The sequence below is a fragment of the Xanthomonas arboricola pv. juglandis genome (assembly GCF_905367715.1).
GTDB classification, from domain to species: Bacteria; Pseudomonadota; Gammaproteobacteria; order Xanthomonadales; family Xanthomonadaceae; genus Xanthomonas; species Xanthomonas arboricola.
In genome coordinates this window covers 3488495-3546165 of the sequence record NZ_HG999362.1, presented here as the reverse complement: position 1 = coordinate 3546165, position 57671 = coordinate 3488495, and the positions used below count along the sequence as shown (strand labels likewise).

Below are 57671 nucleotides of genomic sequence, written 5' to 3'. Positions count from 1 at the left end.
AGGTGCGGCGACTCGGTTGAGTGCGCCGCAGCCGGCCGGCGCCAATCGCCTTGAAACAGGCAGCACCCAAAGCAAACAAGGTGTGCCTACCTGACGAATCCCGAATCCCGATTCCCCCAAGCCCACATCGTCTTCGCAGCAGACAGCTACCATGACGGGGTGAACGCGTCCCCGTCAGGTCGCGCCAAGGACGGACGCCACCGCATGCTCCCGCTTCCGCGCTGGGCAAGATCGCCTCGCCTCTGGGCACCATTGCGCAGCCGCGCGCTATGGCGCGTGGTGCTGGCGCTGTGCGCCTGTCTCTTGCTGGCCACGGTTGTGCTGCGCAAGCCGCTGGCCGATTGGCTGTGGCCGGACACGCGTATCCAGCAACTGCTGCAACGGGGCGATGCGGCGCTGTCGCGCGGCCACCTCAGTGCGGCCGATGGCAACGGCGCGCGCGAACTGTTCGCTGCTGCGCTTGCGCTGGACAGCGATCGTGGCGAAGCCCGTGCCGGCCTGGCGCGCACCGGCGCCGCCGCCGTGGTGCAGGCGTGCGCGGCGATTGCGGCCGGGGATGCCGCTGCTGCGCAGCGCGCGCTGACGCTGGCGGGCGCGCTGGAGGTGCCGCAGGCGCAGATCGCACCGGTGGCACTGCGCCTGCGCCAGTTGCAGGCGCGTCGGGCCGGGTTGGACGCCTTGTTCGCACAGGCAGTGTCCGCGCAACAGCAAGGGCGCCTGGATGGCAGCCCGGACAGCGCGCTGCCGTTGTATCAGCGCATACTGACCCTGGCACCAGACCGCACCGATGCGCTGGAAGGGCGCGAGGACGCCCTGACCGATCTGCTGGCGCAGGCGCGCCAGGCCCTGGCGCGCGATGCGCTGGCCGATGCGGCGATGCTGCTGGCCGCGGCCAAGCGCTATGACGCCGGGCATGCCGATGTGCCGCTGACCGAAGGCCACTATCACCGTGCGCTGGAACAACGCCGTCAGCGCGCGCAGGGCCTGTTGCGGCGTGGCCGGCTGGCACCGGCCGCACGCGATTTCACGGCAGTGCTGGCAGCCGAGCCGGCGGATGCGGCCGCCCAGCGTGGGCTGGAGCAGGTGGCAGGCGAATATGCCGCGCAAGCCGGCCGGCAGGCGGCAGACTTCCAGTTCGACGCCGCGCTGCAGTCGCTGCAGGAAGCCAAGACCTTGCTGCCCGGCGCCGCCGCGATTGCGCAGGCCGAGCAGGCGATTGCGCGTGCACGCGATGCCCAGCGCAGCCCCGAGACCGAGCTGTCGCGCGGTACCCGCGAGCGCCGCCTGCGCGCGCTGCTGCAACGGGTGGCAGCTGCCGAAGCGCAGCAGCAGTGGATGACGCCGCCCGGCGCCAGTGCCTACGACGCGGTGCGTGCCGCGCAGGCGCTGGCGCCGCGCGATCCACGCGTGCTGCAGGCCGCCGCACGTGTGGTGCCGGCCAGTCAGCGCTGCTTCGAGGACGAGCTGCGCAACAACCGCCTGCGTGCCGCGCGCGGCTGTCTGGATGCCTGGCAGGCGCTGACACCCAATGGCGATGCACTGGCCGGCGCGCGTCGGCGGCTGGCGCAACGCTGGGTTGCTGTGGGCAGCGAACGCCTTGGACAGGAAGACGCCGCCTTTGCACGACGCGCGCAGGACGAGGCGCACCAGCTGGATCCGGGGCTGCCGGAATTGGCCGAGTTCACGCGCCGGGTCAAGGCCGTGACCGAGCAGCGTTGACGCAGCGCCTGTCTTCGACGGCGCCACTCACAGCGCCATCCCCGAGCGCCCGGCGCACACTCACTCCGCGATAAACAGCGCGCGCACCGTGCCACGCGCTGCATCCAGCGAAAAATGCCGGGCTACGTTCTGCAGCCCGTTGTCGGCCAGGCGTTGCCACAGCGCCGCATCGCGATACAGGCGCACGATCGCCGCGGCGAAGGCATCGGCGTCATCGGCCACGCAGACATCCTCACCATCGCGCAGATGCATGCCTTCCACCGCACAGGTGGTGCCGACCACCGGCTGCCCGTGCGCCATGCTCAGGTTGATCTTGCCTTTGACGCCGGCGCCGAAGCGCAGCGGCGCCACCGCGATGCGTGCGTTCTCCATGAACGGCAGCAGATCCGGCACATGCCCGTGCAGTTGCACGCCGGGGCATTCGTCGGCCAGCAGTGTCAGCGCCTCCGGCATGTCCGCGCCGATGCAGTGGAAGACCACCTGCGGCAATTGCGCGCGCACCTGCGGAAAGATCGCGCTGATGAACCACTGCACCGCATCCACATTGGGTGGATGCCGGAAGCCGCCGACGAACACCAGGTCGTGGCGTTGCTCGAAGTGGCGGCCGCTGCCGGCCACCTCATGCAGGTTGGAGAGCAGGGCGGTGCGGATCTGCGGTGCGTCCGCCTGCAGCTGCGCCTGCTCGGCTGCCGAGACCAGCAGCGTGACATCGGTGGCGGCCATGATCTCCAGCTCGCGCAGGCGGGTGCGTTCGGCCGCGCGCAACAGGTTGGCATCGCCGGCCAGCTCGGCGCCGCGGCGCTCGCGCAGGTAGTGCAGATCGACGGTGTCGAACAGGGTGCGCGCCTGCGGGGCGTATTGTCTGAGCAGCGGCAGGCAGGCATGCGCAACGTGGTGACGCACCAGCAGCACCACCGCAAACCGCGGGCCGTGCGTGCGCAGCCAGCTGCCGATGCCGTCCAGGAACGGCGCGTACCAGACTTCCACGCCCAGTTGCTGCAGTGCCTGCGTGTGCCGTCCGGCATGTTCGCGGCGGGTCGGCACGAACACCACGTGCGCGCCCTCTTCGCATAGCAGGCGGATCAGATTGAACTGCCGCAACGAGCCCGAGTCGCGATCGGGTTGCGGCACGCATTCGTCCAGGATCAGCACCTGGCGTTGGCCACGATGCAGCAGCGCAGGGCCGGGGACCGTGCCGACCGGCAGCTGCGTTGCCAGCGCCTGCTGCCACTTGTCGGCGAACACGCCTTGGTTGCGCACCTGGTACGCCTTCACCCCGGTGCGGGTGTCGGTGCCATTGCTGGTGCCCTCGTCATGCACCACCACGCTGGCCGGCTGCACCAGCACCCGGTAGCCGGCGGCACGCACCGCAAACGCCAGGTCGGTGTCTTCGTAATAGGCAGGCATGTAGCGGCGATCCAGCCCACCCAGCGTCTGCAACAGCGCGCGTGGCAGCGCGATGGCCGCGCCGGAGCAGTAGTCCATCGCACGCACATAGGCGTGGCGCGGGTCGTCGGCCGATTCGAAGCGGCCGTAGCTCCAGGCGCTGCCATCGGCGAACACCACGCCGCCGGATTCCTGCAGGCGTCCGTCCGGGTACACCAGTTGCGCGCCGACCAGCCCGGCGCCGGGGTGCTGGGCAAATGTGTCGATCAGCCGATCCAGCCAGCCGGGTTGCGGGATGGTGTCGTTGTTGAGCAGCACCACGTAGTCGCCGCGCGCCAGGGCGATGCCGTCATTGCAGGCGGCGATGAAACCGCCATTGCTGGCGCGCCGGTGGTAGTGCAGCCCTTGCACCAGCGGCAGCTGCGCCTGCGTGGCGTCGCTGCTGCCGTCGTCCACGACGATGATCTCCATCTCCAGCAGCGGCGGATGTGCCGCCAGTGCGCGCAGGCACGCCAGCGTGTGCGCGATGTGGTTGTAGACCGGAATCACCAGCGTCACGCGCGGGGTGTCGCTGTGCGGAACCGCAAACGCGGCAAACGGCGCGGCCTCCGGCAACCACAGCGGCGTGCCGAGCGCCGCCGGCGGTGCCTGCGTATGCACGCGAATGCGCTGCCAGGTGGCGCGCCAGCCGCGTGTGCGCATGCTCGCCACGCTGCGGTGAATCAGCCCAAGCACGCGATTGAACAGATAGCGTGCATCGGCCAGTGACATCGACATTCCGTTGGAACTCCAGACGTGGCGTGGCGAAGAAAACCCGGCGAGCAGTCGTCAGGCGGCGAGGACGGCGCAAGGCAAGCGCAGGGGACGCAGGGTACCCGCAGATGCCGAAGACGGTCCGTGCCTGCTGACGGTGAGCGTGGCCGTTTTGTTAGCCGCTCTTAAGTCAGAGGGGCCGGCTGACCACAACCACGACAGCGCTGCGCTAGACTCGCCGGACTCTACATTCTCGCATCCCTGTGCCCCGACGCCACGACAACGACGCTCCCGACGATTTCGAGGACGACTCCACCGAGCAAGGTTCCCGCTGGCAACGCAGGCTGATTGTCTGGGCCTTTGCGGCATTCGCGCTGGCGCTCGGTTTTCTGATTCCCTACACGGTGTATCTGAACAAGCAGGTCACCCAGCGGTTTGGCGAGCTGCGTTGGCAGATCCCGACCCGCGTGTACGGGCGGCCGTTGGTGCTGGCGCCAGGCAATGCGCTGGATGCAGCCACCTTGAAGACCGAGCTGGACGCCGCCTCCTACCGTGACGACGGGCAAGCCAAGCTGGCCGGCACCTACCAGCAGGACGGCAGCCGCTTCACCATCGCCAGCCGCGGTTATATCGATGTGGATGGGCGCGTGCCTGCGCGGCGGGTGGAAGTCAGCCTCTCCGGCGGGCGCGTGGCCAGCCTGCGCGACGCCGGCGACCGCAAGGCGCTCAAGAGTGCGCGGCTGGACCCGGCGCGCATCGCCACGCTGTACGGACAGAAGCAGGAAGAGCGCCGCCTGGTGCGCATGGAAGAAGTGCCCGAGCTGCTGGTCACCGGCCTGCAGGCGGTCGAGGATCGCGACTTCAACAGCCACCACGGCATCGATCTCAGCGGCATGGTGCGTGCGGCCTGGATCATGGCGCGCTCCGGCGGCCAGGTCCGCCAGGGCGCCAGCACCCTGACCCAGCAGCTGGCGCGCAGCGGCCTGCTCGGCATCGGCAAGGAACAGACCGTCACCCGCAAGTTCAACGAAATTCTCTACGCAGTGATCATGGAGGCGCGTTACGACAAGCGCACCATCCTGGAGGCCTATCTCAACCAGGTCTATCTGGGCCAGCGCGGCGGGCAGGCGATCCATGGCGTGTCCTCGGGCGCGGAGCTGTGGTTCGGCCGCGAGCTCAATTCGATGACCACCGAGCAGATCGCCTTGCTGATCGGGCTGGTCAAGGGGCCGTCCTACTACGACCCGCGGCGCAACCCGGAGCGCGCGCTGGATCGGCGCAATTTCGTGCTGGGCAAGCTGCACGAAAACAACCTGATCGACGCGGCCGAATACAAGCGCGCGCTGGCCGCACCGCTGGGCGTGCCCACCGAGCCGGGCCTGGTCGCGGCCAACCGCTTCCCGGCCTATGTGGACCTGGTGCGGCGCCAACTGGCGCACGACTACCCGGAAGGCGTGCTGCAGGGCGCCGGCATGAGCGTGCTCACCGGCATGTCGCCGTCCGCGCAGGCCTATGCCGAAGGCGCGGTGACCGGCACCATCAAGCGGCTGGACAACAAGAAGCGCCCACCGCTGCAGGCCGGCCTGGTGCTGACCGACGTGCATAACGGCGATGTGCTGGCGGTGGTCGGCAGCCGCGACGTGGCCAAGCCGGGCTTCAACCGCGCGGTCGAAGCGCAGCGGCAGGTCGGCTCGCTGCTCAAACCGTTCGTCTACCTGCTGGCGCTGGCCTCGCCGGACCGCTGGGCGTTGTCCAGCTGGGTCGACGATGCACCGGTGACGGTGCAGCTCAGCCGCGGCAAGACCTGGTCGCCGGGCAATTCCGACAACCGCAGTCACGGCACGGTGCGGCTGATCGATGCGCTGGCGCATTCCTACAACCAGGCCACGGTGCGCGTGGGCATGCAGGTCGGCCCGGAGCGCATCGCGCAACTGATCCAGGTACTGGCCGGCATCAAGGCCGACACCAATCCCTCGCTGATCCTCGGTGCCACCGACCAGAGCCCGTACGGCATGGCGCAGCTGTACCAGTTCCTGGCTGCCGGTGGCGAGATCCAGCCGCTGCATGCGGTGCGCGGCGTGCTCGATCCGCAGGGCAAGCTGCTCAAGCGCTACGACAAGACCCCGGCGCCGGCGCAGGAGGGCGATTCGGTGGCGGCCAATCTGATCAGCGTCGCCCTGCAGCAGGTGGTCAGCGGCGGCACTGCGCGGCAGTTGCTGGGCGATGGCCTGGGCCGGTTGTCGCCGGCCGGCAAGACCGGCACCTCCAACGACGGCCGCGACAGCTGGTACGCCGGCTACACCGGCGACCATCTGGCGGTGATCTGGATGGGGAACGACCAGAACGAGCAGACCGGCCTGTACGGCGCCACCGGCGCGATGCGGGTGTGGTCGAGCATCTTCGCGCGACTGCCGAGTGCGCCGTTAAAGGTCAGCGGCAAGGGCCTGGACTGGCAGTGGGTGGACGCGGCCGGTACCGGCGTGACCGATGCCGGCTGCCCGGGCGCGCGCCAGTTCCCGTTCGTGGTCGGCTTCACCCCGGCCTACGCCCCCTGTGCCGGCAATGCACCGTCGATCGAGGGCGTGCCCGGCGATGCATCCGCACCGGCCGAGCAATCCAGCGGTGGTGGCTGGCGTCGCTTCTTCGGTCTGGAAAAGAAGCCGGAAGACCCCGCGCCGGCACCCGCCGCGGCTGCACCTGCACGTTGACTGGAGTGACCCGATGAACCGACTGCACCGTTTGCTTGCCCTCGCTGGCGTGTCTGCCGCACTCACCGCCTGCGTCAGCGCGCCGCCTGCGCCACCGCCGGTCCCGGTGGACCCGACCACGCCGACACAGCGGCTGCTGCTGATCGAACGCGAGGCCGGCGTCGACGATACCGAGCTGTCGGTACAACCATTGCGCGACCCGCAGGTGGACGACCTGCGCGAGACCGCCAAGAGCAAGCGCCAGGCCGGCGACCTGGCCGGCGCGGCGGCGTCGCTGGATCAGGCCGTGGGCCTGGTTTCCGGCGATCCCGCCATCCTGCAGGAGCGTGCCGAAGTAGCGGTGCTGCAGGCCGACTGGCCCGCCGCCGAGCGTTTCGCCAAACAGGCCATCGAGCTGGGCTCCAAGACCGGGCCGCTGTGCCGCCGGCATTGGGCCACCATCGAGCAGTCGCGGCTGGCGCGTGGCGAGAAGGAAAACGCCGCTTCGGCCAAGTCGCAGATTGCCGGGTGCACGGTGCCCGGCGTGAAACGCTACTGAGCACGGCCACACCGCCGGCTGCGCCTGCCGCACGACAGGCGCGGCAAGCGTGATGCCGCCTGTCAGTTGCGCGCACCTGCTCGACGCGAGTCGTTCGTTCCCGCGCACGACCGCCAGTGGCGCCACGCGGCGCATCCTGATGCGTAAATGCCGGCTGCGCGGCCAGTGCCGCCACCGGCCCACCGGCGCAACCCAGGCAGCGGCAGCGCGCACGCGCTAGGCTGTCGCGCTTCCTGCCCCAGCTTCCGGTCCCATGTCCCAACTTGCCACTGCCAGCATCGAGGCGCTCAGCGAGGGCGGGGCGCTTGCGCGTCAGCTCGATGCGTTCGCGCCGCGTGCCGCGCAGTTGCGCCTGACCGGCGCCATTGCCGAGGCGTTCGAGGCCCGCGATGTGCTGCTGGCCGAAGCCGGCACCGGCACCGGCAAGACCTACGCCTACTTGGTGCCGGCATTGCTGTCGGGGCTGAAGACCATCGTCTCCACCGGCACGCGCGCATTGCAGGACCAGTTGTTCCATCGCGACCTGCCGCGCGTGCGCGCCGCGCTCGGCATCGGCCTGCGCAGCGCGCTGCTGAAGGGCCGCGCGAACTATCTGTGCAAGTACCGCACCCAGCAGGCGCGTGGCGAGCCGCGCTTTGCCACGCCCGAGCAGGTCTCGCAGTTCCAGCGCATCGTGGCCTGGAGCGGGCGTACCCAGTTCGGCGACATGGCCGAGCTGGAAGCCCTGCCGGACGACTCACCGCTGCTGCCGCTGGTGACCTCCACCGTCGACAACTGCCTGGGCACCGAATGCCCGTTCTACAGCGAGTGTTTTGTGGTGCAGGCGCGCCAGCGCGCGCAGGCGGCCGATCTGGTGGTGGTCAACCACCATCTGCTGCTGGCCGATCTGGCGCTCAAGCAGGAAGGCTTCGGCGAGATCCTGCCCGGCGCGCAGGCCTTCGTCATCGACGAAGCGCATCAGCTGCCGGAGCTGGCGGCGAACTTCTTCGGCGAGAGTTTCGGAATGCGGCCGTGGCAGGAGCTGGCGCGCGACTGCATGGTCGAAGCGCGCCTGGTCGCCGGTGCGCAGGCCAGCCTGCAGGAGCCGATCCTCGCCCTGGACGAGGCTCTGCGCGGCCTGCGCGCGGGCATGGAGGGCCTGCCGTCACGCGGCACCCAATGGCGCGCGCTGGCCAAGCCGCAGGTACGCGAGGGTTTCGATGCGGTGCTGTCGTCGCTGGCGCGGCTGGGCGAGGCCCTGCTGCCGTTGCGCGAGGCCTCGCCCGGGTTCGATGGCTGCTGTGCACGTGCGCAGGAAGCGCTGGCGCGGCTGTCGCGGTGGCTGGGCGAGGATGCGCCGGTACCGGATTTCGAGCAGGAGCTGCCGGAAACCGTCGACAACGATGTGCTGTGGTACGAGCTCAGCCCGCGCGGGTTCCGCTGCCAGCGCACGCCGCTGGATGTGTCCGGCCCGCTGCGCGAGCATCGCGAAAAATCGCATGCGGCCTGGGTGTTCACTTCGGCCACGCTGGCGGTGGGCGGCGAGTTCGATCACATCGCGCAGCGCCTGGGCCTGAGCGATCCGGTGACCTTGCTGCAGCCCAGCCCCTTCGATTGGGCGCGCCAGGCGCTGTGCTACCTGCCGCCGCACCTGCCCGATCCTGCCGCACGCGGATTCGGCACGGCGCTGATCGCGGCGCTGATGCCGGTGCTGCACGCCTCCAATGGCCGCGCATTTCTGCTGTTCGCCTCGCACCGCGCGCTGCGCGAGGCGGCCGACGCATTGCGCGGCGCGCCGTGGCCGCTGTTCGTGCAGGGCGAGGCGCCGCGTGCCACCTTGCTGCAGCGTTTCCGCACTTCCGGCAACGGCGTGCTGCTGGGGTCGGCCAGCTTCCGCGAGGGCGTGGACGTGGTCGGCGATGCCTTGAGCGTGGTGGTGATCGACAAGCTGCCGTTCGCCGCACCCGACGACCCGGTGTTCGAAGCGCGCCTGGATGCGATCCGCCGCGACGGCGGCAACCCGTTCCGCGACGAGCAGTTGCCGCAGGCGGTGATCGCGCTCAAGCAGGGCGTGGGCCGGCTGATCCGCAGCGAGACCGATCGCGGCGTGCTGGTGCTGTGCGACCCGCGGCTGGTGAACAAGGGCTACGGCCGCACCTTCATGCAGTCGCTGCCGCCGTTTGCGCGCACCCGCGAGATCGGCGACGTGCGCGCGTTCTTTGGCGTCGCCGAGCCGGTGGGCGACAATGGTGTGCTCGCGTTGCCGTTCGGCGACGACTGAGCGTCCCCTTCCTGCCTGCGGTCCTGCCATGAAAGTCCTCGCGTTCGAGACCTCCACCGAAGCCTGTTCCGTCGCGCTGCACGTGGATGGCCGCGTGCTGGAGCGCTTCGAACTGGCGCCGCGTCGCCATGCCGAACTGGCGCTGCCATGGGCCGAGCAACTGCTGGCCGACGCCGGCATCGCGCGGCGCCAGCTCGACGCGATTGCGGTCGGTCGTGGCCCGGGCGCCTTCACGGGTGTGCGGCTGGCGATCGGCATTGCGCAGGGCATCGCGCTGGGCCTGGACGTGCCGGTGCTGGCGGTGTCCACGCTGCAGGTGCTGGCCCTGCGCGCGCCCGCCGAGGCGACGCAGGTGCTGGCCTGCATCGATGCGCGCATGGGCGAGGTGTATGCCGGCGTCTTCGCGCGCGCTGGCGATACGCTGCGGGAGCTGATGCCGGAAGTGGTCTGCGCACCGCAGGAATGCGTCGTGCCGGACACGCTGCAGCGCTTTGCCGGTGTCGGCAGCGGGTTCGCCGCTGCCGAGGCAGTGCTGCAACAACGATTTGCGACCCGGCTGGGCAGCATCGATGCCGCCGCATTACCGCATGCCGCCGATCTGCTCACGCTGGCCGTGCCGGCGCTGCAGCGCGGCGAAGGCGTGGCGCCGGAGCGGGTGGAACCGGCCTACCTGCGCGACAACGTGGCGCTGACCCTGCTCGAGCAGCAGGCCGCACGCGCAGCCAAGGCCGCCGGCGCTGCGCCATGACCGACGACCTGCAACGCGCGCGTTTCCGCGGCTGCCTGCTGGGCCTGGCGGTGGGCGATGCGCTCGGCACCACACTGGAATTCTGCGCGCCGGGCAGCTTCACGCCGATCGACGACATGCGCGGCGGCGGCCCGTTCGCGCTGCGCGCCGGCCAGTGGACCGACGACACCTCGATGGCCTTGTGCCTGGCGCACAGCCTGCTGTATCGGCACGGCTTCGACGCCGCCGACCAAATGAACCGCTATTGCAACTGGTACCAGCACGGCTATCTCAGCAGCACCGGCAGCTGCTTCGATATCGGCGCGACCGTGCGGCAGGCACTGGAGCGCTATCTGGATGGCGGCCCGGCCTTCAGCGGCAGCACCGATCCACGCTCGGCCGGCAATGGCTCGCTGATGCGGCTGGCGCCGGTGGCGATGTACTACGCGCATCGCCCCGCCGAGCTGGGCGAGCGCGCCGCCGACAGTTCGCGCACCACGCATGCCGCCGACGAAGCGCTGGATGCCTGCCGGCTGTTCGCCTTCCAGTTGCGTGCCGCATTGCTCGGCGGACAGCGCCAGCAGGTGTTGCAGACCCGCTGCGAAGGGCTGTCGACACCGGCGCTGCGTGCGTTGTCGGTGCGCGACCATGCGGCAGTTCCCGCCGCCCGGATCCGCGGCACCGGCTATGTGGTCGATGCGCTGTCGGCGGCGCTCTGGTGCTTCGCCACCACCGACACGTTCGCCGATGCGGTGCTGCGCGCGGCCAACCTGGGCGACGATGCCGACACCACCGCGGCCATCTGCGGTCAGCTGGCCGGGGCATTCCATGGCATCGACGGGATTCCCGCCGCCTGGCGCGCGCGCGTGCAGGACGCGGACGCAATCGTCGAGCTGGCCGACCGGCTGTACGCAGCCGCGCAGGCCGCATAACGCCTGCGCGCAACGCACTGGCCAACGCAATCCGCCGGGAAGGCATGCCGCAGAAAGACGCGTCCCTGTCGGGACGCGCGACGGCTCAACGATCGTCGTGCAGTTCGCCGCCGGGCAGGAACAGCCAGGTGCGCGTGACCTGCAGGATATCCACGTCGTCCTTGGTCCTGGGCAGCGGCGGGAACGGCTGCGCCAGCTGCACCACCCGCAGCGCTGCCGCATCCAGCGCCGGGGTGCCGCTGGAGACCAGCACGCGGCTGCTTTCCACGCTGCCGTCGCGGCGCACGCCCACGCTGATCACCACCTTGCCGCCGAGTCGGCGCCGGCGCGCCTCGTCCGGGTAATTGAGATTGCCGACGCGCTCGGCGCGGTCCACCCAGGCACGCAGGTAGTTGGCGTAGGCGTATTCGCGGGTACTGGCCGAGACGAACTTGCGATTGGGGCGCTTGGCGTATTGCTCCGAACGCAGATGCACCTCGGCGGCGAGCCGGGCCATTTCCGCGTCGCGCTGCACGCGTTGCGCATCGGTGGGCGAGAGCAGGTCGGTCTGCGGATTCGGTTGCGGCGTGGGCACGGCCTGCTCGCCGCGGCGGCTGGCCACCACGCGGGTCTGGGTCGGCTCCGGCGCCTGCAGCGTGGTCTCACGCTGCGCCTGCGGTGCCAGCCCGCTGCGGTCCTGCGGTACCACCCCGGGCTGGCTGTCGCGCGGGCGTTGCGCGGTGGCGTGATTGCCGCCGCCCTGCTGGTTGGCCTGGGCCAGGAAATCGGCCTGCCTGGGCGTCAGCGGGGTGCTGGTCTGGCTGAAGATCACATCCAGCGTCGGCACCAGCGGTGCGTCTTCGCTGACCGCAAACCCCACGCCCAGGATCAGCACGCCGTGCAGCAGCAGCGAGATCACCAGCGTCGCGGTCAGCCGGCGGCGCTCGTCCATGGGAGCCGGCAGTGCCGCGGCCGCGCTCATTGCGCCGCGCCGGCCTCGATCGCGTCGAACAGCAGCCCGGCGATGTTCAGGCCGAACTGCGCATCCAGCTCGCGCACGCAGGTGGGGCTGGTGACGTTGACCTCGGTCAGGTAATCGCCGATCACGTCCAGGCCGACGAAACGCATGCCGCGGCGGCGCATTTCCGGGCCCACCTGTGCGGCGATCCAGCGGTCGCGCTCGGACAGCGGCCGGCCTTCGCCACGTCCGCCGGCGGCCAGGTTGCCGCGGAATTCGTCGCCCTGCGGAATCCGTGCCAGGCAGTAGTCCACCGGCTCGCCATCGACCAGCAGGATGCGCTTGTCGCCGGCGCTGATGTCGGGGATGAAGCGCTGCGCCAGGGTCAGCTTGCGATTGCCGTCGGTCAGCGTCTCCAGGATCACGTTGAGGTTGGGGTCGCCGGTGCCGCTGCGGAAGATCGAACGCCCGCCCATGCCGTCCAGCGGCTTGAGCACGGCCTGGCCGTGTTCGAGCACGAACGCCTTGAGCGCCGCAGAGTCGCGGCTGACCAGGGTCGGCGGGCAGCACTGCGGAAACAGCAACGCGGCCAGTTTCTCGTTGTAGTCGCGCAGGCCCTGCGGGTCGTTGACCACCTGCGCGCCGGCGCGCTGGGCCACGCTCAGGACCTGGGTGTCGTAGACGAACTCCGCATCCACCGGCGGGTCCTTGCGCATCAGCACCACCTGGCCGGGGCCGAATTCCAGCTCGGCGAACTCGCCGAGGGTGAACCAGCCGGCCTTGTCCTCGCGCACGCTCAAGGGCGCGACCTGTGCCACCGCGCGTCCCTCGCGCAGGCTGAGGCCGCCGGGACGCACATACTGCAGGCGGTGACCACGCCGCTGCGCTTCCAGCAACATGGCGAAGGTGGTGTCTTTGGCGATCTTGATGGAGGCGATGGGATCCATCACCACAACGACGTCGAGCGACATGGGGAGCTAAACCTTTAGAACAGGCTGCCGATGGTAACTTCAAGCGGTGGCGATGGCGCGCCCGGCCGGTCGTGAATGCGCGACTTGCCGCTCGGCCCGCAGCTGCGCACGGTCGGAACGTCCGCCTGGCGGGCCCCCGGCAACGTACCCTTGACAGTCAATGCGGGTCTTGGGATATACATGCAGTTTCGTAGCGACGCCGGCAGGGAAGAAGCGTCGCGCGTCCGGGGATATTTGCATGACTGAAAACATTGCTGCGGGTGGGGAACTCGCAGGACTGAAGGTGATGGTGATCGATGACTCGAAGACCATTCGCCGCACCGCCGAAACGCTGCTGAAGCGGGAAGGTTGTGAAGTAGTGACAGCAACCGATGGTTTCGAGGCACTGGCCAAGATTGCCGACCAGCAACCTCAGATCATTTTTGTCGACATCATGATGCCGCGTCTGGATGGGTACCAGACGTGCGCGTTGATCAAGGGCAACCAGCTCTTCAAGTCGACGCCGGTGATCATGTTGTCGTCCAAGGACGGCCTGTTCGACAAGGCACGCGGCCGCATCGTCGGCTCCGAGCAATATCTGACCAAGCCGTTCACACGTGAAGAACTACTGAGCGCGATTCGCACGTACGTCCACGCCTGACCAGGGGGAAAGGCAACATGGCTCGAATTATATTGATCGAGGACTCGCCCACCGACAGGGCAGTCTTCAGTCAATGGCTGGAAAAAGCAGGCCATACGGTCGTCGCCACCGACAATGCCGAAGAGGGACTTGCGCTGATTCGCAGCCAGGCGCCCGATCTGGTGCTGATGGACGTGGTGCTGCCCGGCATGAGCGGTTTCCAGGCAACGCGTGCATTGGCGCGCGACCAGGCCACCAAGGACATCCCCGTGCTGCTGGTCAGCACCAAGGGCATGGAAACCGACAAGGCCTGGGGTTTGCGACAAGGTGCCAGCGACTACATCGTCAAGCCGCCGCGCGAAGACGATCTGATCGCCCGCATCAAACAACTGGTGCGTTGATGCGTTCTCCATTCGACATTCTCGAAGACTACGAGCGTCGTAGTCTTGCGCACGCCACGCCGCTGCCGGAACGCCAGTTCTCGGCCGATATCTGGCGCGGCGTCGGTTATCGCGTCGGTACCCGGCGGCTGGTCTCGGATTTCCGCGAAGTCGCGGAAATCGTGCCGATGCCGCCGGTCACGCCGGTGCCGGGCGCACAGCCCTGGCTGCTGGGCGTGGGCAACCTGCGCGGCAACCTGTTCCCGGTGATCGATCTGAAGCAGTTCCTGGAGGGCCGGCGGACGGTGCTGCAGGAAGGCCAGCGCGTGCTGATCATGCGCCAGAGCGGCGGCGACGTCGCGCTGACCATCGACGAGCTGTACGGCCAGCGCAGCTTCGAGCAGGTCCAGGCGGTCGAACCCGGCGAGTTGGCGCAAGGCCGCTATGCCCACTTCATCGACCGTGCCTTCCGCAACGAGACGCAGGACTGGGGTGTGTTCTCCCTGGCGTTGCTGTCGCGCACTCCTGAATTCCGGCAGGCCGCGGCCTAAGCCGCGACCCCGCCACGTCATACAGATCGAGGTCGAACCATGAGTACCGCCCCGGACGCCCGCAAGACCAACAAGCTCGGCAGCGTCAGCACCAGCTTCTGGCTTGGTTTGCTGGTGTTGTCGATGATCGTGTTCGGCGCCAATACCGGCGTCGCCACATGGCAGGGCAGTCGCCTGGCCGGTGCCGGCACCGGCGCGGCCGATCTGCAGGTGCTGTCGCAGCAGCTGGCCAACCAGGGCCGCGAAGCGGTCTCCGGTGACCCCAAGGCGTTTGCCGCGTTCAAGGAGACCAAGGCCCGCATCGACAGCACGGTCAGCGAACTGGATGGCCGCTACGGCCAGGAAGGCTCGGTCGCCAGCTCGATGGCCCAGCTCAAGGCGACCTGGGTGCCGCTGAGCAAGAATGCCGATCAGGTCATCGCCAGCGAACCGGCGGTGCTCGGTCTATCCGGCAACGCCGAACGCTTCTCCGGCAGCGTGCCGCAGCTGCAGGCGCAATTGAACGAAGTGGTGCGCGCGATGACGGTCAGCGGCGCGCCCGCCTCGCAGATCTACAACACGCTGCAGCAGGTCGTGGTCGCCGGCACCATGGCGCGCCGGGTGACCGAAATGCGCGCCGGTGGCGCCAATGCCGCCGCCTCCGGCGATGCGCTGGCACGCGACTCGGTGGTGTTCACGCAGATGCTCGAAGGCCTGCGCGCGGGCAACGACGAACTGGGCATCGCCGCGGTGCGCAACCCGGCCGCGTTGTCGGCGCTGGAGCAGTCGCAGGCGCAGTGGACGACGATGAAGAAGGACGTCGACGCCATCCTGGCCAGCTCGCGCAACCTGTTCGCCGCGCAGTCCTCGGCCGCCGCGCTGACCGCCGGCTCGAACAAGATGCTGGACGACAGCAAGAAGCTGTTCGATGCGTTCTCGGCGTTCGGCTCGGTGCGCGACACGCGCCTGTTTCCGAACTTCTGGCTGGGTGTGGTGTCCGGCCTGCTGGCGCTGCTGGCGATCATTGGCTTTGTCTGGAGCTCGGTGCGGGTACGCTCGCGCGAGCAGGACGTGCGTTACCAGGCGCAGGTGGAATTCAACAGCCGCAACCAGCAGGCGATCATGCGGCTGCTGGACGAAATCAGCTCGCTCGGTGAGGGCGACCTGACCGTCAAGGCCTCGGTGACCGAGGACATGACCGGCGCGATTGCAGACGCCATCAACTACGCCGTGGACGAGCTGCGCCACCTGGTGACCACGATCAACGACACCTCGGCCAAGGTCGCCGTGTCGACCCAGGAAACCCAGGCCACCGCGATGCAGCTGGCCGATGCCGCCGGCCAGCAGGCCAACCAGATCACCACCGCCTCCGAGCGCATCAGCGAAATCGCTGCCAGCATCGAACAGGTGTCGCGCAACTCCACCGAGTCGGCCGAAGTGGCGCAGCGCTCGGTGGTGATCGCCGCCGAAGGTGCCGGCGTGGTGCGCGAGACCATCCAGGGCATGGACCAGATCCGCGACCAGATCCAGGAAACCTCCAAGCGCATCAAGCGCCTGGGCGAATCCTCGCAGGAGATTGGCTCGATCGTGGAACTGATCAACGACATTTCCGAGCAGACCAACATCCTGGCGCTCAACGCCGCGGTGCAGGCCGCCTCGGCGGGCGAGGCCGGTCGCGGTTTCGCGGTGGTGGCCGACGAAGTGCAGCGCCTGGCCGAACGTACCTCCGGCGCGACGCGGCGGATCGAAGGCCTGGTGCAGACCATTCAGGCCGATACCAACGAGGCGGTCAGCTCGATGGAGCAGACCACCTCTGAAGTTGTGTCCGGTGCACGCCTGGCCGAAGACGCCGGGACCGCGCTGACCGAAATCGAGCGCGTGTCCAACGCCTTGAACAACCTGATCAAGAACATCTCCATCGCCGCGCACCAGCAGTCGGCCGCAGCGACGGATATCACACAGACCATGGGCGTGATCCGTCAGATCACCAGCCAGACATCGCAGGGTGCGGAGCAGACGGCCGAGTCGATCGGCAACCTGGCTCAGCTCGCTGCCGATCTGCGCCGTTCGGTCGCCGACTTCAAGCTGCCGGCGTGAGCACGACGCGGAACGGGAAAGGATCAGCAGATGGCGCGTAGTAGCGTTACGTCGATGCAGGAACAGACCGGTGGCCGCCTCGGCGGTACCCCGGCCTTAGGCAGGGGGCTGCAATGAGTGCGCTTCGCGATGCGATGAGTCACGCCGCGCTGGGCTGGGTCAAGCCGGAGCTGGACGAGACGTTGCGCCAGGCGCGCAACGAGATCGAGTACTTTGCCGAAGAGCCGTCCGACACCAGTCGGATGCGCTTCTGCGCCGGCTATCTGCACCAGGTGCAGGGCACCTTGCGCATGGTCGAGCTGTACGCCCCGGCGATGGTGGCCGAAGAACTCGAGCTGCTGGCCCAGGCGGTGCAGGTCGGCGAGGTGGCCGACCGCGACGAAGCCTGCGCCATGCTGATGCGCGGCACCGTGCTGCTGCCCGACTACCTGGAGCGCCTGCAGAACGGTCACCGCGACATCCCGATCGTGCTGCTGCCGCTGCTTAATGAAATCCGTGCCACGCGTGGTCAACCCGGTCTGAGCGAAAGCGTGCTGTTCGCGTTCGATCCGCAGGCCGGCGTCGCCACCGAGGCCGAACTGGATCACGCCCGTGGCAGCCTGAGCGGGCGCAATCGCGAGTTGCTCGACACCGTCGGCAACGCGGTCAAGGAAGAATTGCTGCGCGTCAAGGACGCGCTGGACCTGCACCTGCGTACCGGCGGCGAGATCGCCGAACTGCAGACCCAGGTCAAGGATCTCGGCAGCGTTGCCGACACCCTGGGCATGATGGGCCTGGGCGTGGCGCGCAATGTGGTCGTGCAGCAGCGCGATGCGCTGGCACGCGTGGTCGACGGCCAGGTGCAGATGGACGAAGGCGTGCTGCTGGATATCGCCGGCGCGCTGCTGTATGTCGATGCCTCGCTGGATGACCAGGTCGCCAGCCTGGGCGCCGATGTCGGCGACGGCAATGAAGCCAGCAACAGCGCCACCTCCTCGGAAGTGCGGCGCACGGTGGACGTGCTGGCACAGGAAGCGATCGCCAATTTCGGTGCGGCGCGCGAGCACTTCGTCGCCTTCATCGAGACCAACTGGGACCACGCCCGCCTGACCGACGTGCCGCACCTGCTCGGCGAAGTCGGCGGTGCGCTGCGCATCCTCGAGTTGCCGCAGGCCGCCGATTATCTGGAAGGCGTGCGCCGTTATGTCGACCTGGAACTGATCGGCAAGCAGCGCGTGCCCAGCGGGCGCCAGCTGGACACGCTGGCCGATGCGATGGCCAGCCTGGAGTACTACCTGGAAGCCCTGCGCGAGCGCCGTCCCGGCCGCGAGGAGATCCTGGACATCACCCGCAACAGCCTGGAAACGCTGCGCTACTGGCCGCTGCCCTCGGGCCAGCCGTCCGACCTGCCGGTCGGTGCCGACCAGCCGGGCAGCGTGGCCGAGCCGCTTGCCGCATCGCTCACACAGCAGGCCGCTGCCCCGGCGCTGGCGGCCAACGACGCTGCGCCGACGCCGTCGCTGGAATGGGCCAACGAAACCGTGCTCGAGGTGCCGTTTGCCGCCAGCGTGGTGCATGACACCGGCGCTGCCGCCACCGACACGGTGTTCTCGTTCGACCCGGTCGCCGCCGAAGAAACCGTCTCCGGCCAGGCGCACGTGCCGTTTGCGGTTGCGCCGCTGGACCTGTCCGACGATGGCGCGCAGGCGCCCGGCGACTGGCAGCTGGAAACCACCGAGCACGCGGCACCGATCGCCACCTCGGTGTTCGACCCGGTGTCGGCCGAGCAGGACGGCAGCGTGTCGGCCGATGCCGCGCAGGTCAGCTACACCGTGGATCTGAGTGCGCTGGAGCAGGACGATAGCGCCACGCCGGCGGTTGCCGAACCGGCGCCGCTGCAGATCGAGCAGATCGAGTTGCCCGGCGATGCCGACCAGACCGAGGCACCGCTGGACTTCATCGCGCAGGCCCAGACCGGCCGCGCGCAGACCAGCATCGAGGATGCGTTCTCGCCGCCGCCGCTGCCGCCCGTGGCGCCGCAAGAGCTGGACGACCCGTTCGTCGAATCCGCGCCCGAACCGCAGCCAGCCCAGGCTGACGACGTCGCCGAGCAGAGCTCACCGCGCGTGCAGCAGGCGGTGGTCAGCGAGTTCGAACTGGACGCCGCATCGACGGCGTTTTTGGCCCAGCTCGACGTGGCCGCCGCGCAGTTCGATGTGCAGCGTCCGCAGGTACAGCAGGCCACCGATGCCGACAGTCAGACTGCGAAGGCAGCGCCCGAGCCGGCAGTGAGCGAGCCGGCCCAGGCCGGTGCCGATGCGGGCATCTTCGGCGGCTTTGGCGACAGCGATATCGACGACGATATCCGCGACGTGTTCCTGGAGGAATTCGACGAAGAACTGGTCAATCTGGGCCAGCTGCTGCCGGTCTGGCGTGCCGCGCCACACAGCCAGGACAACCTGCGCCCGATCCGCCGCGTCTTCCACACGTTGAAGGGCAGCGGTCGCCTGGTCGGCGCGCAGGTGCTCGGCGAGTTCAGCTGGAAGATCGAGAGCATGCTCAACCGCGTGCTCGACAACTCGCGGCCGGCCAGCCCGGCGGTGGTGGCGATGGTCGAACTGGCCTACGAGGTGCTGCCGCAGTTCAACGCCGCATTGCGCGACCAGGGCCGCATCAGCGCCGACTTGCCGGACATCCAGGCAGTTGCCGAGCGTGTGGCCGCGGGCGAAGAAGTCTATTACGTGGCCGCGCCGGCGACGCCGGTGGCTGCAGATGTCGCCTTCATTCCGGCAGCGGCAGGCGTATTCGCGGCGACCGGTGGCACACCGGCGTCGGTGGACAGCGTGCTGCGCGAGATCCTGGAAGCCGAAGTCGCCACCCACCTGGAAACCGTCAACGCATGGCTGCAGGCCAACCAGGCCGAGCCGCAGTTGGCGAGCGAAGAATTGCTGCGCGCGGTGCACACCATGAGTGGCGCGTTTGCGATGACCGACGTGCCGGAAATCACGCTGGTGACCACGCCGGCCGAGAGCTACGTCAAGCGTCTGCTTGCCGCATCGCTGCTCCCCTCGCAGGAGGGCATCGACGCCATTGCGGCAACGGCGTCGGCAATCGCGACCACCGTGACCGCCTTGCGCGCAGATGCGCCGTTGATTCCGTCGTTTGCGCCGTTGAGCGAACGCCTGCGCGCGCTGGTGGAGACGCTGCCGGAAGCGCAGTGGCCACCGCAGGCGTTCCTGGACGAGCTGGAAGATCTGGATGCACCGGGCGAGATGACGGTCAGCAGCGAGTCGGCGGTCGAGCTGACCGGCGCGCAGGATCTGTCGCAGTACCTGGACGCCAGCGCGCTGCCGTCGGATGCGAGCGATCACAGCGCGCCCGTGCATGTTGCCGATGACGCGGCGGATGCCGATGCGCACGCCGACGCCGACGCAGCGATCGCGGTGGACGAGCTGGCCGAGGCCGAGGCCGAAGACACCTCGTCGCTTGCGCTGGACGCACCGGTACCGCACGAACAAACGCAAACGGCTGACGTTGCTGCGCTGGAGCAGGAGCAGGTTGCTGATTCGGTCGAGGCTGCGCAGGCCCCGGCCGGGGATGCGGTCGCCTCCGATGCGGGAGCGGAGCAGGTCGCCGATGCGTCGCATGGCGATGCTGCCCAGCACCAGCATCAGCACGAAGCCGAGGCCGAGTCGCCTGGCGTCGATGGGCACGACACGCCGGCCGATGAGCCGGTGGTCGACGCCGATGCCTGGGATGCGACCGGATTGCAGCAGGCCGGCCGTATCGATGCGGCAGCACATGCGCAAGCAGGCTACGTGCCGCAAGCTGGCGAGCACGTGGCAGTGGACGAGTTGTCCGACGCGGAAGCCGCGTTGGGCGATGCGCAGACGCTCGCCGCACCCGAAGCCGGGGAGATTGCTGCCGAGCGTGCAGACGCCGAGCAGCAGTCGCCGGGCGAGCATGTTGCCGAGTACGAGCAGCACGACCAACGCGAGGCTGACGCAAGCGCGCAGGATGCCAAAGCGGCATTGAGCGATGACGCGGCGTCCACGGACGAAGCGCCTGTCGAGACCATCGAGGCATTGGAAGCGGTGCATGCGCAGGCCCCGCTGGCCGACCACACGCAAGCGGCGACCAGCGAAGACTGGACGCAGGACAGCGCGGCGCTGGATGGCGAGTCGACCGAGCAGGGCGACCACGTGTCCACCCCGCACGACGAGGCTATCGGTGCGCACGCGCAGCCGCCCGCCGACGAGGCAGCGCAGCACGGCGATGCCGCGTTGCCTGACGATGCGGACGCGCAGCTTGGCGACCAGTTGCAGGTGCAAGACACCGCGCAGTTGGGCCAGCATCCGTCTTCCGAAGAGCATGCTCTGTCGGGCGAGCAGGTGCACCCGCGGGAACCTGTGCATGCGGACGATGCTGCGCAAGCGGAAGCGCATGTCGAGTCGGGCGACCAGGAACATCTGGGCGCGCACGCGCATGCCGACGAAGTCGAGCACGTTGCGGAAGCCGAGCACGCTGCAGAAGCAGAGCAGACTCCAGAAGCAGAGCAGGCCGAAGCAGGGCAGGCCGAAGCAGGGCAGGCCGAAGCAGAGCAGGCTACAGAGACAGAACATACTGCAGAGGTGGAACAGCCCGCAGACGCAGAGCACGCTGCGGACGTACAGCCGGCTGCGGAAGCGCTATCCGAACACACCATCGAGTCGGTGCAAGCCTTCGAGATGGCGCAGGTGGCCGATCAGGTCGAAGAGACCGGCGATCCGCAGTCGGAAATTGCGCCGGAGCTGCATTCGGACGTCGCTGCTGACGCCGAGGCAGATTCCCGTGCCGATGCCGAGGTCCACGCGCAGCATCCAGACGCAGACGCAGACGCAGACGCAGACGCAGACGCAGACGTGACGCTCGAGGCTGCCAACGCAACGGATGCTGTCGAGCAAGTCGAACACGCCGAGCAAGCCGAACACACCGAACACACAGAGCAAGCCGAGCAAGCCAAACCCACCGACTCCGCAAGCGAACACGAAGACGCCGCAGCCGTGGCCTTCAGCGCGCCGGTGGAAGACGCTGCGGCGGGCGATAGCGCCGCCAACGACGTGGGCGCAGCCTTCGATACCGGCCCGCTCAACTTCGACCAGCTCGATGGCGAACTGGTCGACATCTTTGTCGAGGAAGGCCGCGACCTGCTCGACCATTGCGATGGTCTGATCGCCCGCATGCGCGAGGTGCCGGAAGACCGCGAGGTCCTCAACGGACTGCAGCGCGACCTGCACACGCTCAAGGGCGGCGCGCGCATGGCCGGCATCAACGCCATCGGCGACCTCGGCCATGCGATCGAATCGCTGCTCGAAGCGGTGGCGGCCAACCGGACCGACATCGACCGCGACGACGTGCGCCTGTTCGAGCGCGGCTTCGACCGCCTGCATCAGCTGTTGACCCGCACCGGCATGCACCGCGCCGTGGCGATGCCGACCGACCTGGTGGAAGCCTTCGAAACCCGTACCCGTGGCCGCAATGCCGCAGAGCCCAGCGACGCCGATGTGCGTGCGATCGCCAAGGCGTCGGTGGAACCGGCACCGCTGTCGGCACCCGTCCCGATCGACGGCCAGGTCGAGGAAGAACTGCTGCCGCGCACGCAGCAGGAACAGGTGCGCGTGCGTGCCGACCTGCTCGACCGCCTGGTCAATCACGCCGGCGAAGTGGCGATCTACCGCTCGCGGCTGGAACAGCAGATGGGCGCCTTCCGCGGCGCCATGGGCGAACTGGATCGCACCAACGCCCGTCTGCGCGACCAGTTGCGTCGTCTGGATCTGGAAACCGAAGCGCAGATCGTGGCGCGTTATCAGCGCGAGCAGGATCAGGGCGATCGCACCTTCGATCCGCTGGAACTGGACCGCTTTTCCACCCTGCAGCAGCTCAGCCGCGCGCTGAACGAATCGGCCGCCGACTTGGGCGGCTTGCAGGGCGTGCTGGAAGATCTCTCGCGTCAATACGACGGCCTGCTGCAACAGCAGTCGCGCGTCAGCTCCGAGCTGCAGGACGGCCTGATGCGTGCGCGCATGGTGCCGTTCGACGGCCTGGTGCCGCGTCTGCGCCGTGTGGTCCGCCAGGCCGCCACCGATACCGGCAAGCAGGTGCATCTGCTGCTGGAAGGTACCCAGGGCGAGCTCGATCGCAACGTGCTCGACCGCATGGTCGCGCCGCTGGAACACATGCTGCGCAACTCGGTGGCGCATGGCCTGGAGGCGCCGGAGCAACGGCGCGACGCGGGCAAGCCGGAAGAGGGCAGCATCGCGATCCGTCTGCGCCGCGAAGGCTCGGAAATCGTGCTGGAAGTGGCCGACGACGGCGCCGGGCTGGACCGCGAGGCGATCCGTCGCCGCGGCGAGCAGCGCGGCCTGATCGAACCCGGCCAGGAACTCAGCGAGGCCGAACTGGATGGGCTGATCTTCGCCTCCGGTTTCAGCACCTCCGAGCAGGTCAGCCAGCTGGCCGGCCGTGGCGTGGGCATGGACGTGGTCCGCAACGAAGTGCGTCAGCTCGGCGGCTCGGTGGACATCCACTCGGTGCGCGGCCAGGGCGTCACCTTCACCCTGCGCCTGCCACAGACGCTGGCGGTCACCCAGGCGGTGTTCGTGCGCATCGGCGATACCACCTTTGCGGTGCCGGTGGCGTCGGTCAGCGGTATCGGCCGCATCTCGCGCAGCCGCTACGAGTCGGGCGAGGGCGGCTACCACTACGCCGGCGAAGAGTACGTGCTGCATGATCTCGGCTCGCTGGTCGGCCAGGCCGCCGCGCGCGCCGATGGCCAGGCACAGGTGCCGTTGCTGCTGGTGCGTGCGGGCGACCTGCGCGCGGCGGTGGCGATCGATCAGGTGCTGGGCAACCGCGAAATTGTGGTCAAGCCGGTGGGCCTGCAGATCGCTTCGGTGCCGGGCATCTACGGCGCCACCATCACCGGCGATGGCCGCGTGGTTGTGATCCTGGACGTGGCCCCGCTGGTGCGCCGCTATCTCAGCCAGCCGGCGCGTCCGGCGCCGGAAACCCCGGCCGAATCGCAGCGCCAGGTGCCGTTGGTGATGGTGGTGGACGATTCGCTGACCATGCGCAAGGTCACCAGCCGCGTGCTGGAACGCCACAACCTGGATGTCACCACCGCACGCGATGGTGTCGAGGCACTGGAACTGCTGCAGGAGCGCGTGCCCGACCTGATGCTGCTGGACATCGAAATGCCGCGCATGGACGGCTACGAGCTGGCGACCGCGATGCGTGCCGACCCGCGCTTCAAGGCGGTGCCGATCGTGATGATCACCTCGCGCAGCGGCGAGAAGCATCGCCAGCGCGCCTTCGAGATCGGCGTGCAGCGTTACCTGGGCAAGCCTTACCAAGAGTTGGATCTGATGCGAAACGTGTATGACCTGCTGGGGATCGCCCGTGTCCGAGAATAATGGCGCAATGGGAACTCCGGTCGCCCTGCTGGGCCGGCCCGGGCAGGCGCGCGAGCGCCTGCGTGAAGCGCTCGGCCTGGCCGGTGCCCACGTGGTGCTGGAAGACGAGCCCTCCGCGGTGGACGTGCAGATGCTGCGCGATGCCGAGCCGGTGGCGGTGCTGGTCGCGCTGGAGCCGTCGATCGAAGACGCGCTCGAAGCGCTGGAGCCGGCCTTCAACATGCCCGGCGTCACGGTGATCTTCGACGAGGCCGAGTTGACCGTGCGCCGCGAGGGCTGGGAAGCGCAGCGCTGGGTGCGCCATCTGGCCGCCAAGCTGCATGGCCATGCCGACGTATTGCCGCCAGGCACCGAGAGCGAGCCGTCGCTGCATCCCGAACCGGGCCTGGAACTGGCGCCGCGGCAGCATTCGGATCTGCGGCTTGACCAGCATCTGCAGGCAGCCGCGCACGCATTCGACAGCGTGCCCGGCGATGCCTTGTTCGCACGGGGCGTGGACACGTCCGAGGCCGCTGCCGACAAGCCGGGCCTGACGCTGGGCGATTCCAGCACCTGGGGCCTGGTCGACGAGGTCGCGGTGGTGGTGCGCCCGCGTGCCGAATTGAACATGGACGCGTTGTCGACCGGCGGGCTGTCGCTGGTGGAGCTGGATCAGGCCGGTGACACCACCGGTGCGGTGCTGGTGCTGGCCGGCATCGGCGGCCCGGATGCGATCCGTCGCCTGCTGTCCGCGCTGCCGCCGGCGTTTCCGCGCGCCGTGCTGGTGCGCATGACCCTGGATGGCGGCCAGTACGGCAACCTGGTGCGGCAGATGGGACGCGTGTCGGCGTTGCCGGTCGAACTGGGCGAAGCCGGCCAGGTGATCGCAGCGGGCAAGGTCTACGTGCTGTCCGACGACATCGGCGTGCAGCAACATGCCGGCGCGCTGGCGTTTGTCGCGCAGGCGGATCCGGCCGGGCTGGTGGCCGCGTTGCCGCCGGCCGACAGCGCGGTGCTGATGCTCAGCGGCGCCAACGAGGCGCTGGTCGAGGCCGCGCTGGCGCTGGCCGAGCAGGGCGGCTGGCTGGCCGGTCAATCCGCCGACGGCTGCTACGACCCGGCCGCGGCGGCGCGTCTGGCGCGCCAGGGCATTCTGACCGGCGACCCTGCGCAGCTGGCGCAGGCGTTGGCGCAGCGCTGGCCGGCGTAAGCCGGGCGCTTCCTCTCAAGAACGGAACAGGTGCGATGAGCTACGCCAACAATGACGAAATCCGCGGCGTCCTGATCCAGGCCGGCCAGGAGCGCGTGCTGCTGCCGAACGCCACGGTGGCCGAGGTGATGTCGCGGGTGGCGGTCGAGCCGATGGCCGAAATGCCGCGCTGGGTGGTCGGGCGCATCGACTGGTACGGCTGGAAGGTGCCGCTGCTGTCGTTCGCGCGCTTGAGCGGCATGGGCGACGAACCCACGGCGGTCAACAACAAGGTGATCGTGCTCAAGGCGCTGGGCGGCAATCCGGCGCTGCCGTATTTCGCCTTGCTCACCGCCTCTTTCCCGCAGCTGATCTCGGTGCCGCGCGACGGCCTGCTGGCCGACGCCTCCGAAGATGCGCTGCCCGACGGCGTGCACATGCGCGTGCTGCTGGGCGAGCAGAGCGCGTTGCTGCCGAATCTGGATGCGATCGAAGCGCAGGTTGCGCAGGCGCTTGCGGCGGTTGCCGCCTAAAGCGCCATTGCTGGGCGACGACGCTGCCCGGTTGCGGGCAGTGCCGGGATGAGGATCGGGTAGGGGCTGCGCTGCCCGGACGAGTGCCGCCTTGCTGCGTGCGGTGCATGCCGACACGGCAGATGGCTGGGATGTCTTGCTGCCGTAGGGCAACCGTTTGCGGAGGCGTGATCTGTATGTGTCAGCCTGGTCCAGACAACACGCATGACGCGCGCAAGACGCGCCCGCGGCTGGCATGAGTCTTCCCCTCTTTGCGCCCGTCGAGCACGCCGACGGTGTGCTGCTGTGCGACCTGGCCATCGTCGATCCGGCCGCGATGGCCGATTACCACAGCCGTAATCGCGCGCATCTGGCCGCGGCGATGCCGCTGCGGCCACCGGCGTTCTACACCACCGAGGGCTGGCGCCGGCTGAGCATTGCCTACCGCACCGCGGTGCCGGGCGAACGCGAGTTGCAACTGGTGTTGCTGCGCGATGCACAGGTGATCGGCACGGTCGGCTTTACCCAGATCCAGCGCGGTGCCTTCCAGGGCTGTCATCTCGGGTATGGCCTGGATGCGCAGCAGCAGGGGCGCGGTTTGATCCAGTGGGCGGCCACGCAGGGCATCGGGTTTGCGTTCGGCCCGCTTGGCCTGCATCGGGTGATGGCGCAATACGTCCCCGACAACCTGCGCAGTGCGCGTGTGCTGCAGCGGCTGGGCTTCCAGATCGAAGGCTATGCGCGCCGTTATCTGCAATTGAACGGCGTCTGGCGCGACCATGTATTGACCAGCAGGTTGCGCGACGACGATCCGGCGGCGGGTGCGTGAGCCCGGTTGCGCAGGCGAATGTAGCGATGCGCGTTGTGCGCTGACCTAGGGCGTGACAATCAGCGGCTCGACACGCAGTTGGCCGGCTTCGAGTCCTGCATCCTGCAAGACCTCTACCTGCGTTGACCAGCCGCGTTGCCGGAGGCGCGCGCGCAGTCGAGTTGCCCAGTCCTGCACTTCGGGTGCATCGGGTGTGGCGGCCAGGATGCGGATCCGAGCCGGCGCGTGATCGTCAGCGGCGGCGTGGCGCGCAAGCCAGTCGGCCGGCGACATGGCGCGCGTTATCGGCGCGATGCGGCGCGCCGGAGCGGATTTTGCTCGAGACATCCCGATCTCGGTTGCCGTGGTGCCGACGGCTGGTTGGCTGGCGGGCGGTGTTGCGCGGGTGGCGTCCGTCTGCGGCAAGGGCGCATGGAGCACGCGCAGCGGTGCGGGCTGGCCTGCAACAGGCGCGCGTGATCGCAGCGTGCCGTCTGTTGCGCTGATGACGGTCGGCGCCTGCTCGGTCACCGGCATCGGGGCCGGCAGCGATGCCGGTGCGGGCGGGGGCGGGATGGGGGCAAGTGCTGCAGGCGCGCTACGCCGGGCACTGGCTGCGAGCGAGCCAGTCACCGACGCATCCTCGGGGAGTGCGGCGATGGGGGCCGGAGCTGGTGCAGGCGCCGCAGGTGGCTGCGCGTCGGCAGATTGCAGGTCAGTGCCTGGCGTGGGTTCGGCAGCGAGTGCGGAGTCGAATGACGGCGCAGGCGCTACAGGCGCCGGTGCACTGACTGGTTCCGGGGCCAAGGGGGGCGATGGCAGGGCTGACGGCGCCGGCGGCGGGGAGGGGGATGCCGCATTCGGACGCGCTGCGGTTTCGGGGACTTCGGCATCGGCTGGTTCCGGCATCGCAGGCAAAACCAACGCATGGCCTGCGCCGGGATCGACCTGCTCAGGCGCGCGCCTGGCTGGGTGAACTGTCGACGGTTCGACGACTGCCGTCCCGACTGCAGCCGCTGGCGGCGCCTCCGCGGTGGGCTGACTGGCTTGCCACTGCAATCCGATGCCAACCACCAGGGTGATCGATGCAGCGAAGGCCAGCGTCGGCATCCAGCGCGGGCGACGGCTGCTGCGTCGGCGGGCGGCTGCGTTGCCGGCAGGGGCAGGGTTTGAGCTTGCTGTGGCTGCTGATGCCTGCGCCTGCGCCGCATGGGAGGTGGATGCGGATGTGGACGCAAGGTCGGGCGCAGGAAGCGCGCGCGATGCGACTCCAGATGCAGCTCCGGCTTCCTCCGCAGATGCCGGTGCCGCCGTAGCCAGCGACGCAGCTGATGCTGCGGCCACGTCCGCCGTCGGACGCAGCTCTGCCGTACCGGCGTGTGGCGGTTGCGCGGCGATCCACGCACGTGCGGACTCGCTCAGGCTCGTCGTCCCGGCCTGATCGACAGGCTGGCCGTGTGCAAGACGCGCCTGCACAGCAGCACGCCGTGCGGCCTGCGCCTGCTCCGCCTGCGCGGCGGCCGCCGCAAACATCGCCGCCATCGTGGCGGGTGCTTCGAACTGCAAGGTATCCTGCGGTGGATTCATTGCCGCACGTTCGGCATCGGCGTTGCGTGCGGCCTGTGCGAACCACGCCTGCATCGACGCCGGTGGCGTATGCGCCGGCAGTGCACGCAGCAGTGCGGCAAGGCCATCGCTGCCGGCGACAAACCGTTCGAAGGACTGGCTCATCGCGTCGCGTCCAGGCTCAGGCGCAACTTTGCGAATGCATAGCGCAGCCGGCTCTTGACGGTCTCGAAACCTTCGCCGATCACCTGGGCGATTTCGTCGACGCCGAGCTCGGCAAAAAAGCGCAGCACCACCACTTCGCGTTGTGCGTCGGGCAATGCCATCACCGCGGCGCGCACGCGATGGTGTTGCTGGCCGAGCATGGCCAGCTGCTCGGTGGACAGGTCGTCATCGGGCAGCTGCAGATGCGCGTCGTCCAGCGCCACCGAGGTGCTGTGATAGGCGCTGCGACGGGTGTCGATCCAGCCGTTGCGCGCGATCTGGAACAGAAAACTGGTGAAGGCGGCCTGCCCGGGGCGGTAGTCGCTGCAGCGGGTCATCAGCTTGACCCAGGTCTTCTGCGCGAGGTCTTCGGCTTCGCTCAGGTTGCCTTCGCACAACCAGGCCAGGAAGTTGAACAGGGCGCGGTTGTGACGCGTGAACAACTCGGTGGCCGGCTGTTCGACAAAGCCATTGGCGACGAGGAGCATGAGCTCCTCGTCGGGAAGATGCGCAAGGTCGGCAGGTTGCATGCGCGCAGTATAGGCAGGTGCCGCGCGCATCAGTCGGTGCTGGCAATTGGCCGGCTACTCAACGCATCGGCCTGCTGCACCATCTGCAGGAAATCGGCGCGGTAGCCGAAGCGGTCGCTGCCCAGGCTGGCGGCGGCCAGGGCACGCACCTGCGGATAATCCCAGCCGTGCAGCTGAGTGCCGCCACGCAGGCGCTGGCCAAACCCGGCCACTGCGGCGGAAAAGCGGAAGGCATCGCTGGTGGCGTTCAAGGCCCGGCGCTGATTGCTGCGGACCACCGTGTCGAGCAACTGGCTGCGTTGTGCATCGGGCAGTTTGTAGCGCAGTTTGACGTGCGCCAGTTCGCTTTCGATTGCACGCACTTTTCGAGGTGTGGCGGTGTTGGCATAACGCAGGGGGTCCACCGATGCGTGGCCATCGGTCGGGGTGATTTCATACAGCGCGGTGATGGTGTGGCCGGCGCCGATCTCGCCTGCATCGACCTGGTCGTTGTTGAAGTCCTCGCGTTGCAGTGCGCGGTTTTCATAGCCGATCAGGCGGTATTCCTTGACCGTGTCCGGATTGAATTCGACCTGGATCTTGACGTCGCGCGCGATCGTGGCCAGCGTTGCGCCGAGCTCGTGGGTCAGTACCTTGCGTGCTTCCAGCGCCGAGTCGATGTAGGCGTAGGCACCGTCGCCGGCATCGGCCAGCTGTTCCATCAGCGTGTCGTTGTAATTGCCGGTGCCGAAGCCGAGCGTGGACAGCGCCACGCCGGAGCGCCGCTTTTCGGCGACCATGCCCTTGAGCTGATCGAAGTCGGTGACACCGACATTGAAGTCGCCATCGGTGGCGAGCAGGATGCGGTTGATGCCGCCGCGCAGATAGGCTTGCTGGGCAGCCCTGTAGGCCAGTTCGATGCCGCTGGCGCCGGCGGTGGATCCGGCCGATTGCAGGCTGTCGATGGCTTCGATGATGCGGCCCTGCTGGTCGCCGGGCGTGGGCGGCAGCACGACCGCGGTGTTGCCGGCATAGGTCACCAGGGTGATGCGATCTTTCGCCCGCAACTGACGAACCAGCAGCTTGAGCGAGGATTGCAGCAGCGGCAGTTTGTCGGGCGAGTCCATCGAGCCTGAGACATCGACCAGAAACACCAGGTTGGCCGGCGGCAGATCGGCGGTGGCGATGTCGCGGCCGGCAATGCCGACGCGCAACAGCAGGCTGTCGTTGTTCCAGGGCGTGGGCGCCAGTTCTGTGCGCACGGCGAACGGTTGGCCGTTGCTGGGTGCGGGGTCGTCGTAGCGGAAGTAGTTGATCAGCTCTTCCACACGCACGGCGTCCACCGGCGGCAGCGTGCCTGCGCTCAGGAAGCGCCGCACATTGCTGTAGCTGCCGGTGTCCACATCGATGCTGAAGGTGGACACCGGATTCGCCGCGGTCTGCACGATCGGGTTGTCGCGCAGCGTTTGATAGGTTTCGCGGTCTTCGGCCGGTGCCGGCAGGAGCGGCGGCATCGGCATGCGGTTGTCGAGCATTGGGCGTTGTGCGACCAACTTGGCGCTTGGCGCCCGCTGTGCAACGGAGGCCTCAAGTGCGATGGACGCTGCTGGCATCGGCATCGGCATCGGCATTGCGGATGGCGATGGTGCCGGTGGTGGACTTGGTACAGACGGCGGCTGCATGGGGTGGGCGGGGACAGGCGCTGCGAGACTGCCCTCGATCTGCGCGGATGTCGAAGCGGTGGATGGCGATGGCTGCGCGGTGGCAGGCAGCACGGTGGCGCGTGAGCTGTCGCTGTTCGGCTCGGTCGGCTCGTGCGAGCAGGCGCTCAGCAGCAAGGCGAGCGCAAGAAGGCTGTGACGGGGCATGGGAATCCTTTGCGTGGCGAAGAGGGATGGGTGAACAACGGACAGCCCGAGGTCGCCGTGCACTGCGCCTCTGTTGAGTAAACGGGCCAGTGCGGCAAACGGGGTTAACTGGGGTGAAGATTTTTTCGATCGCTGCTGAGTGCTGTGTGCAGTGCCCGCTGGGGGGGAGGGCTGGGCGATCGGCATCACTTGCCTGCGTACCCTCATCCCAACCCCTCTCCCGTTGGAGGGGCTTGATGCTTCCCTTCTCCAATGGGAGAAGGTGGCGCGTAGCGCCGGATGAGGGTACGGCGGTGCAGGGCGGTGTCGGTCGCCCGTACCCTCACCCCAACCCCCGCTCCGCGCCCCGGCCCGCGCCAGCAGCGCGGGCGCTCCAAGGCACGCGCGCCAGCGCCGCGCAAGCCGTACCTTCTCGCCGCTGTGGGAGAGGGGCTTTACAGTCATTGCCGCGCGTTATGCGCGAATCCGCACTGCTGGGTGGCGGAAGGCGGTTTATCCGCGTGCGGCGCTGCCGCATGATGGAAGGCTGTGGCCGCGCACTGCGGTTGCCTGTCTTCTTCCTGCATGGAGTTCGCCCGGATGATCCAACGTCGTCACTTTCTCAAGAGCGCCACGCTTGGTGCGATCGCTTCCGGCCTGGCCGGGTGGGGCACACGTGCGCAGGCCGCCGCCGGTGCCGGCACGGCCGGACGCGTTACCGCGCTGCCGCGCGGCGCGGCGCGGGTGATTTCCACCTGGGATTTCGGCATTGCCGCCAATCAGGCAGCCTGGAAAATCCTTAGCAGCGGCGGTATCGCACTGGATGCGGTGGAAGCCGGCGTGCGCGTGCCCGAAGCGGACCCGAGCAATCCCACCGTAGGGCTGGGCGGCTATCCGGACCGCGACGGCCGGGTGACGCTGGATGCCTGCATCATGGATCACCTGGGCAATTGCGGCTCGGTTGCTTCACTGGAAGATGTGGTGCATGCGATTTCGGTGGCGCGCGCGGTGATGGAAAAAACCCCGCATGTGATGCTGGTCGGCGATGGCGCGCGGCAGTTCGCGTTGGAGCAGGGATTCCCGCAGACCAAGCTGCTCACGCCGAGCTCGGAAGCGGCGTGGAAAGAGTGGTTGAAGACCTCGAAATATACGCCGGAAGCCAATATCGAAAACCGCGCCTGGCGCGATGCGAAACTGCCGGGCGGCAAGGACAATCACGACACCATCGGCATGCTGGCGCTGGATGCGCACGGCAACCTGTCCGGCGCGTGCACCACCAGCGGCATGGCGTGGAAGATGCACGGCCGGGTTGGCGATAGCCCGATCATCGGCGCGGGCCTGTACGTGGACAACGAGGTGGGCGGTGCGACCTCGACCGGCGTCGGCGAAGAGGTGATCCGCAATGTCGGCAGTTTTGCGGTGGTGGAAATGATGCGCCAGGGCAAGTCGCCGGCCGATGCCTGCCGCGAGGTGGTGATGCGGCTGATCCGGCGCAAGCCCGAACTCACCCGCACCTTGCAGGTAGGATTTCTGGCGATGAACAAGCGCGGCGAGGTGGGGGCGTTTGCGATCCAGAAGGGTTTCAGTTACGCGGTCTGCGATGCGCAGCGGCAGGATCTGCTGGTGCCCGGCGAAAGCCACTACACCACCGAGCCTACAGCATGAGTGCGTTGGGGCTGGAAGTGGCCGCCGATTCGGTGGGGTCGGCATTGGCGGCGCAGGAAGGCGGTGCGATGCGGGTCGAACTCTGCGGGGGGCTGGACGGCGGCGGGCTGACGCCATCGTTCGGCACGCTGGCGGTGGTGCGTGAGCGATTGCAGATTCCGCTATACGTATTGATCCGTCCGCGCGTGGGCGACTTCGTTTTCGACGCGGCAGAGGTCGAGGTGATGCGGCGCGATGTGGAGCAATGCGTGCGGCTGGGTTGCGATGGCGTGGTGCTGGGCGCGCTGGATCCGCACGGGCAGGTCGACATGGGCACGATGCGGGTGTTGATCGCCGCAGCCGGTTCGCTGGGCGTGACCTTTCATCGTGCGATCGACGTCAGTGCCGATCCGTCGCGCGCGCTGGAAGACGCAATCACGCTGGGCTGCGAGCGCGTGCTGACCTCCGGTGCGCGTGCGAGCGCGCTTGAAGGTGTCGACACCATTGCCGCATTGGTGCGGCAGGCAGGCGACCGCATCAGCATCATGCCGGGCGCGGGCGTGTCCGAAAGCAATGTGCGTGCGCTGCGCGCCAACACCGGCGCACGCGAGTTCCATGCCTCCTCACGTGGGCCGGTTGCGGCGCAGGTGCATGCGCCGCATGCGTACATCTCCGATCTGGGCGGCGACTACCAGCGTACCGATGTGGCGCGTGTGCGGCGGATCGTGGGGTTGTTGCAGGAGCTGTGAGGCGCGTGTGCCGATTGTGGAGCGCGTGAGCTGGGACCTTTTTGCACGCTTTGGCTGGGCAATTTAGGTGGAGCGAAGACGTGGCATGTGAGCTGTGGCTTGGCTGCCGGGTCCTTGCCCGCCCACCATCGCGGGACACGCCGCAAGTACGTCCCTGTAGGCTCTTACGCGGCATCCATGCCGCGTAAGGTCCCGCGACGGTCGGCGGGCAAGGACCAGTCTCGATGGTCGGTGTGCGTGGACAAGAGCAGGAGCGGCGGTCGGCGAGTTGCTTGTGCAGTTCCATCAGCGCACGACCAACTTAGCAGGCGCGATGCCCTTGCCGGTTCCGGGACCCTTGGCGGCATGGATGCCGCCACGGAGCCTCCACGGATGGATTCACGGCGTGTCCCGGAAGTGGTGAGGGCATTGCGCCCTCGACCACCAGGCTTTGCTGCGTTGAAACGGCGGCCGAGCTCAAGAGCATGTTGTGTTGAGCTTAGACAGGGCACTGTGGAAGAAGCGAACGCAAAGCATCTGATCTGCTGCTTCTTTGCAGGGCCCTTGCCCGCCCACCATCGCGGGACACGCCGCAAGTACGTCCTTGTAGGCTCTTACGCGGCATCCATGCCGCGTAAGGTCCCGCGACGGTGGGCGGGCAAGGACTTGCCGAGATGGTCGGTGTGCGTGGACAAGAGCAGGAGCGGCGGTCGGCGAGTTGCTTGTGCAATTCCATCAGTGCACTACTACCAGGCTTTGCTGCGTTGAAACGGCGGCAATGCTCAGGAGCATGTTGTGTTGAGCTCAGACGGGCGCTGTGGAAGAAGTGAGGGCAAAGCGTCTGATCTGGTGCTTCGTTGCAGGGCCCTTGCCCGCCTACCATCGCAGGACACGCCGCAAGTACGTCCTTGTAGGCTCTTACGCGGCATCCATGCCGCGTAAGGTCCCGCGACGGTAGGCGGGCAAGGACCAGACTCCGATGGTCGGTACGCATGGCTTTCAATAAAACAGCCAACAACTTCTCTGGTGCGGTGTCCTCGCCGCTTGGGGGACCGTGTGGCGGCATGGATGCCGCCACCGAGCCCGCAGGGACGTGTTTACGGCGTGTCCCGCGAGCGGCGAGGGCACCGCGCGCTCGACTGAATTGGGCTTGTGTCTTGCGCATTTCGCGGCGTGTCCCGCGAGCGGCAAGGACATCGTGCGCTTGGCTTACTTCCGGACAATGCAGAAGTGACTATGGCATCGTGCCATCTGCATTGCCGCCTAGCCTCACCGGATCGATCACTACATGCTTGATGCGTTGGCGCTTCCAGGTGTAGCTGATATGGACCAGGCCATCGCGGGTCTGGATCACGGCCGGATAGGAGAACTCGTCTTTTGCGCTGTTTTCCAGCGTGAGTGCGCGTTGCCAATGCACGCCGTCGGTCGATAGCGCCACCGCAAGCGTGCCGCGACCATCCCACCAGTCCTTGCCGGCGATACCGGGGTTGTAGACCAGCAGGGCGCGGCCGTCGCGCAGCATCACCGCGTCGGTGCCGGAGTTGGGGTTCTCCACGTCCAGCAACTGCATCGGTTGCCAATGCAGGCCGCCATCCTGCGAGAAGGTACTGAACAACTTGTTCTGCTGGCTGCGCCCCAGTACCTGCACGCGCCCGTCCGCATGCAGCAACACGCTGGGCTGGATCGCACCGATCACACTCGGGTCGTTGAGCGGCATGCCGCGCTGCCAGTGCGCGCCGTCGTCGTCGCTCCATTCCAGATGCGCGCGCCAGCCGCGGTCTTCGCTGCTGCTGGGCGCAAGGATGCGTCCGTTCGGCAATTGCACCGGCTTGTTCTTGATCGGGCCAAGAATGCCGTCGGGCAGGCGCTGCGGCGGCGACCAGTGCGCACCGTCGTCATCGGAGGTGGTGCGCAGGCCCCACCAATCGCGCGGATTCGGGCCGAGCTTGTAGTACAGCTGCACCGGGCCGGTGCCGGACTGGAACAACACCGGATTCCAGGCCGGCAGCGCGGCGCCATCCGTGCCGGCATGCGCGCCGTCGGCGATGCGTCGTGGCGACTGCCAGTGCTGCACGCCGCGTTGTGCGAGCCAGATACCGACATCGGCCGCTCCCTCATGCGCGCCGCCGAACCACGCCGCCAGCAGCGTGCCGTCGCGGGTTTCCAGCAGTGTGGAAGCATGCGCCTGCGGTGTCGGTGCCGGGTCGGCGATGAACTCGCTGAGCAAGATGGGCGAGGGCGGCGGCATGGGCGATTCGGCTTGAACTGCGCAAGCGGCAAGGCTCGCAACAAGGCAGATCAGCAGGCGTGACGGGAGCATCGTGGTGAAGTCCTGTGCGGATTTTAAAGATACCTATTTATTATCTATTAAATACCATGTGCTCTGGTCATCCCAGGGGCCTTCGTCGCCCCCCACGGCGAGGACCCGCGATGTCGTCGCACCTGCTTTTCCCGTTGCGCTGGCTGGCCGCACTCGGCCTGACCGCGTTGACCCTGCCCACCGCCATGACGCAGAACTTTGCTGCGCCTGCGACGTCCATCGCGAAGCGGCGTTGCGAAGATTCAGTCGTGCGCGAGCAGGCCGTTATCGAGATGACACGGTGTGCGGTGTGCCTGGTGTTTGGTCGGCGCACCGCAACGCGGTAAACGGGTGCGACCGGCTTTCAGTGCCGCTTGGCGTGCAACAACGCGCAGCGCCGTGTGTCCGTCCACTCAGGAGCACACGCATGGCTTTTCCAACATCAGTCAACGACCAGATCACCGATGCTGTCACGCAGTCCAACGTCAAGGTCATTGGCGAGGCGCCTGCAATGGCGATGGGCACGATCTACCAGAGCATGGCGCATTCGACCGGCATCCTGTTTCAGAACGCGGTATCGGTGCAACAGCAGCAAAACACCCTGTCGCAGGCCGCCAGCAACCAGGGCGTGATGCAGATCTACAGCCTTGATACGACCGCCTCGGCGGCGGATGTCGAGAAGGTCGCGCAGGCGGGTGTCGCCGACAATCTGACCAGTCTGCTCACCGTGCTCAATGCGTTCAACACCGCCAAATAATGGCAGCTGGCGACAGCGGCAGTGCTGTCGCCAATGTTGCTGACACGAGTGCGTCGGTGCACTCAGGCCGCGTCGTCGTCGCGCGTCTGCGGCGGCAGCAGGATCTGCGGCTGTTTGGCCGCGTGGGTCTGGCACAGGAAGGTCATCAGGTGCGCCGCTTCGGTGCTGCCGATCGGCTGGCTCGGCGCGGGCTTGCTGTGAACGTGTTCGGCGAAGGCGTGCTGGGTCTGCTCCGGAACCGCGGAGACAGGGTCTTGCGTAACGGTGGACGACGACATGAAACGCTCCTGGAACTCACGATCTGACCGTCGCCCGATAGGACGACGGGAATGCGCCACTGCCTTCCACAACGGCGTGAGCCGGTGATCTTGCCTGGAATGCGATCGGTCCGATACCACAATTGGTAGCAGACGCTGCGCGGGCGGCGGACCTCCAGATAGCGGCGGGCGCGCGGCGGTCTGAAGGGGTGTCGCTCCGGGGGCGCCCGGCGGGTTGCCTGGCGGTTGGTTTTGGGCGTCGGCGGGCATGGGCGTGCGGCTTGCGATCGCCGTCCCGGACAGGTGCGCAATCGCCAGCGGCCCGCCACCCGCGTGCCCGTTACTCCTTCGGCGTGATCCACACCTGCTGCTGCAGGCCGCGCACGCCGGGCTTGGCGGTGCTGTCCAGGTCGAACACCACCAAGCTGTTGTCGCCCTTGCGCTGGAACGGGGCCGGGAAATACAACGCCCGCTGCGGGCCGATGGCCCAGTGGCGGCCCAGGTTGACGCCGTTGGCCCAGGCCACGCCCTTGCCGAAGGCGCGCATGTCCAGATAGGTGTCGGTCGGTGTGCCGATGCGCAGCGTGCCACGGTGGAAGGCCGGGCCTGCGACGGGGGTGCGGGTCCAGCCGCGGATGCTGTCGGGCGAGCGCATCGGCAGCGGGAAGGCCTGCCAGCCGGTGAGCTGCTGGTTGTCCAGCAGCACCGGGTCGACCAGCCCGGCGCGGCCGTCGGCCATGCGCGGGCCGTAGTTGATGCGGCCGCTGTTTTCAACCAGCACATCCAGCGTGTGCTGGCCGGCCGGAATATCCACGTCGGTGGAGACCTGCTGCAGCCGGCGCTCGACACTGCCGACCGGCTTCTGGTCGACATACACCCGCGCCACATCGCGCACCTCGCCCAGGTACAGCGGCCCCTTGCGCGGGCCGGTGACGGTGGTGCGGTAGAGGATGTAGCCGTAGTCCTGGCCGAAGTGCTCCATCGGCTGCGGCGTGTCGATGGCGATCGGGGCGGGCAGGTTGTCCCACAGCGAGGCGGATTCGCGCAGTTGGGTGTCCGGCAGTGCCGTGATCGCGATCGGCTTGGGCAGCGCGGGCGGTTGCACGCCGGTGACGCGGGCGATGGCGTCGCGCATCAGCGCAAACTTGGGGGTGGGGCGGCCGGCTTCGTCGAGGATGGCGTCGTAGTCGTAGCTGGTGGTCTGCGGGGCGTAATGGTCGCTGGGATTGCCCTGGAAATTGGCACCATTCATGAAGCCGAAACTGGTGCCGCCGATGAACATGTAGAGGTTGGCCGAATGCCCCTGGCGCAGGATCCACTCCAGCTCTTCGGTCTGTTGTTTTGCGTCGGTGCTGGCGTGCGGCTTGCCCCAGTGGTCGAACCAGCCGGCCCAGTATTCGCCGACCATGCGCGGTTGGTCAGGGCGGAACTTGATCAGTTTGTCGAACGCGCTCCTGGCCTCGCCGGGGGCGAAGTTCACCACCGCCAGGGTGTCCGGCAAGGTGCCGTTGGCGAGCATGTCGGCGCCGTCGGAGGTAAACAGCAAGGCGTCGTCGAAGCCGGCCTTGACGTACATGGCGCGGTTGTCGGCCATGTAGGCATGGTCGTCGTCGTAGGAGCCGTATTCGTTCTCGACCTGCACGGCGATGATCGGCCCGCCGTTGTGATTGAGCAGCGGACGCACCTGTTGGGACACGGCATCCAGATAGGCCTGGCTGGCGGCGAGGAAGCGCGGGTCGCGGCTGCGCACACGGATGTTGTCCTTGCCGAACAACCAGGCGGGGTAGCCGCCGGCTTCCCACTCGGCGCAGGTGTAGGGGCCGGGCCGCAGGATCACGTTGAGGCCTTGCGCGGCGGCCTCGCGTACGAACGCGGCCACGTCGTTGTTGCCGGTGAAGTCGAACCGGCCCTGCTGCGGCTCGACCAGGTTCCAGAACACGTAGGTCTCCACCGTGTTCAAGCCCAGTGCACGCGCCTTCTGCAGGCGGTCTTTCCAGTAGTCACGCGGGATGCGCTGGAAATGGATGGCACCGGAGAGCAGTTGATACGGCTTGCCGTCGCGCACGAACTGCGTGCCTTGCGTGCCGAAGCTGGGCCAGGTGTGGGTGTCGGCGGCATTGGCGGCGACGGGAAGCGCCAGCGCGAGGGCCAGGACGAGGGGGCTGAGGGTGCTGCGCAACATGGGCGATTCTCGGCGGTAACGAGTGACGAGTAAGGACAAACATCAAGCAAACGAAGGCGGCAGATCCTCCTTGTTTGCGCCGAACGCCGGATTCGGTTTAGCGCCCATGGTGAATTCCAGCGTGCCGCCTGCGGCCAGGTCGGCATGCCGCATCCAGCTGCGGTTGGTCGGTTTGCCGTTCCAGCTCAGCGACTGCACATACACGTTCTGCGCGCTGCTGTTGTTGGCGACGATGCGCAGCGTGCGGCCGTTGCCGACATCGAGTTCTGCGCGCTTGAACAGCGGGCTGCCGAGGACGTAGTTGCCGCTGACCGGGTCCACCGCATACAGCCCGAGCGCGCTGAGCACGAACCAGGCGCTCATCTGCCCGCAGTCCTCGTTGCCGGACAGGCCGTTGCGCGCGTCGTGGTATTGCTCGCGCAGCAGCCGGCGCACCATCGCCTGGGTCTTGTACGGCTGGCCGGCGTAAGCGAACAGATAGGCCACATGATGGCTTGGCTCGTTGCCGTGCGCGTACTGGCCGACCAGGCCGTCGATATCCGGTGGCGCATCGGCGGGCAGTTCGGAGCTGGTGGAAAACAGCTCGTCGAGCTTGGCGACAAAACCGTCGCGGCCGCCGTACAGGTCCATGTAACCGTACAGATCGTGCTGGTTGAGGAAGCTGGCCTGCCAGGCATTGGATTCGGTGAAGTCGCGCCATTTGCTGATATGGCCCATGCCGCGCGGGTCGAACGGCGTGGCCCAGCTACCGTCTTCCAGACGCGCCTGTACGAAGCCGCTGTCGCGATTGAACACGTTGCGGTAGTTGCGCGAGCGTTCGCGCAGTGCGCGTGCATCGTCAGTGGCACCGGCGGCCTGTGCCAGATGCGCGCAGGCCCAGTCGTCGTAGGCGTATTCCAGCGTGCGGCTGACCGCTTCGTCGACCTTGTCGGCGGGGATGTAGCCGAGCTTGCGGTAGTACGCCAGGCCATGGGTGGTGTCGTCCATGGCGCGCTTGCGGTAAGCCGGCCAGGCGGCGGTGTAGTCGATGCCGGTGAAGCCCTTGGCATGCGCTTCGGCCAGCACCACGGCCGAGTGATAGCCGATCATGCAGCCGGTTTCCACGCCTTGCAGCGGCCAGATGCCCACGCCGTCCGGGCATTCGTTGGCGCCGCGCACCAGGCATTGCAGCAGGTCCGGTACGCGCTCGGGCTGCACCAGGGTGAGCAGCGGATGCGCGGCACGGTAGGTGTCCCACAGCGAGTAGGTGCTGTAGTTGTGATAGCCCTTGGGGGCGGTGTGGATCTGCAGGTCCATGCCGCGGTAGCGGCCATCCACATCGCTGAACAGGGTGGGCGCGAGCAGGCTGTGATACAGGCCGGTGTAGAAGATGCGGCGTTGCGTGTCGTCATCGCTGTCGATGCGTACGCGTGCCAGTTCCTTTTCCCAGGCGGCCACGGCTTGCGCATGCACGCGGGCGAAGTCGAAGTCCGGCAGTTCCGCATCCAGGTTGGCCAGCGCATTGTCGGCGCTGACGGCGGAGATGCCGACCTTGATCAGCAGCGGTGCGTCGGCTGCGTCGGGGTAGTGCAGGGCGGCCTTGAGGTGCACGCCGTCCACGTTGCGCGTGCCTGCGGCCAGCGGTTGGTCTTCGTTGTACAGCTGCACCTGCTTGAACGGCCGCGACAGCCGCATCGCGAAATAGATGTAGCGCCCCTGCGCCCATTGGTAGACACGCCGGCCACCGGTGAGCGTGCGGTCGTCGACCACGCGCAGTTGCGCGTCGGTGATGCGGGTGGGGATGCCGGGTTTGTCCTGCATGCCGTGGCACAGGTCCAGCAGCACATGCGCCGGCTTGCCCTTGGGAAAGTGGTAGCGGTGCAGGCCGGCGCGCGCGGTGGCAGTGAGTTCGGCATGTACGCCGCTGTCCTTGAGCCGCACGCGGTAGTAACCGGGCGAGGCGGCTTCGTCGGCATGGTCGTAGCGCGAGCGGTAACCGCTGTCCGGTGCGTCGAGTGCGCCGGGCACCAGCTTCACTTCGCCGGTGGCGGGCACCAGCAGAAAATCCAGCATGTCGCCGATGCCGGTGCCGGACAGGTGCGTGTGCGAAAAGCCCATGATCGAGCCGTCGGACTCGTGATAGCCGGAGCACGAATCCCATACCGCGTTGTAGGTGTCCGGGCTCAGCTGCACCATGCCGAACGGCAGGGTCGCACCGGGGAAGGTGTGGCCATGGCCGCCGGTGCCGATGAACACATCGACATGGCGGGTGAGCTCGGCGCGGGTGCGCGCATCGGCCGGCAGTGCGTAGTTGCCGGCGCGTGCGCGTGCAAGCCCGGAGAGGCCTGCGCTGCCGAACAGTGCTGCTGCGATGGCGCCTTGGAGAAAACCGCGTCGTGTTGCCATGGTGATGTGCTCTTGGATGTCACGAAGTGGGGCGGGCCGTACCCTCATCCGCCCTTCGGGCACCTTCTCCCGGCGGGAGAAGGGAAGATCAAGTGCTCTGCAGTTCCGCGTTGCAAGGGTGGGCCCCTCGTGGAATCAGGCGCTGCGCAGCAGCTGGGGTTTGCGTTGGTGCAGGTCGATGATCAGTTCGCCGAACAAGGTGTTGGCCCAGGCGAACCAGTGGCGGGTGAAGCTGCTCGGGTTGTCCTTGTCGAAGGCCTCGTGCATGAAGCCGGTGCCGGCATGGGTGGTCTTGAGCCACTGCAGGCACTGGCGCAGTTGTGCGTCGTCGTCGCTGACCAGGGCGTACTGGATGATCGACATCGGCCAGATCGTGCCCATGCCGCTGTGCGGGCTGCCGACGCCTTCGGCCGCGCTGCCGCGCGAGAAATACGGGTTGCGTTCGCTCCAGGCCAGTTGGCGCGTGCGCAGGAATACCGGGTCGGCGCGGTCGCAGCAGCCCAGGTAGGCCAGGCTGAGCAGGCCGGGGGCATTGGCGTCGTCGATAAACAACTGGTTGCCGTAACCGTCCACTTCGAATGCCCAGTAGGCCTGCCCATCGGTATCGCGTTGCTGGCCAAACTTGCGCGTTGCGGCTTCCACTTCATCGGCCAGCGCGGTGCAGTCGGCAGCAAACGCGGCATCACGATGCAGGGCCGTGCTCATCGTTGCCAGCTGGCGCAGCGAGGCCACCGCGAACAGGTTGGCCGGCACGAACAACGGATACACGCAGGCATCGTCGGAGGGGCGGAACATCGAGTGGATCATGCCGTTGGGCCGGGTCGGCTGGCCGTAGCCTTCCAGCACCAGGGTCTCGGTCGCCAACGGCGAGGGGCGCTGGAACACGTAGGGGCCGCGGTTGTCCTTGCGCTGCTGCTCGCGGAAGGTTCTGACCACCACCTGCATCGCTGCGCGCCAGTCGTCGTCGAACGGGGCGGCATCGCCGGTGGCGCGCCAGTATTCGTGCGCGATGCGGATCGGGTAGCACAGCGAATCGATCTCCCACTTGCGCTCGCCCACGCCGGGCTTCATCTCGGTGATGTCGTTGAGCGACCACTTTAGGCGCTGGGTCTGGCCATCGGGCAGGAAGGCGTTGGCGTACGGGTCCAGCCGGATGCAGGCGGCCTGGCGCTGGATCAGGCCATGGAACATGCGCCGCAAGGCAGGGTCGCGCCTGGCCAGCGGCACATACGGGTGCACCTGGGCGGAGGAGTCGCGCAGCCACATCGCGTGGATGTCGCCGGTGATGACGAAGGTGTCCGGCTTGCCGTTGCGGGTGCCGGTTTCCACCGTGGTGTCCAGCGTGTTGGGGTAGCAGTTCTCGAACAGCCAGGCCAGTTCGGGATCGGCGATGCGCGACTTGATCTGCACGATCTGCTGCTCGACCGCCTTGCTAACAAAGCGGCGCTGCGCCTTGGGCGGGCGCTTGCTGACGAAGTTGCCGGCAGCCGTGGAGGTGCCGGCAACGGGGGCGGCGAAGGCGGGCAGTGCGCCGGCGAGCAGGCCGGCGCCCGCGCTGGCGCCCAGCAACTGAAGGATGTCGCGGCGGGTGTGCATGACCTGGAGCTCCCTGGGATTTCAGCAAGCGGTCGACGCAGCGGACATCCTTGCAGCGGCGGCATCACGTGCCGGGCCGATGATGAGACCTATGCATGACCAATTCCCGATGACCATACAACGTGTGCGCCGAATGTGCATAGTGCGCTCGCACAATTCGGCGCCGTACGCGTGGCCTGCGGCCATGGCGGCAGTGGCTGGTCCACGTCCTCCGCGGTCGCGCGGCACCGGCTTTCAACCGGCCGCATGCCCGCGCCACTGCGCCGGCCCCGCGCAGTGGTCATCGTCGTGTGCATGCCCGAACAGTTCGTCCAGCATGCGCCGCGACGGGCTCCACTCGCCGATCGCCGGGTGGATCAGCATCGCCTTGCAGGCGTCCAGGTGGCTGCCGCTGAGCGCGGCCTCGATTGCGGCGTGTTCGTAGGCCTTGAACGAGCGCACCAGCCCTTGCACCGCGGCCGGCAGCGGCGCGGCCGGGATCGGCACGATGCGGTCGCGGTCGATGTCGGAGGCGATTTCCACGATGTCGTCGTCGGCCAGCTCGGCCAGCGCGCCCTGGTTGCGCACGTTGACCACGTGCCGGCTGGGGCGGGCACCGGTCAGCGCGCTCATCACGTCCACTGCGATGCGGTGATAGCCGGTGCTGGCGCGGAACGGATCCGGCTGCGGCGCCAGGTCAGGCGCGAAGGCCGAGCCGGCCTCGGCCTCCAGCTTCATGTACGAGCCGGAGCGCTGCGCCAGGTAGGCGGCATAGGTCTGCACCGCGCCGGTGGTGTCGCCGGCCTCCAGGCGGCTGCGCAGGTCGCCGATCAGGCTGCGGTTGAGCCGTTCGATCTCGCCACCGCGGCTGGCGCCGCTGGCGCGCTGGTTGTCCAGGGCGCGGCGGCGCTCGTAGAAGAAGTACAGGTACTCGGTGGGGATCAGCCGCAGCGCACGCAGCATGTCGAAGTCGAACAACGGCGCCAGATACAGCTGCCGCAGGATGGCGTCGTCGGCGAGCACGCGGTCGATGATGTCCACGCCGCGCAGGCGCACCGCGCGGATCCAGCCCAGGTGGTTGAGGCCGACGTAGTCGCATTCCACCTCTTCGGCCGGCTCGCCGAGCGCGCGTGCGATGTTGTGGAACAGCTCCACCGGCGTGTCGCAGATGCCAACCACGCGCGCGCGGGTGTGTGCGCTGATGGCCTGGGTGATCAGCCCGGCCGGATTGGTGAAGCTGACCAGCCAGGCGTCCGGGCTCAGGCGCTCGATCAGGCGCGCCTGTTCGATCGCCACCGGCACCGTGCGCAGCGCCTTGGCCACGCCACCGGGGCCGGTGGTTTCCTGGCCGGAATAGCCGTGGCGGATGATGGTCTGCTCGTCGGAGGCACGCTGGGCGATGCCACCGACGCGGATGCTGTTGAGCACGAAGTGCGCGCCCTCGATCGCCGCTTCCAGCGAGGGCGCGGCGTGCACCTGCAACGCGCCGCCGGACTCGGCGACGATGGCGCGGCCCATCGCCACCATCAGCGCCAGGCGCTCCTGGTCGGGGTCGTACAGCACGATTTCGCGCGCGCCCAGCGCTTCGGCGGCCTCGTTGACGCCGTACACCACCAACGGCGTGCGTACGCCGCCGCCGCCGATCAGGGTCAGCTTGCGATTGTCGACAGAACTGCTCATGGAACGTCCTCGTGTGTGGGGGGAGATAAAAGAAAAAGGCCATCGAGCGCGCCGAGCGCGCTGCAACAGGCAGCGCCGGCATGGCAGCCGTGCTGTGCGCTCTCGTCCAGCGGCAGGCCGCGCAGCTGGGCGGCCAGAAAGCCGGCATCGAAGGCATCGCCGGCACCGGTGGTGTCGCGCACCGGCACAATGGGCGCGGCGATCGGGCGTGCGCCGTTGTTGTCGATCACCATGGCGCCCGCAGCGCCGCGCTTGATCACCGCCTGCCGCAGGCCAAGCGCGCGCGCCCACGCCAGGCAGGCATCGGCGCCGTCGTCGCAGCCCATCAGCGCCGCTTCTTTCTGGTTCGGCAGGAACCAGGTCACCGCGCGGCAGGTGGCGTGGTTGGCCGGGTCGGTGAGCCAGGCCGGGCTGAAACCCACATCCAGCGAGGTTGTGCAGCCGGCGTTTGCCAGCAGCGGCAACACGACGGCGGCCAACGCGGCCGGCAACGGCATCGCGAAGTGCACATGCCGGGCCGCGCACATTGCGGCAATGGATTGCTCGCGTAGCAGCAGCGTGCCCAAGTCGGCATTGGCGCCGACATAGGTGAAGAACGAGCGGTCCTCCTGCAGCGACACGCTGGTGGTCACGCCGGTGCCGGCTTCCGAATCGACCAGCCCGTCGGCCGAGACACCGAACTCGCCCAGCCGCTGGGCGAACACCGCGCGGTCCTGCGCACCGATCGCACCGAGTACGCGTACGTTGCAGCCCAGGCGCGCCAGCGCGCAGGCGGTGATGACGGTGCCGCCGCCCAGCTCACGCGTGTAATGGCGCGCCAGCGCTTCTTCGCCCGGTGCCGGCCAGCGTGCGAAGCCGCTGAAGATGTGGTCCAGATAGACCTCGCCGACCACCACGAGTTGCGCGGTGTTCACTGCTGGAACGGCCATGCGCGCTGCCTCCGTGCCTGGATCAGATACAAGGCGCTGCCCACGCACAGCGCCACCACGGCAGCGAGCAGGCGGCGTCCCGGGCTGGTCGCCAGCAGATACAGCCAGCCGAACACGCTGATCAGCAACGGCCATGGATACAGCGGCATCGCAAAGGCACGCCGACGTCGCCTGCGTCGCAACAGCACCACCGCCAGGCATTGCGCCAGAAACTGGAACAGGATCTGGATGATCATCAAGGTGGCGATCAGATCGTCCAGCGACAGCAGACAGGCCAGCGCCGAGGTCGCACCGACGAACAGCAGCGACACGGTCGGAAAGCCGCCGCGCGGATGCAGCCGCGCAAACACGCCGAAGAACTGCCCGGCCGCTGCAGCCGCATACGGCACCCGCGAATAGCCCAACTGCACAACCAGGGCCGAGCCCCAGCTGGCCAGCACGATCAGCGCCACCGCCACGGTGCTGCCGATGGGCCCGTAGATGGCCTGCATGAAGTCGGCCATCACCGCCTTGGAGTGCGCCGCCTGCTGCCAGGGCAGCACACCGAGCAGGGTGATGTTGAGGCCCAGGTAGAGCAGCGCCACGATCGGGATCGAGATCAACACCGCGCGCGGAATCGTGCGGCGCGGCTTGCGGATTTCGCCGCCCAGCATGCACACGTTGTTGTAGCCGCCGTAGTCGTAGACCGCGATCAAGGCCACTGCACCAAAGCCCAGCCAGAATCCATGCGGCGATGCCGGGCGGGCATGCAAGAACGCCGAGGCGATGCCAACGTCGAAGTGCAGCACACCACTGACGATGATCCATACGCAGGCGCCGATCACCACCGCACTGACCAGCAGCGACAGCAGCTGCACCGAGCGCACCTTGCGATACAGCAGCAGTGTGTTGAACGCGCACAACGCCATCGCGACCGCAGTGAGCTGCGTATGGCTCAGCCCCGGCAGCAGGAACGCCAGGTACTGCACGCAACCGACCGCCGCCGAGCCCACCGACAACGGCGCGGTCAGCAGCGTCTGCCACAGATACAGGAAACCGAACAGCCGCCCCCAGCGGTCGCGGCCGTAGGCCTCGCGCAGGTAGTGGTACGGCCCGCCCGAGCGCGGGATCGCCGCGCCCAGCTCGGCCCACACCAGGCCATCGCACAGGCAGAGCAGTGCGCCGGCGACCCAACCGGCCAGCACCGCCGGCCCGGCCAGTGCCGACAAGGCCAGCGGGATGGTGATGAACGGCCCGATGCCGATCATGTTGAGCAGGTTGGCCGACAGCGCGCTCCAGAAACCGAGCGTGCGCGGCGGTGCCGACGCCTGTGGATTCGCCGGCACGACGCTGGGTGCGGTCAGCATGCGCTGGGCTCCGCCTGCGCGACTGCTGCCGTGGTGCTCGCGAAGCGTGCGGAGGTCAGCCCGTCTGCGCAGTGGATCGCGGTGGGTTGCAGCCGATGCAGATCCAGCACCAGCACTGCGTTGTCGCCCTGTTTCAACCACGCGCCAGGGCAGAACAGGCACTGCTGCGGGCCGATGTCCCAGTAACGCCCGAGCAGGCGGCCGTTGACCCACAGATAGCCTTTGCGCCACTGACTCATGTCGATGTAGACGTCGCCGAAGGTTTCCAGCGCGATGGCGGCTGCGAAGTACAGGCCGGGCCGTGTGGGTGGGCCTTGCAGCGGGCGCAGCGTCGGTGCCTTGTCGTCATCCAGCGGCAAGCCGTAGACCTGCCAACCGCGCAGCTCCCTGCCATCCAGCAGCACCGGGCCGAGCAAGCCTTTTGCATCGCCCAAGGCCGGGCCGAAGTTGATGTAGCCGAAGCTGTCGACCAGGACGTCCAATCTGCGCTCTTCGGATGCGGCCTGTGCGAGCGGGAGCTGCGGCGCGCTGTTCAGGCGCGCGTGCTGCATGCGCGAGACATGCCCGATCTCCTCGCCGTCCAGTTGCACCACCGCGTAGTCGTGCACCTTGCCAAGCTCCAGCTGCGTGCCGGCTGCAATACGGCGCCGGTACACCACCAGCCCCAGGTTCTGCTTGAGCAGGCGTTGGTTGTCGGTGGGCTGCTCGGTGTGCACCGGCGTGGGGCTCAGGTTGTCCCAGAGCGCGGCGACCGGGTGCGCGGTGACCGATGCAAAGCGTGCGCGCGGCGGTGCCTGCGGGATTGCCGGCAGCGCGGTGCTGCTGTGCCGGGCGATGATCCGGCGCAGCGCCATGTACGCAGGCGTGGCGCGGCCGCCTTCGTCGATCGGGGCGCCGTAGTCGTAGCTGGTCAATGCAGGCTGGAACTGCGAGCCGTCGTCTTCGGCATTGGCACCGGCGCTGAGGCCGAAGTTGCTGCCGCCATGCACCACGTAGAGATTGAACGAATAGCCGGCGGCCATCAGCTGCTGCAGCATCGGCGCGTAATCGCGCTTTGCGAAGTCGTCTTCGCCCCAATGGGTCAGCCAACCCGGATAGCCTTCGGCCACCCAGACCGGCGCGTTGCCTGCGATCTGCCTTGCTTCCTGCAATTCAGCCAGATCGGCCCCATCCAATCCCAGCGCGGCGCCTGGCAGATAGGCCTTGCGCCGGCGCAGATCCTTCATGCCTTCGGCCAATGAAAACGGACCATCGATGCCGTGCGCGCGCCACAGCGCAGCCACTGCCTGCAGATAGCCCACGTCGCTGCCCTGCATGCTGTATTCGTTCTCGATCTGCAGCATCAGCACCGGCCCGCCGGCACTGGCCATCAACGGTGCGATGCGCGGCGCCACTGCGGCGATATAGCGCTGCACCGCCGCCATGTAGCGCGCGTCGCCGGCATCGCGCAGGCGCATGCCCGGCTCGCGCAACAGATACGGCGGCAGCCCGCCCAGCGTCCACTCGGCGCAGACGTACGGGCCGGGGCGCAGATACACCCATAGTCCTTCCTGTTGGCAGAGCTTGATGAAGGCAACGAAATCGCGTTCGCCGGTGTTGAAATCAAATTGCCCCGGCTCGCGTTCGTAGGCGTTCCACATCAGGTATAGCGCGATGGTGTTCAAGCCCAGCGCCTTGGCCATGCGGATGCGCTGCAGCCAGTCCGCACGGGCGATGCGCAACGGATGCATCTCGCCGCTGCGGAGTTGCCACGGCTGCTGATCCAGCACGAACTGGCCGCGCTCGAAGCCGAACGCATGCGGCCGCCCATCCGGCAGCGGCGCATGCAGCGACGACAGCAGCGCCGGCGCGGCCGCCAGACCGAACGGTGCGAGCAGGCCGAACGTACACAGACTCCTGCGTTTCATCGCTGCTCCAGGGAGTGGAAGGAATCGCTGCGCTGCGTTGCGCCGCGCAGTGAGTGCGCCACGCGCTGCTAGAACGCGTACTTGACCGTGAACAAGGCGGTGCTGCCGGCATCGACGATGTCGGAGATCGCCAGGTTGTTGCGGCCCACATGCGCCCAGTAGCTGTATTCCTTGGTCAGGTTGGAGATCGACAGGTCCATGCTCACGCCGTTGTCGAAGCGGTAGCCGGTGTGCAGATCCACGCGCCGGGTCGGGCGTGCCCACAGGTCGTTCCAGGGCGCGCCTTCGTGCAGGAAGTCGTAGCCCAGCAGGTAAGAACTGCTGAAGTGGTAGCTCAGGTTCAACGAGAACCCGTTGTGCTCGTAGAACAACTCCAGGTTGGCCATCGCCGACGGCGCCGATTGCATGTGTTCGTTGTCGAAGCCAGCCAGGCCCAGGTCGGCGCGCGCATGCTGGCGGGTGGCGTTGGCACTGATGCCCAGGCCGTCGAACGGCGCCGGCAGGTCCTGGAACTTCTGCCGCGCGCTGAGTTCCACGCCGTAGATCTTGCCGTCGCCGCCGTTGGTGGGCATGTGGTACAGCACCGTGCCGCTGCCGGTGGTGTTGCCATTGGCCTGGGCCGAGCCGGCATCGTAGATGTAGTTGCGCAACTGCTTGTAGAAGCCGGCCAGCGAGAAGAAGCCGCCGCGCTCGGTGGACCACTCGCCGGACAGGTCCAGGTTGGTGGACTCGATCGGCTTCAGGTCGGGATTGCCCTGGGTGATGGTGGTGACGCCATTGGAGATGTCGATCTGGCTGCCGCCACCCAGCTGTACGAAGGCGGGCCGCGTATAGCTGGTCCACAGCGAGGCGCGATAGGCGGTGCGCAGGTCCGGCCGCCAGGTCAGGAACACGCTGGGCAACGGCTCGTTGTAAGAAGTGTGGTTGTGGTCGAAGTAGCCGACGATCTCGTTGCCGTCCGCATCCACCGGGCTCACCCAGAAGGTGTTGTCGATCCCGGTGTGCTCGAAGCGCGCGCCCGGCACGATATCCAGGTTGCCGACAGTGAAGGTGGCAGTGGCATAGGCGGCGCTGACCGCCTCGATGCCGCGCATGGTGTTGCAGTTGTAGTTGTTGACGTAGAACGCACTGCCGCAGGTGTCCAGGTCATCGTCGCTGAGGTGTTGTGCGATGACGCCGGCCACCGCCGCTTCGCTCACCCGTGGCGTATTCCAGTCGTATTTGCCGGGAAAGATCGAGGCATAGGTACCGGTGAAGATGCCCAGATCGCCCAACGTGGTGGTGCCGTCCACGCCGCCGGTATACCAGTCGCGATTGGTGTAGCGGCGGCTGCTCCTGCTGTACTTCACTCCGAACTGCACTGAGCGCAGCGCGCCATCTTCGAAATCGTAGCGGGTGTCGAAACGCGCGCCGCCCTTCTTCTGGCCGGAGTAGATCTTGGTCTGCTCGCCGTAGCTGCTGGCGTACAACGCCGGGATGTTGTTGACCTGCGCCTGCAGCGCGGGCGTGAGCTGCGGGTAGGGGAACGCGCCGCCGCCATAGCGCACGAAGCTGTTGCCGGAATAGGCGTAGTTGTCCTGGCTGAACTTGTCTTCGCGCCCGTCGATTTCGATATGGTCGGGTCGGTCGTTGTTGCCGAAGCTGTAGAACAGGTTGGGCATGAAGGTCCAGCCGCCGGCGGTCTTTTTGGCGCCGATCTGGAAGGTGGCCAGGTCGGCGACTTCCGGGTTGGTCTCGTACCAGAAGCGCGAGGCGATGCGGCCGATATTCGGGGTGAACACGCCCGGTGTGCCGGTCGGCACGTAGCTCACATCCTGCGGCAGCAATTGCACGAAGGTGGTGCCTTGCTCGGTCTTGGCATAGGCGTAGGTCATGCGCGCATACAGCGACAGGCTGTCGTCCACATGCCAGTCGAACGAGGCGTTGCCGCCATAGCGGCGCTCCCAGCCGGCGGCGATGCCGACGTTCATGCCGGTGCTGGTGAGGTTGTGTTGCGGATCGAAACCGGCCGCGTTGCGACCTTCGGCATCGGTGTTCAGGTACTCCCAGGAGCCATCGTTGAGTGCACTGGTGGCCGCAGCCACCTCGCTGTTGGTGGTGGTGCGGTAGTCGTAGTACGCGCTGGCATAGACGCCGAACTGTTGCGCCTCACCGAACTTGTGCTGGAACTCGCCGCCGAAGCCGCCGCCCAGGCCATCGCCACCGTAATCGCGCGCGCGGCTTTCCACCCGGCCGCTGCCGGTGACACTACCGCTGGTGATGTCCTTGAAGTCGTAGGCGGTGGGCGTGCGGAAATCCAGCGTGCCGCCGATCGCATCGCCATCCATGTCGGCGGTGGAGGTCTTGTTGGCGACGATGGTCTGCAGGCCGCTCGGCGGCAACAGGCTGAGCTGCACGCTGCGGCTATACGGCATGCCCTGCGCCACGGTGACGCCGTCGATCATGTTGACGTTGTATTCGGACGGCAGCCCGCGCACCGAGGCGAACATGCCTTCGCCGCGCGCGGCGCCATCGATGCCGCCGAAGTATCCCGAGCCGGTGCTGGTGATGTTGATGCCGGCGATCAGGCCGAGCGCTTCGGCCACGTTGTGCACGGCGGTGCGTTGCAGGTCGTTGGCCGACAGCACGTCCACCGTGTTGGCGGCGTTGATCTTCAGGTCGCTGGCGTCGTAGCGGTTGCTCACCACGCTGACCGCCTTCAGTTGCTTGACCTCCTCCAGCGCAATGGCCACCGAGGCCGTGCCGCTGTCGCCGACCTGCACGCTGGTCTCGGCCGCGCTGAAGCCGGGGTAGTCCAGAGCTAGCGCGTACTGCCCGGCAGGCACATCGCGGATGACGAAGTGCCCGCGCGCATCGGCCACCGCGCTGTAGGACGTGCCGGCAATGCGTACCTTCGCATTGGTGGCGGGCTTGCCGCTGCTGCCTTCCTTGAGGTCTCCCTCCACGGTGCCGGCCACTGCGGCTGCGGCAGACGCCATGCCGGTCACGGTCAGGATTGCCACGACCCACTGCTTGCCGTTCGAACGCTCACGCTTTGCCACGTGCCACCTCGCCAGATGCTGGGCAGCGTTGCCGACGGCAACGCCTTGCCGATGCCTTGCTCTTGGGCAGACGGTTGCACGGCGATGCGCGCGCACGGCATGGCACAGCACGCGATCAACGCGTGTGCGAATTACCGAACGGGAGTGGCGCCGGAGCGTCTGCCAGCTGGGACAGCCATGCAGGCGTCAGTGGCGGGGCGGGGAGTACCCGGCAATGCACTTGGAACGCGAGCGCATTGCGCTCAACTTGTAATGCTTGGTCATGACGGCTGCACCAGCGTGACGACAGCACCGCAGGCGCCGATGCGATGCACTGCATGAGCGGCGACAGATACGCGCTGGCCGGTACGACGATGCTGCATCCAACCATCTCCCAGTGCAGGTGCTACGTGGAAACGCTGTTGCCGTCATGTGCGTCGGGCGCAACGCCGATGGCGCGTGTTGCCGACTGTGGCTAGTGATAGACCGCGTTTTGCGCTCTGTCAAGTAGGTGTGAAGTGTGTGCGGAGATCCTCGTATTGCCTGCGGATAGATCACCAATTCCGGGTTGCGCGGTCGCGGTGTCTGCATCCTGCGATGCAACGCAGCATGCGCAGATCATGCAACAGGCGCTGGCCATGACAGCCGACGCCTGTTGTGGGTCACGCGGATGCCCCGCTTATTTCGGCAACGGCGAACGCCCCGAGATCGAGAACGCTGCGGCCTCGCCAGCCGCGCCGGTGCCGGGCTGGCCACCGCCAACAAACAGCGTGTAGTCGCCGGCTTCCACCGAACGCTGCCCGGTACGATCCACATCGCTCAGCGCGCGCGCATCCAGGGTGAAGCGCAGCGTGCGCTGCTCGCCGGGCTTCAGATGCACACGCTGAAAGCCGACCAGGCTGCGCAACGGAGACTGCGGGCGATCCGGATACTGCAGATACACCTGGGCCACTTCGTCGCCGGCACGCGTGCCGGTGTTGCGCACGGTGGTGGTCACCTGCAACGAACTGCCGGCTTGCAGGGTTGCAGTGGACAGCTGCGGCGCGGCGTAGGCAAAGCTGGTGTAGCTCAAGCCGTAGCCGAACGGAAACAGCGGCTCGCCCTTGAAGTAGCGGTAGGTGCGGCCCTTCATGTCGTAGCTGACGTAGGGCGGCAGGTCCTTGGTGGAGCGATAGAACGTCACCGGCAGGCGCCCGCCGGGGTTGTCGTCGCCGGCCAGCATGCGCGCGATCGCGGTGCCGCCGGACTGGCCCGGATACCACGCCGCGACGATCGCATCGGCATGCGTCTTGGCCCAGTTCAGGGCCACCGCGCTGCCGCTCATCAGCACCACCACCAGCGGCTTGCCGGAGGCCTTGGCCCGTTCCAGCAGCGCCTGCTGCGGGGCGGGCAGGGCGATGTCGTTGCGGTCGCCGCCGTCGAAGCCGGGCACGTCGATGCGCAGTTCCTCGCCTTCCACATCCGGCGACAGGCCGACGAAGGCCACCACCGCATCGGCCTGCGCCACCGCCTGCTCGGCCTCGGCCAGTTGCGCGGCCGCCGGTGCCAGCCACTCCAGGCGCACGCCCTGGTCCTGGCCGCGGTGTTCCATCTCCAGGCGAATCTTGTGCGGGCGGGTGTCGTCGAAGTGCAGCACGGTTTCCACGCTGCGGCCATCGGCGTTGTGCATGCCGGCCGGCACATGCTTGTCTTCGGCATTGCCGGCGACCACCAGCTTGTCGTCGATGTATAGCCGCACCGGGTCGTGGCCGGCGCAGTCGAAGCAGCGCGCCACCCGTACCGCCAGCGTGTAATCGCCAGCGCTCGGCGGCAGCAGTTCGCCGCTCCAGCGCACCGCGTAGCGATCGGCCGGCACGCCCTTTGCGGGGGCGACCTGGTCCCAGTTGAAACTCACCGTGCGATCCTGCCGCACCACGCGCGGCGCACCGTCCAGCTCGACAGTGTCGAAATATTCGCCACGCAAGCCCGGCTTGCCGTCGCTGCGCAGCGCGGTTTCCGGAATCATGCCGGGTACGCCCGCGGCCAGCGGCGCACCTTGCGCATAACTCACCTGCTGCGCGCCGAAGCGCTGGCGCAGGCCGAGCAAGGGCGTCACCGGCTCGGACGAGGTGCCTTGATAATTGGCTTCCAGCGCCGCCAGGGCATCGGCATTGGGGCCGATCACCGCCAGCCGCGTGCCGGCCTTCAACGGTAGTGTGCCGGCCTCGTTCTTGAGCAATACGATTGATTCGGCAGCGGCTTTCAGCGCCAGCGCACGGTTGGCTGCGTTATCGATATCCCTGGCACCGAGCTTTGCATACGGATCCTTGCGCGGCGCTTCCAGTTCGCCCAGGCGATAGCGCGCGGCGAACAGGCGCACCAGCGATTGGTCGAGCAGGGCTTCGTCCACTTCGCCACGTTCGATCGCCGTGCCGAGTTCGCGATAGGCATGCCCGCAATTGAGATCGTGGCCGGCCTTAAGCGCTGCAGCCGACGAGCCTGCATTGTCCGGGCGGAAGTAATGGAACTGGGTCATGTCGTCGACCGCATCGCAGTCGGACACCACAAAGCCCTTGAAGCCCCAGTCGCCACGCACGCGGCCGTTGAGCAACCAGTCGGCCGCGCAGGCCGGCGTGCCGTGCAGCGAGTTGTACGCGCACATCACCGAGCCGGCCTGGCCGTCGATCAGGGCGGCGCGGAAGGCGGGCGTATAGGTCGCCTCCACATCGCGCGGCGACACGTCCACATCGAAGCTGTGCCGGCCAGGCTCCGGGCCGCTGTGCACCGCGATGTGCTTGGGCGTGGCGATGGTGCGCGGGTGATCCAGATCGTCGCCCTGCAAGCCGCGGATGAAGCCCACCGCCAATTGCCCGGTGAGGAAGGGATCCTCGCCGTAGGTTTCCATGCCACGGCCCCAGCGCGGGTCGCGGAAGATATTGATGTTGGGCGACCAGATGGTCAGGCCCGCGTAGCGCTTGTGATCCTTGCCCGGGGCGCCGGCCTGATTGAACTTGGCACGCGCCTCGGTCGACACCACCGTGCCCACCTGCTGCATCAACGCGGTATTCCAGCTGGCGGCAAGGCCGATCGACTGCGGAAACACCGTGGCGTAGCCATTGCGTGCGATGCCGTGCAGGCCTTCGCTCCACCACTCGTAGGCGGGGATGCGCAGGCGTGGAATCGCCGGTGCATCGTTCATCGCCTGCGCGACTTTCTCCTCGCGGCTCATCTGCGCGACCAGCGCGGCGGCGCGTTGCTCCGGCGTCGCATCGGGTTGTGTTGCGGCCAACGCCGGCGCGCCCACCAGCGGCAGGCCCAGGCCCAGACTCAGCGCGACCGCCAGGCGGCATGGAAACACGGACAACGACATCTGCTCACTCCTGCGGGGCGGCGAATGGCCGTCACGCGTTGTTCTTGGATTGCCCGCAGCGAGACCGCGGGCAGCGGTTGGTGACACTCGGGTTGGTGATTGCCGCCGATCAGGCGCCGGATCAGATACGAGACCTGCGCCCGGCACTGCCGTCACTGCGCCACGCGCAGTCTTAGCGGATGGCGCAGCGCCCTGAGACGAGCGCTGCGCCATCGTCTGACGCCTGTTCCCGGCGCGGCTTACTTCGTCTCGGCCGGCTCCGGCGGTGCACCGGCCAGCGTGCTCGCCAGATCGCGCACCTGCAGCGTGGACTGCAACTGTGCCAGCGCGGCCTTGCTGCTCACATGCACGGTCAACGGCTCGCCCGGCAACAGGTCGAACGCGTTGTCCGACAGCGTGGCATCCACATCGCCGAACGATAGCCAGACCTCGCGTGCCAGCGTGTTGCTGGACAGCGTCAGCGCGTAGCCATCGTCATCGGCGCGCCATTGGCTGTCGATCTTGGCGGCCGGCAACACCAGCTGCTTGGCCGGCGCGAAGAACACCACCTCGCGCGACAGCAGCTTGTCGCCGTCGAACAACTCGAAAACCGCGTAGCTGCGCTTGGGGTCGGCGCTGCCCAGCAACTGCTTGTCGCTGAAGTTGCCCACCTGCAGGCTGCTGAGCGGTTTGACGGTGGCCTTTTCCTCGCGCTTGCTCAGCAGCTTGCCGTCCATGCTCATTACCCGCATGCGCCAACGCGCGGCCAGCGGGGTGGTGCGGTCGGAGACCAGCGACACCTCGGTCTGGCCCTTGTCGTTACGCAATGCGGCGATCAGCTCCGGCGCGTAGAAGCGGCGGGCGTGGTAGTGCAGCGCCTTCCAGCGGCCGTAGTAGTCCACGCTGGACCACGACGCACCCGGCCACACATCGTTGAGCTGCCAGTACAACGAGCCCATCGATTGCGGACGCGATGCACGCAGATGTGAGGCGGCCAGGTTGATGCCTTCGGCCTGCATCAGCTGGCTCAAGTAGACGAAGCTCTCGAAGTCCTTGGGCTCGCCGAATTCGCGCCGGATGTACAGCATCAGCCGCTTGTTGCCGTTGCCCTTGTCGAACTTCTGATGCACGCGCATCACCGGCGATTCCGGATCCATGTCGCCGGGTTCGGCGAAGGCACGCACGGTGCGCATGTCCGGGAACGACTGCAGGCCGTATTCGGACATGAAGCGCGGGGTGACGTTGAGGTATTCGGTCACCGGCAGCGCGGGGCCGCCCCAGACCTTCCAGTAATGCATGTCGCCATCGTTGGCCTGGTCGGCGGCGCCGTCGAAGTTGGTGCCAGGCGAGGTGGACCAATACGGCACGTCGCTGTCGTAGGTGGCCACCACTTCGCGGAACACGGTGCCGAACAAGGTGGTCATGCCGCGCTCGATGCGGCTGCGTTCCTCCGGGTCCACCGACTGCTTGAACTTGACCCGGTCGCCCCAGTTTTCCCAGCCGGTCTGCACTTCGTTGTTGCCGCACCACAGCACGATGCTGGGATGGTCGCGCAGGCGCTTGACCTGTTCGATCGCCTCCTGCCGGGTGTTCTCGCGGAACTCCACGTCGTACGGCGGCACTGCGCCGCCGAACATGAAGTCCTGCCAGATCATGATGCCCAGCTCGTCGGCCACCTCGTAGAAGCGGTCGTCCTGATAATGCCCGCCGCCCCACATGCGCAGCATGTTCATGTTGGCATCGCGCGCATCCTGCAAGGTGCTGCGCATGCGCTCGGGGCTCACGCGCGCGGGGAACGCATCCAGCGGGATCAGGTTGGCCCCCTTGGCGAAGATCGGGATGCCGTTGATCACGATCTCCATGCTCTTGCCGTACTTATCTTTCTCGCGGCGCAGCTCCACCGAGCGCAGGCCGGTGACCCGCTTGATCTGCTGGCTGTCGCCATCGGCATCACGCACGCTGGCCACGAAGGTGTAGCGGTCCTGTGCGCCGTAGCCGGCCGGGAACCAGCGCTTGGGCTTGGCGATGCGCACCGGCACATCGATGCGGTTCTGGCCGGGGTCGACCACCGCCTGCTGGGTGAATTGCCCAACTTTCTGCCCATCCGGGCCCAGCACGTCCAGCGTTACCTGCACCGGGCCGCTGCGGCCGGCCTGCAGTTCCAGCTGCGCCTGCAATTGCGCGCTGTCGGCATCCACGCGTTGCTGGGCGATATGCAGCCCGTCCACGCGCACCGCATCCCAGGCTTCCACGCGCACGTCTTTCCAGATGCCGGCATTGACCATGCGCGGGCCCCAGTCCCAACCGAAGTTGTACGGCGCCTTGCGCACGTAGGTGGAGCTGTGGCGCGATTCGGGTTCGTCGCCGAAGGCGGAATCGTAGGCGCCCGGCAGCGCGTACGGCTGCTTGGCCAGCCACGGCTGGATCTTCTTGATCGGCGAGAACAGCTTGACCTCGAGCACGTTGTCGCCACGCTTGAGCAGGGGTTTGGCATCCACGCGCCACTGCCGGAACATGTTGTCGGCGCTGAGCAGCGGCTTGCCGTTGAGGGTGACCTCGGCAAACGTGTCCAGGCCGTCGAATACCAGCTCGACATGCTCGCGCTTGAGCGTGGCCGCATCCACGTTGAAGCGGGTGTGGTATTGCCAGTCGCTCAGGCCCGCCCACTGGATCTTGCCTTCGTTGTCGCGATAGAACGGGTCCGGCACGATCTTGGCGGCGATCAGATCGGTCTGCACCGCGCCCGGCACCTGCGCCGGCAACCACGCCGCTGCTTTCGGATAGGTCCTGGCCTGTTCCTGGCCCGGCACCAGCCGCACCTGCCAGCCGCTGTCCAGGGGCGTCGCGGTGGGCGGCGCGGCCCAGGCCTGCGAGATGGCAACGGCCAGGGCAAGCCCGAGGCGGGCGGGGGCGGGAACGCAACGAAGACGGGACAGGGGCATGGATGACTCTCCTTGGATGGATCAGCGCGTGGCGGCGGGGGGCGCCTGCGCGGTGGTTTCAATCAACTGGACGGCGCCGATGGCATACAGC

39 protein-coding genes (2 of these 39 running past the window's edge) are annotated in these 57671 nt (G+C 67.6%); 20 read left to right on the top strand and 19 right to left on the bottom strand.

Features of this window, described 5'->3' with window-relative positions; genetic code table 11:
* Together KHN93_RS15430 and KHN93_RS15425 are read left to right on the top strand one after the other, a co-directional pair.
* A protein-coding gene (locus tag KHN93_RS15430; RefSeq protein WP_211920649.1) for a RelA/SpoT family protein crosses the window boundary here: on the top strand, positions 1–20 show its 3' end. It extends 2164 nt beyond the left edge of the window; 20 of the gene's 2184 nt are visible here — the last part of the coding sequence; the start codon falls outside the window, past its left edge; it ends in the stop codon at positions 18–20.
* Positions 21–204: 184 nt separating this feature from the next.
* A complete protein-coding gene (locus tag KHN93_RS15425; protein WP_104559850.1) occupies positions 205–1719 on the top strand; it encodes a hypothetical protein in 1515 nt (504 codons plus the stop codon).
* A 60-nt stretch (positions 1720–1779) separates the two neighbouring features.
* Here the strand turns inward: KHN93_RS15425 and KHN93_RS15420 are convergent, their stop codons facing one another.
* Positions 1780–3882 (bottom strand): glycosyltransferase, encoded by a 2103-nt coding sequence (locus tag KHN93_RS15420; RefSeq protein ID WP_211920647.1) that lies wholly within the window; start codon positions 3880–3882, stop codon positions 1780–1782.
* 239 nt (positions 3883–4121) lie between these two features.
* Here KHN93_RS15420 and mrcB point away from each other — a divergent pair, with 239 nt between their 5' ends.
* The 5 genes from mrcB (at position 4122) to KHN93_RS15395 (ending at position 11023) form a co-directional block, all read left to right on the top strand.
* Positions 4122–6566, top strand: a complete 2445-nt coding sequence (gene mrcB / locus KHN93_RS15415) for a penicillin-binding protein 1B (RefSeq protein WP_039519580.1) — start codon at positions 4122–4124, stop codon at positions 6564–6566.
* 13 nt (positions 6567–6579) lie between these two features.
* Positions 6580–7104, top strand: a complete 525-nt coding sequence (locus KHN93_RS15410; RefSeq protein ID WP_104568123.1) for a tetratricopeptide repeat protein — start codon at positions 6580–6582, stop codon at positions 7102–7104.
* Positions 7105–7357: 253 nt separating this feature from the next.
* Complete coding sequence (gene yoaA, locus KHN93_RS15405; RefSeq protein WP_211920645.1) at positions 7358–9364, top strand: DNA repair helicase YoaA; 2007 nt, start codon at positions 7358–7360, stop codon at positions 9362–9364.
* Between the two features lie 28 nt (positions 9365–9392).
* Positions 9393–10112 carry a tRNA (adenosine(37)-N6)-threonylcarbamoyltransferase complex dimerization subunit type 1 TsaB gene (gene tsaB, locus KHN93_RS15400; RefSeq protein WP_211920643.1) on the top strand — a complete coding sequence of 240 codons (720 nt, stop codon included), beginning with the start codon at positions 9393–9395 and terminating at the stop codon, positions 10110–10112.
* Positions 10109–11023 carry an ADP-ribosylglycohydrolase family protein gene (locus KHN93_RS15395; RefSeq protein WP_211920640.1) on the top strand — a complete coding sequence of 305 codons (915 nt, stop codon included), beginning with the start codon at positions 10109–10111 and terminating at the stop codon, positions 11021–11023. Before tsaB ends, KHN93_RS15395 begins: the two co-directional genes overlap by 4 nt.
* A gap of 85 nt (positions 11024–11108) precedes the next feature.
* Here KHN93_RS15395 and KHN93_RS15390 read toward each other — a convergent pair whose 3' ends face one another.
* On the bottom strand, positions 11109–11984 hold the full coding sequence (locus KHN93_RS15390) for an energy transducer TonB family protein (protein WP_211920638.1): 876 nt from the start codon (positions 11982–11984) through the stop codon (positions 11109–11111).
* Positions 11981–12931 (bottom strand): glutathione synthase, encoded by a 951-nt coding sequence (gene gshB, locus KHN93_RS15385; RefSeq protein WP_024940329.1) that lies wholly within the window; start codon positions 12929–12931, stop codon positions 11981–11983. The genes KHN93_RS15390 and gshB overlap by 4 nt, the downstream gene beginning before the upstream one ends.
* A 238-nt stretch (positions 12932–13169) precedes the next feature.
* Here gshB and pilG point away from each other — a divergent pair, with 238 nt between their 5' ends.
* The 8 genes from pilG (at position 13170) to KHN93_RS15345 (ending at position 26496) form a co-directional block, all read left to right on the top strand.
* A complete protein-coding gene (gene pilG, locus KHN93_RS15380) occupies positions 13170–13571 on the top strand; it encodes a twitching motility response regulator PilG (protein WP_024711139.1) in 402 nt (133 codons plus the stop codon).
* Positions 13572–13588: 17 nt separating this feature from the next.
* A complete protein-coding gene (locus tag KHN93_RS15375; protein ID WP_024940328.1) occupies positions 13589–13951 on the top strand; it encodes a response regulator in 363 nt (120 codons plus the stop codon).
* Positions 13951–14481, top strand: coding sequence for a chemotaxis protein CheW (locus KHN93_RS15370; protein ID WP_003482487.1), 531 nt, complete (start codon positions 13951–13953; stop codon positions 14479–14481). The genes KHN93_RS15375 and KHN93_RS15370 overlap by 1 nt, the downstream gene beginning before the upstream one ends.
* Before the next feature lie 39 nt (positions 14482–14520).
* Positions 14521–16557, top strand: a complete 2037-nt coding sequence (locus KHN93_RS15365; RefSeq protein ID WP_039519594.1) for a methyl-accepting chemotaxis protein — start codon at positions 14521–14523, stop codon at positions 16555–16557.
* Positions 16558–16670: 113 nt separating this feature from the next.
* Positions 16671–23987 (top strand): Hpt domain-containing protein, encoded by a 7317-nt coding sequence (locus KHN93_RS15360; protein ID WP_211920636.1) that lies wholly within the window; start codon positions 16671–16673, stop codon positions 23985–23987.
* Between the two features lie 7 nt (positions 23988–23994).
* Positions 23995–25176 carry a chemotaxis protein CheB gene (locus tag KHN93_RS15355; RefSeq protein WP_212579660.1) on the top strand — a complete coding sequence of 394 codons (1182 nt, stop codon included), beginning with the start codon at positions 23995–23997 and terminating at the stop codon, positions 25174–25176.
* Positions 25177–25211: 35 nt separating this feature from the next.
* On the top strand, positions 25212–25688 hold the full coding sequence (locus KHN93_RS15350; protein ID WP_039526024.1) for a chemotaxis protein CheW: 477 nt from the start codon (positions 25212–25214) through the stop codon (positions 25686–25688).
* A gap of 235 nt (positions 25689–25923) precedes the next feature.
* Positions 25924–26496, top strand: coding sequence for a GNAT family N-acetyltransferase (locus KHN93_RS15345; protein ID WP_211920634.1), 573 nt, complete (start codon positions 25924–25926; stop codon positions 26494–26496).
* A gap of 45 nt (positions 26497–26541) precedes the next feature.
* On the opposite strand, the gene KHN93_RS21590 is transcribed toward KHN93_RS15345, so the two are convergent.
* The 3 genes from KHN93_RS21590 to KHN93_RS15330 form a co-directional block, all read right to left on the bottom strand.
* Positions 26542–27012 (bottom strand): hypothetical protein, encoded by a 471-nt coding sequence (locus KHN93_RS21590; RefSeq protein WP_244812128.1) that lies wholly within the window; start codon positions 27010–27012, stop codon positions 26542–26544.
* Positions 27013–28202: 1190 nt separating this feature from the next.
* A complete protein-coding gene (locus KHN93_RS15335; RefSeq protein WP_102251519.1) occupies positions 28203–28775 on the bottom strand; it encodes a sigma-70 family RNA polymerase sigma factor in 573 nt (190 codons plus the stop codon).
* Between the two features lie 29 nt (positions 28776–28804).
* Positions 28805–30289 carry a vWA domain-containing protein gene (locus tag KHN93_RS15330; RefSeq protein WP_425600154.1) on the bottom strand — a complete coding sequence of 495 codons (1485 nt, stop codon included), beginning with the start codon at positions 30287–30289 and terminating at the stop codon, positions 28805–28807.
* Between KHN93_RS15330 and KHN93_RS21585 the strand changes: the two genes are divergently transcribed.
* From KHN93_RS21585 to KHN93_RS15320, 3 genes are all read left to right on the top strand, one after another.
* The gene (locus tag KHN93_RS21585) at positions 30273–30614 is read left to right on the top strand and encodes a hypothetical protein (RefSeq protein ID WP_244812126.1); all 342 of its coding nucleotides are present in this window, start codon (positions 30273–30275) and stop codon (positions 30612–30614) included. The two genes, KHN93_RS15330 and KHN93_RS21585, sit on opposite strands and share 17 nt — an antisense overlap.
* Positions 30615–31201: 587 nt before the next feature.
* The gene (locus KHN93_RS15325) at positions 31202–32266 is read left to right on the top strand and encodes a glycosylasparaginase (RefSeq protein ID WP_211920630.1); all 1065 of its coding nucleotides are present in this window, start codon (positions 31202–31204) and stop codon (positions 32264–32266) included.
* Positions 32263–32994, top strand: coding sequence for a copper homeostasis protein CutC (locus KHN93_RS15320; RefSeq protein ID WP_024940207.1), 732 nt, complete (start codon positions 32263–32265; stop codon positions 32992–32994). The genes KHN93_RS15325 and KHN93_RS15320 overlap by 4 nt, the downstream gene beginning before the upstream one ends.
* A gap of 1213 nt (positions 32995–34207) precedes the next feature.
* Here KHN93_RS15320 and KHN93_RS15315 read toward each other — a convergent pair.
* Positions 34208–35293, bottom strand: a complete 1086-nt coding sequence (locus KHN93_RS15315; RefSeq protein ID WP_211920628.1) for a sialidase family protein — start codon at positions 35291–35293, stop codon at positions 34208–34210.
* 110 nt (positions 35294–35403) lie between these two features.
* On the opposite strand from KHN93_RS15315, the gene KHN93_RS15310 reads away from it, so the two are divergent.
* Both KHN93_RS15310 and KHN93_RS15305 read left to right on the top strand, forming a co-directional pair.
* A complete protein-coding gene (locus KHN93_RS15310; RefSeq protein WP_211920626.1) occupies positions 35404–35619 on the top strand; it encodes a hypothetical protein in 216 nt (71 codons plus the stop codon).
* Positions 35620–35699: 80 nt separating this feature from the next.
* Complete coding sequence (locus tag KHN93_RS15305; RefSeq protein ID WP_211920624.1) at positions 35700–36029, top strand: RebB family R body protein; 330 nt, start codon at positions 35700–35702, stop codon at positions 36027–36029.
* 62 nt (positions 36030–36091) lie between these two features.
* On the opposite strand, the gene KHN93_RS15300 is transcribed toward KHN93_RS15305, so the two are convergent.
* The 12 genes from KHN93_RS15300 to KHN93_RS15245 all read right to left on the bottom strand — a co-directional run.
* The gene (locus KHN93_RS15300) at positions 36092–36307 is read right to left on the bottom strand and encodes a hypothetical protein (RefSeq protein ID WP_211920622.1); all 216 of its coding nucleotides are present in this window, start codon (positions 36305–36307) and stop codon (positions 36092–36094) included.
* A gap of 319 nt (positions 36308–36626) precedes the next feature.
* The gene (locus KHN93_RS15295) at positions 36627–38468 is read right to left on the bottom strand and encodes a glycoside hydrolase family 35 protein (RefSeq protein ID WP_211920620.1); all 1842 of its coding nucleotides are present in this window, start codon (positions 38466–38468) and stop codon (positions 36627–36629) included.
* A 42-nt stretch (positions 38469–38510) separates the two neighbouring features.
* A complete protein-coding gene (locus tag KHN93_RS15290; protein ID WP_211920619.1) occupies positions 38511–40853 on the bottom strand; it encodes a GH92 family glycosyl hydrolase in 2343 nt (780 codons plus the stop codon).
* Positions 40854–40988: 135 nt separating this feature from the next.
* A complete protein-coding gene (locus KHN93_RS15285) occupies positions 40989–42449 on the bottom strand; it encodes a glycoside hydrolase family 125 protein (protein WP_211920618.1) in 1461 nt (486 codons plus the stop codon).
* Between the two features lie 234 nt (positions 42450–42683).
* Complete coding sequence (locus KHN93_RS15280) at positions 42684–44108, bottom strand: family 4 glycosyl hydrolase (RefSeq protein WP_211920617.1); 1425 nt, start codon at positions 44106–44108, stop codon at positions 42684–42686.
* A complete protein-coding gene (locus KHN93_RS15275) occupies positions 44105–45037 on the bottom strand; it encodes a carbohydrate kinase family protein (protein ID WP_211920615.1) in 933 nt (310 codons plus the stop codon). Before KHN93_RS15275 ends, KHN93_RS15280 begins: the two co-directional genes overlap by 4 nt.
* Positions 45019–46383: an APC family permease gene (locus tag KHN93_RS15270; RefSeq protein WP_211920613.1), complete on the bottom strand. Its 1365-nt coding sequence runs from the start codon at positions 46381–46383 to the stop codon at positions 45019–45021. Before KHN93_RS15270 ends, KHN93_RS15275 begins: the two co-directional genes overlap by 19 nt.
* Positions 46377–48290 carry a beta-galactosidase gene (locus KHN93_RS15265; RefSeq protein WP_211920611.1) on the bottom strand — a complete coding sequence of 638 codons (1914 nt, stop codon included), beginning with the start codon at positions 48288–48290 and terminating at the stop codon, positions 46377–46379. The genes KHN93_RS15270 and KHN93_RS15265 overlap by 7 nt, the downstream gene beginning before the upstream one ends.
* Positions 48291–48358: 68 nt before the next feature.
* Positions 48359–51268, bottom strand: coding sequence for a TonB-dependent receptor (locus tag KHN93_RS15260; protein ID WP_425600181.1), 2910 nt, complete (start codon positions 51266–51268; stop codon positions 48359–48361).
* A gap of 721 nt (positions 51269–51989) precedes the next feature.
* Positions 51990–54659: a glycoside hydrolase family 3 C-terminal domain-containing protein gene (locus KHN93_RS15255; protein ID WP_211920607.1), complete on the bottom strand. Its 2670-nt coding sequence runs from the start codon at positions 54657–54659 to the stop codon at positions 51990–51992.
* A 239-nt stretch (positions 54660–54898) separates the two neighbouring features.
* Positions 54899–57580, bottom strand: a complete 2682-nt coding sequence (locus KHN93_RS15250; RefSeq protein ID WP_211920605.1) for a beta-mannosidase — start codon at positions 57578–57580, stop codon at positions 54899–54901.
* Positions 57581–57601: 21 nt separating this feature from the next.
* Positions 57602–57671 carry the 3' end of a family 20 glycosylhydrolase gene (locus tag KHN93_RS15245; protein WP_425600153.1) on the bottom strand. The gene runs 2417 nt beyond the window's last position, so only the last 70 of its 2487 coding nucleotides appear in the window; its start codon lies beyond the right edge, outside the window; its stop codon occupies positions 57602–57604.

Excerpts from the sequence above, each read along its gene's own strand:
- KHN93_RS15390 (WP_211920638.1), bottom strand. The coding sequence starts at position 11,984 with ATGAGCGCGGCCGCGGCACTGCCGGCTCCCATGGACGAGCGCCGCCGG.
- gshB (WP_024940329.1), bottom strand. The coding sequence starts at position 12,931 with ATGTCGCTCGACGTCGTTGTGGTGATGGATCCCATCGCCTCCATCAAG.
- KHN93_RS15305 (WP_211920624.1), top strand. The coding sequence starts at position 35,700 with ATGGCTTTTCCAACATCAGTCAACGACCAGATCACCGATGCTGTCACG.
- yoaA (WP_211920645.1), top strand. The coding sequence starts at position 7,358 with ATGTCCCAACTTGCCACTGCCAGCATCGAGGCGCTCAGCGAGGGCGGG.
- KHN93_RS15335 (WP_102251519.1), bottom strand. The coding sequence starts at position 28,775 with ATGCAACCTGCCGACCTTGCGCATCTTCCCGACGAGGAGCTCATGCTC.
- KHN93_RS15315 (WP_211920628.1), bottom strand. The coding sequence starts at position 35,293 with ATGCTCCCGTCACGCCTGCTGATCTGCCTTGTTGCGAGCCTTGCCGCT.
- KHN93_RS15370 (WP_003482487.1), top strand. The coding sequence starts at position 13,951 with ATGCGTTCTCCATTCGACATTCTCGAAGACTACGAGCGTCGTAGTCTT.
- KHN93_RS15345 (WP_211920634.1), top strand. The coding sequence starts at position 25,924 with ATGAGTCTTCCCCTCTTTGCGCCCGTCGAGCACGCCGACGGTGTGCTG.
- KHN93_RS15330 (WP_425600154.1), bottom strand. The coding sequence starts at position 30,289 with ATGCTCGACAACCGCATGCCGATGCCGCCGCTCCTGCCGGCACCGGCC.
- KHN93_RS15270 (WP_211920613.1), bottom strand. The coding sequence starts at position 46,383 with ATGCTGACCGCACCCAGCGTCGTGCCGGCGAATCCACAGGCGTCGGCA.
- KHN93_RS15350 (WP_039526024.1), top strand. The coding sequence starts at position 25,212 with ATGAGCTACGCCAACAATGACGAAATCCGCGGCGTCCTGATCCAGGCC.
- KHN93_RS15360 (WP_211920636.1), top strand. The coding sequence starts at position 16,671 with ATGAGTGCGCTTCGCGATGCGATGAGTCACGCCGCGCTGGGCTGGGTC.
- KHN93_RS15395 (WP_211920640.1), top strand. The coding sequence starts at position 10,109 with ATGACCGACGACCTGCAACGCGCGCGTTTCCGCGGCTGCCTGCTGGGC.
- KHN93_RS15310 (WP_211920626.1), top strand. The coding sequence starts at position 35,404 with ATGTCGTCGCACCTGCTTTTCCCGTTGCGCTGGCTGGCCGCACTCGGC.
- KHN93_RS15295 (WP_211920620.1), bottom strand. The coding sequence starts at position 38,468 with ATGTTGCGCAGCACCCTCAGCCCCCTCGTCCTGGCCCTCGCGCTGGCG.
- KHN93_RS15365 (WP_039519594.1), top strand. The coding sequence starts at position 14,521 with ATGAGTACCGCCCCGGACGCCCGCAAGACCAACAAGCTCGGCAGCGTC.
- KHN93_RS15325 (WP_211920630.1), top strand. The coding sequence starts at position 31,202 with ATGATCCAACGTCGTCACTTTCTCAAGAGCGCCACGCTTGGTGCGATC.
- KHN93_RS15300 (WP_211920622.1), bottom strand. The coding sequence starts at position 36,307 with ATGTCGTCGTCCACCGTTACGCAAGACCCTGTCTCCGCGGTTCCGGAG.
- KHN93_RS15375 (WP_024940328.1), top strand. The coding sequence starts at position 13,589 with ATGGCTCGAATTATATTGATCGAGGACTCGCCCACCGACAGGGCAGTC.
- KHN93_RS15420 (WP_211920647.1), bottom strand. The coding sequence starts at position 3,882 with ATGTCGATGTCACTGGCCGATGCACGCTATCTGTTCAATCGCGTGCTT.
- KHN93_RS15280 (WP_211920617.1), bottom strand. The coding sequence starts at position 44,108 with ATGAGCAGTTCTGTCGACAATCGCAAGCTGACCCTGATCGGCGGCGGC.
- KHN93_RS15425 (WP_104559850.1), top strand. The coding sequence starts at position 205 with ATGCTCCCGCTTCCGCGCTGGGCAAGATCGCCTCGCCTCTGGGCACCA.
- pilG (WP_024711139.1), top strand. The coding sequence starts at position 13,170 with ATGACTGAAAACATTGCTGCGGGTGGGGAACTCGCAGGACTGAAGGTG.
- KHN93_RS15355 (WP_212579660.1), top strand. The coding sequence starts at position 23,995 with ATGGGAACTCCGGTCGCCCTGCTGGGCCGGCCCGGGCAGGCGCGCGAG.
- KHN93_RS15265 (WP_211920611.1), bottom strand. The coding sequence starts at position 48,290 with ATGAAACGCAGGAGTCTGTGTACGTTCGGCCTGCTCGCACCGTTCGGT.
- KHN93_RS21590 (WP_244812128.1), bottom strand. The coding sequence starts at position 27,012 with ATGCCGGTGACCGAGCAGGCGCCGACCGTCATCAGCGCAACAGACGGC.
- KHN93_RS15285 (WP_211920618.1), bottom strand. The coding sequence starts at position 42,449 with ATGCACACCCGCCGCGACATCCTTCAGTTGCTGGGCGCCAGCGCGGGC.
- KHN93_RS15410 (WP_104568123.1), top strand. The coding sequence starts at position 6,580 with ATGAACCGACTGCACCGTTTGCTTGCCCTCGCTGGCGTGTCTGCCGCA.
- KHN93_RS15290 (WP_211920619.1), bottom strand. The coding sequence starts at position 40,853 with ATGGCAACACGACGCGGTTTTCTCCAAGGCGCCATCGCAGCAGCACTG.
- KHN93_RS15255 (WP_211920607.1), bottom strand. The coding sequence starts at position 54,659 with ATGTCGTTGTCCGTGTTTCCATGCCGCCTGGCGGTCGCGCTGAGTCTG.
- KHN93_RS15275 (WP_211920615.1), bottom strand. The coding sequence starts at position 45,037 with ATGGCCGTTCCAGCAGTGAACACCGCGCAACTCGTGGTGGTCGGCGAG.
- KHN93_RS15250 (WP_211920605.1), bottom strand. The coding sequence starts at position 57,580 with ATGCCCCTGTCCCGTCTTCGTTGCGTTCCCGCCCCCGCCCGCCTCGGG.
- KHN93_RS21585 (WP_244812126.1), top strand. The coding sequence starts at position 30,273 with ATGCGGTTGTCGAGCATTGGGCGTTGTGCGACCAACTTGGCGCTTGGC.
- tsaB (WP_211920643.1), top strand. The coding sequence starts at position 9,393 with ATGAAAGTCCTCGCGTTCGAGACCTCCACCGAAGCCTGTTCCGTCGCG.
- KHN93_RS15320 (WP_024940207.1), top strand. The coding sequence starts at position 32,263 with ATGAGTGCGTTGGGGCTGGAAGTGGCCGCCGATTCGGTGGGGTCGGCA.
- KHN93_RS15260 (WP_425600181.1), bottom strand. The coding sequence starts at position 51,268 with ATGGCGTCTGCCGCAGCCGCAGTGGCCGGCACCGTGGAGGGAGACCTC.